Origin of the sequence: Micromonospora sp. NPDC049903, from assembly GCF_044460945.1 — a bacterium.
Lineage (GTDB): Bacteria > Actinomycetota > Actinomycetes > Mycobacteriales > Micromonosporaceae > Micromonospora.
In genome coordinates this window covers 1-46,382 of record NZ_JBITKL010000035.1, presented here as the reverse complement: position 1 = coordinate 46,382, position 46,382 = coordinate 1, and the positions used below count along the sequence as shown (strand labels likewise).

Annotated in this window: 26 protein-coding genes and 3 pseudogenes; 16 read left to right on the top strand and 13 right to left on the bottom strand. The window is 71.4% G+C overall.

What is annotated here, in order from left to right; translation table 11 throughout:
• The 5 genes and pseudogenes from ACIBO1_RS29865 to ACIBO1_RS29845 form a co-directional block, all read left to right on the top strand.
• A partial coding sequence (locus tag ACIBO1_RS29865; protein ID WP_396752294.1) for a type I polyketide synthase occupies positions 1-2,531 on the top strand: 2,531 nt, incomplete at its 5' end.
• 133 nt (positions 2,532-2,664) lie between these two features.
• Positions 2,665-7,974: pseudogene (locus ACIBO1_RS29860) on the top strand (type I polyketide synthase); the annotation flags it as partial.
• Complete coding sequence (locus tag ACIBO1_RS29855; RefSeq protein ID WP_396752291.1) at positions 7,971-11,111, top strand: type I polyketide synthase; 3,141 nt, start codon at positions 7,971-7,973, stop codon at positions 11,109-11,111. The pseudogene ACIBO1_RS29860 and the gene ACIBO1_RS29855, both read left to right, overlap by 4 nt.
• Positions 11,104-11,883 carry an arylamine N-acetyltransferase gene (locus tag ACIBO1_RS29850; protein WP_396752289.1) on the top strand — a complete coding sequence of 260 codons (780 nt, stop codon included), beginning with the start codon at positions 11,104-11,106 and terminating at the stop codon, positions 11,881-11,883. Before ACIBO1_RS29855 ends, ACIBO1_RS29850 begins: the two co-directional genes overlap by 8 nt.
• Positions 11,884-11,890: 7 nt before the next feature.
• Complete coding sequence (locus tag ACIBO1_RS29845) at positions 11,891-13,441, top strand: bifunctional 3-(3-hydroxy-phenyl)propionate/3-hydroxycinnamic acid hydroxylase (RefSeq protein WP_396752287.1); 1,551 nt, start codon at positions 11,891-11,893, stop codon at positions 13,439-13,441.
• A gap of 6 nt (positions 13,442-13,447) precedes the next feature.
• Here the strand turns inward: ACIBO1_RS29845 and ACIBO1_RS29840 are convergent, their stop codons facing one another.
• Complete coding sequence (locus ACIBO1_RS29840) at positions 13,448-14,341, bottom strand: shikimate dehydrogenase (protein WP_396752285.1); 894 nt, start codon at positions 14,339-14,341, stop codon at positions 13,448-13,450.
• Positions 14,342-14,411: 70 nt separating this feature from the next.
• On the opposite strand from ACIBO1_RS29840, the gene ACIBO1_RS29835 reads away from it, so the two are divergent.
• The 3 genes from ACIBO1_RS29835 to ACIBO1_RS29825 all read left to right on the top strand — a co-directional run bounded on the left by ACIBO1_RS29835 (position 14,412) and on the right by ACIBO1_RS29825 (position 20,873).
• A complete protein-coding gene (locus tag ACIBO1_RS29835; RefSeq protein ID WP_396752283.1) occupies positions 14,412-14,900 on the top strand; it encodes a MarR family winged helix-turn-helix transcriptional regulator in 489 nt (162 codons plus the stop codon).
• A gap of 204 nt (positions 14,901-15,104) precedes the next feature.
• A complete protein-coding gene (locus ACIBO1_RS29830; RefSeq protein WP_396752281.1) occupies positions 15,105-15,620 on the top strand; it encodes a hypothetical protein in 516 nt (171 codons plus the stop codon).
• A 36-nt stretch (positions 15,621-15,656) separates the two neighbouring features.
• Positions 15,657-20,873, top strand: coding sequence for a hypothetical protein (locus ACIBO1_RS29825; RefSeq protein ID WP_396752278.1), 5,217 nt, complete (start codon positions 15,657-15,659; stop codon positions 20,871-20,873).
• Between the two features lie 71 nt (positions 20,874-20,944).
• Here ACIBO1_RS29825 and ACIBO1_RS29820 read toward each other — a convergent pair whose 3' ends face one another.
• The 4 genes from ACIBO1_RS29820 to ACIBO1_RS29805 form a co-directional block, all read right to left on the bottom strand.
• Complete coding sequence (locus tag ACIBO1_RS29820) at positions 20,945-22,120, bottom strand: 3-deoxy-7-phosphoheptulonate synthase (RefSeq protein ID WP_396752276.1); 1,176 nt, start codon at positions 22,118-22,120, stop codon at positions 20,945-20,947.
• Positions 22,121-22,221: 101 nt separating this feature from the next.
• On the bottom strand, positions 22,222-24,996 hold the full coding sequence (locus ACIBO1_RS29815; protein WP_396752274.1) for an AAA family ATPase: 2,775 nt from the start codon (positions 24,994-24,996) through the stop codon (positions 22,222-22,224).
• 243 nt (positions 24,997-25,239) lie between these two features.
• Positions 25,240-25,683 carry a DUF6069 family protein gene (locus ACIBO1_RS29810; protein ID WP_396752271.1) on the bottom strand — a complete coding sequence of 148 codons (444 nt, stop codon included), beginning with the start codon at positions 25,681-25,683 and terminating at the stop codon, positions 25,240-25,242.
• A 46-nt stretch (positions 25,684-25,729) separates the two neighbouring features.
• Positions 25,730-26,659, bottom strand: a complete 930-nt coding sequence (locus ACIBO1_RS29805) for an ROK family protein (protein WP_396752269.1) — start codon at positions 26,657-26,659, stop codon at positions 25,730-25,732.
• A 227-nt stretch (positions 26,660-26,886) separates the two neighbouring features.
• Here ACIBO1_RS29805 and ACIBO1_RS29800 point away from each other — a divergent pair, with 227 nt between their 5' ends.
• Positions 26,887-28,056, top strand: a complete 1,170-nt coding sequence (locus tag ACIBO1_RS29800; RefSeq protein ID WP_396752267.1) for a macrolide family glycosyltransferase — start codon at positions 26,887-26,889, stop codon at positions 28,054-28,056.
• A gap of 21 nt (positions 28,057-28,077) precedes the next feature.
• Here ACIBO1_RS29800 and ACIBO1_RS29795 read toward each other — a convergent pair whose 3' ends face one another.
• The gene (locus tag ACIBO1_RS29795) at positions 28,078-31,143 is read right to left on the bottom strand and encodes a BTAD domain-containing putative transcriptional regulator (protein ID WP_396752264.1); all 3,066 of its coding nucleotides are present in this window, start codon (positions 31,141-31,143) and stop codon (positions 28,078-28,080) included.
• Between the two features lie 708 nt (positions 31,144-31,851).
• Between ACIBO1_RS29795 and ACIBO1_RS29790 the strand changes: the two genes are divergently transcribed.
• The 6 genes from ACIBO1_RS29790 to ACIBO1_RS29765 all read left to right on the top strand — a co-directional run bounded on the left by ACIBO1_RS29790 (position 31,852) and on the right by ACIBO1_RS29765 (position 37,603).
• Complete coding sequence (locus ACIBO1_RS29790) at positions 31,852-33,360, top strand: FAD-binding oxidoreductase (RefSeq protein WP_396752261.1); 1,509 nt, start codon at positions 31,852-31,854, stop codon at positions 33,358-33,360.
• A gap of 27 nt (positions 33,361-33,387) precedes the next feature.
• Positions 33,388-35,034, top strand: coding sequence for an MFS transporter (locus ACIBO1_RS29785; protein ID WP_396752259.1), 1,647 nt, complete (start codon positions 33,388-33,390; stop codon positions 35,032-35,034).
• Positions 35,024-36,034, top strand: coding sequence for an NAD-dependent epimerase/dehydratase family protein (locus tag ACIBO1_RS29780; protein WP_396752257.1), 1,011 nt, complete (start codon positions 35,024-35,026; stop codon positions 36,032-36,034). The genes ACIBO1_RS29785 and ACIBO1_RS29780 overlap by 11 nt, the downstream gene beginning before the upstream one ends.
• 40 nt (positions 36,035-36,074) lie before the next feature.
• Positions 36,075-36,632, top strand: a complete 558-nt coding sequence (locus ACIBO1_RS29775) for an NADPH-dependent FMN reductase (protein WP_396752255.1) — start codon at positions 36,075-36,077, stop codon at positions 36,630-36,632.
• 5 nt (positions 36,633-36,637) lie between these two features.
• Positions 36,638-37,243 (top strand): dTDP-4-dehydrorhamnose 3,5-epimerase family protein, encoded by a 606-nt coding sequence (locus tag ACIBO1_RS29770; protein ID WP_396752252.1) that lies wholly within the window; start codon positions 36,638-36,640, stop codon positions 37,241-37,243.
• A gap of 114 nt (positions 37,244-37,357) precedes the next feature.
• Positions 37,358-37,603, top strand: coding sequence for a DUF5988 family protein (locus ACIBO1_RS29765; RefSeq protein WP_396752250.1), 246 nt, complete (start codon positions 37,358-37,360; stop codon positions 37,601-37,603).
• A gap of 51 nt (positions 37,604-37,654) precedes the next feature.
• Here ACIBO1_RS29765 and rfbB read toward each other — a convergent pair whose 3' ends face one another.
• Together rfbB and rfbA are read right to left on the bottom strand one after the other, a co-directional pair.
• On the bottom strand, positions 37,655-38,638 hold the full coding sequence (gene rfbB, locus ACIBO1_RS29760; protein WP_396752248.1) for a dTDP-glucose 4,6-dehydratase: 984 nt from the start codon (positions 38,636-38,638) through the stop codon (positions 37,655-37,657).
• 1 nt (position 38,639) lies between these two features.
• The gene (rfbA, locus tag ACIBO1_RS29755) at positions 38,640-39,536 is read right to left on the bottom strand and encodes a glucose-1-phosphate thymidylyltransferase RfbA (RefSeq protein ID WP_396752245.1); all 897 of its coding nucleotides are present in this window, start codon (positions 39,534-39,536) and stop codon (positions 38,640-38,642) included.
• Between the two features lie 260 nt (positions 39,537-39,796).
• On the opposite strand from rfbA, the pseudogene ACIBO1_RS29750 reads away from it, so the two are divergent.
• Positions 39,797-39,946 (top strand): annotated as a pseudogene (locus ACIBO1_RS29750) (transposase); the annotation flags it as partial.
• 47 nt (positions 39,947-39,993) lie between these two features.
• Here the strand turns inward: ACIBO1_RS29750 and ACIBO1_RS29745 are convergent.
• From ACIBO1_RS29745 to ACIBO1_RS29725, 5 genes and pseudogenes are all read right to left on the bottom strand, one after another.
• Positions 39,994-40,683 (bottom strand): annotated as a pseudogene (locus ACIBO1_RS29745) (CoA transferase); the annotation flags it as partial.
• Positions 40,680-42,239 carry an AMP-binding protein gene (locus ACIBO1_RS29740; protein ID WP_396752242.1) on the bottom strand — a complete coding sequence of 520 codons (1,560 nt, stop codon included), beginning with the start codon at positions 42,237-42,239 and terminating at the stop codon, positions 40,680-40,682. The pseudogene ACIBO1_RS29745 and the gene ACIBO1_RS29740, both read right to left, overlap by 4 nt.
• 137 nt (positions 42,240-42,376) lie before the next feature.
• Positions 42,377-43,288 (bottom strand): sugar phosphate isomerase/epimerase family protein, encoded by a 912-nt coding sequence (locus ACIBO1_RS29735; protein ID WP_396752240.1) that lies wholly within the window; start codon positions 43,286-43,288, stop codon positions 42,377-42,379.
• Between the two features lie 148 nt (positions 43,289-43,436).
• Positions 43,437-44,633 (bottom strand): DUF2786 domain-containing protein, encoded by a 1,197-nt coding sequence (locus ACIBO1_RS29730; protein WP_396752237.1) that lies wholly within the window; start codon positions 44,631-44,633, stop codon positions 43,437-43,439.
• A 152-nt stretch (positions 44,634-44,785) separates the two neighbouring features.
• Positions 44,786-46,051, bottom strand: coding sequence for a ricin-type beta-trefoil lectin domain protein (locus ACIBO1_RS29725; protein ID WP_396752234.1), 1,266 nt, complete (start codon positions 46,049-46,051; stop codon positions 44,786-44,788).
• Positions 46,052-46,382 lie beyond the last annotated feature (331 nt).

Sequence of the window (46,382 nt, the reverse complement as noted above, 5' to 3'; positions counted from 1 at the left end):
CCGGCCGACTCTCCACCACCACCCACCCCTGGCTCACCGACCACCGCGTCAACGACACCACCCTCCTACCCGGCACCGCCCTCATCGACATGCTGCTGCACGCCGGCGCCGAGACGGGCTGCGACACCCTCGACGAACTGCTGACCGAGGCGCCGCTGCCGCTGCGCTCCGAGCGCGCGGTGGTGGTCCAGGTGAGCGTCGGCCCCGCCGACGCCGACGGCCGACGCACGGCCGTCCTGCACTCCCGTCCCGAGACGGGCGGTAGCTGGGTGCGGCACGTCAGCGGCATCCTCGCCCCCGGCTCGCCCGCTGTCCCGGCGACCCAGGACAGCTGGCCTCCGGCCGGGGCCCGACCGGTCGACGTGACCGGCTTCTACGACGAGCTGGCCGACCGTGGCTACGCCTACGGTCCCGCCTTCCAAGCGGTTCGCGCCGCCTGGATCCTCGACGGGGAGATCTTCGCCGAGGTGGCGCTGGCCGCGGAACAGCGCGACGAGGCACCGGGGTACGGGGTGCACCCGGCCCTGCTCGACGCCGCACTGCAAGTCACCAACCTCGGTGATCTGCCACAGCCTCGGCCGGGCGAGACCCTGCTGCCGTTCGCCTGGACCGGAGTGGCGTTGCACGCCACCGGCGCGACCACCGCCCGGGTCCGCGCCACCGCCTCACCCACCGGCGAGATCTCACTGCGGATGACCGACCCGGCCGGAGAGCCGGTGCTCTCGGTCGCCGGCATGACCCTGCGCGCGGCACCCGCCGTCGCGTTCGACACCGACCACGGCCTGCCCCCGGACGCGCTGTTCGGCCTCCACTGGGTGCCGGCCGCACCGACCGGCCCGGGCGTCCCGGCTGCGGTCGACGTCCTGGACCTGACCGGCGAGTCCCCGGACACCGACCCGGCCCTGCAGGCCCGGCGACTCACCGCCCGGTTCCTGCGCTGGCTCGCCGCCCGCGGCGAGGACGCGCCGGTCGGCGTCGTGCGCTGCCGGGACACGGACACCGATCCCGCCGCCGGTGCCCTCGCCGGGCTGGTCCGGTCGGCACAGACCGAGGACCCGGGTCGGCTGGTGCTGGTCGACGACGACGAGTCCTGGACCGGCGAGCACGCCGCCACCGTGATCACGCTCGGCGAACCGCAACTACGCCTGCGCGACGGCGAGTTCACGGTACCCCGGCTGGTCCGTGCCGAGACCAGCACCGATCCCGCCGCCGGACGCCCGCTCGATCCCGAGGGCACCGTCCTGGTGACCGGCGGCACCGGCACCCTCGGCGGCCTCCTGGCCCGGCATCTCGTCACGCGCCACGGCGTGCGGCGACTGATCCTCGCCGGACGCCGCGGCCCGGCGGCGCCCGGCGTGGCCGCGCTGACCGCGGAGCTGACCGCGCTCGGTGCCGAGGTCCGCGTCGTCGCGGCCGACGTCGCCGACCGGGCCCGGCTCGCCGCGCTGCTCGCCGAGGTACCGCCCGCGCATCCGTTGACCGCCGTGGTGCACGCCGCCGGCACGCTCGACGACGCGCTCGTCGCCAACCTCGACGAGGCCAGGCTGGACACGGTGCTGCGCCCCAAGGCCGACGCGGCCTGGCACCTGCACGAGCTGACCGCCGGACTCGACCTCGCCGCGTTCGTGCTCTTCTCCTCCGGGGCCGGGCTGTTGGGCGGGGCGGGCCAGGGCAACTACGCGGCCGCCAACGCGTTCCTCGACGCGCTCGCCACCCATCGGCGGGAGCGCGGCCTGCCGGCCCTCTCGCTCGCCTGGGGCCTCTGGGCGGACAGCAGCCAGCTGACCGGCCGGCTCGGCGAGAACGACCTGCGCCGTAGCCGGGAGAGCGGCACCCTACCGCTCACCGCCGCCGAGGCGCTGGCCATCTTCGACGCGGCGCTCGGCCGGTCCGAGCCGGTCCTGCTGGCCAGCCGTCTCGACACCGCCGTGCTGCGGCGACTGGCCGACACCGGCGACCTGCCCCCACTGCTGCGCGGACTGGTACGTCGGCCGGCCCGCGTCGTCGCGTCGTCGCCAGTGGACTCCGGCGGGCTCACCGACCGCCTGGCGGCGCTGGAGCCGCCCCGGCGGTACGAGGAGGTGCTCGACCTGGTCCGCCGTACGGCGGCCACGGTCCTCGGGCACACCACGGGCAGTGGCATCCCGGCCGAGCAGCCCTTCAAGGACGTGGGCTTCGACTCGCTCACCGCCGTGGAGCTGCGCAACCGGCTCGCCCTCGCCACCGGCGTCCGGCTACCCGCCACGTTCGTCTTCGACTACCCCAGTCCCGTCGCCGTGGCCCGGGACCTGCTCCAGCGGATGGGACTCGACCGCTCCGCCGCCGGGCTGGTCGAGGAACAGTTGGACCGGCTCGCAGCGCTGCTGGGCGGCACCGAACTGGACGAGACGGACCGCACCGCGATCGGTGCCCGCCTGCGCCAGCTCACCGCCGACTGGAACTCCGCGCCCGACGAGAGAGCCGTCGACCTCGCCGCCGCGAGCGACGAGGAGATCTTCGACCTGGTCGACAGCGAGCTGGGCGTGCGGTGACCCCATGCCCCGCCGGGACCCGACCCCGGTAACACCTGCACCGCGCACCGTACCCGCCCGACCGGCGGGCGCGGGGCAGCACCTCCCAGGAGGCGGGCCGGCCGGTCCGCACCGCCGACGGCAAGGAATCGCCATGTCAAACGACGCGAAGCTCCGCGACTACCTGAGACGCACCGTCGCCGACCTGCAACGGGCCAACCGCCGCCTGCGCGAGCTGGAGGACGACCGGCACGAGCCCATCGCCATCGTCGGGATGGCCTGCCGGCTACCCGGTGGGGTGGACTCCCCGGAGGACCTGTGGCGTCTGGTCTCCGGCGGTGTGGACGGCATCTCCGAGTTCCCGACCGACCGGGGCTGGGCCCCCGACCTGTACGACCCCGACCCCGACCGGCCCGGTCACTCGTACGCCAAGGAGGGCGGCTTCCTCGACGACCCCGCCGGATTCGACGCCGCCCTCTTCGGGATCTCACCCCGAGAGGCGCTCGCCATGGACCCCCAGCAGCGCCTGCTCCTGGAAACCTCGTGGGAGGTGTTCGAGCGCGCGGGGCTTGACCCGTCGTCACTCAACGGCCAGCCGGTGGGGGTCTTCACCGGGGTGATGTACCACGAGTACGGCGCCAACCTGGACCGGCTGCCACCGGGCGCGGAGGGGTACTTCGGCATCGGCAACTCCGGCAGCGTCGCGTCCGGGCGGGTGGCGTACACCTTCGGTCTCTCCGGTCCGGCGGTCACCATCGACACCGCTTGCTCCTCCTCGTTGGTCGCCATTCACCTGGCCGGTCAGGCGCTGCGCAGCGGCGAGTGCGGCTTGGCGCTCGCCGGCGGCGTCACCGTCATGTCCACTCCGCAGATGTACGTCGCGTTCTCCCGGCAACGTGGGCTCGCCCCGGACGGCCGGTGCCGCGCGTTCGGCAGCGGCGCCGCCGGCACCGGCCTCTCCGAAGGGGTGGGTCTGGTGCTGCTCGAACGGCTCTCCGACGCCCGTCGCAACGGTCACGAGGTGCTGGCCGTCATCCGTGGCTCCGCCGTCAACCAGGACGGCCGTTCCAACGGGCTCACCGCACCGAACGGCCGCGCCCAGCAGCGGGCCATCCGCGCCGCGCTCGCCAACGCGCGACTCACCGTGTCCGACGTGGACGTCGTGGAGGCACACGGCACCGGCACCCGGCTCGGGGACCCCATCGAGGCCCAGGCGTTGCTCGCCACGTACGGCCAGGGCCGCGCGGCGCACGATCCGGTCTGGCTCGGCTCGCTCAAGTCCAACATCGGACACGCGCAGGCCGCCGCCGGAGTGTCCGGCGTGATCAAGATGGTGCTGGCGCTGCGGCACGGAGTCGTACCACCCACCCTGCACGCCGCCGAGCCCACCGCCGAGGTCGACTGGGACGCCGGCGCCGTACGTCTGGTGTCCGAGGGGCGGGACTGGCCCTCGACCGGACGCCCCCGCCGGGCCGCGGTCTCCTCGTTCGGGGTCAGCGGCACCAACGCCCACCTGATCCTCGAACAGACCGAGGCGGAGGAGCCCGCACAGGTCCCGACCGGGCATGAGCCGCCGGGCACTCTGCCCTGGATCCTCTCGGGCCACACCGCAGCGGCGCTGCGCGCCCGCGCCGTGGACCTGACCGAGGCGCTCCGGGCCGACCCCGCCCTACGCCCCGTCGACGTGGCCTGGTCTTTGGCCACCACCCGACCGCTGCTGGAACACCGCGCCGTGGTGGTGGCGGACGACCGCCAGGCCGCCCTCGACGGACTGCGGGCGCTGGCCGAGGAGGCCGGACATCCTCCCCGCCCGATCGTCGGGGTGCCCGTCGCCGGCCAACTCGCGCTGCTCTTCACCGGTCAGGGCAGCCAGCGGCCCAGAATGGGCCGCGAGCTGCGTGACCGCTTCCCCGCCTTCGCCGAGGCGTTCGCCGCCGCCTGCGCCGAACTGGACCGGCACCTGCCGAAACCCGTCGCCGAAGTGATCGACGGGGCACCCGACCTGCTGAACCGCACCGAGTTCACCCAGCCGGCGATCTTCGCCGTCGAGGTGGCGCTGTTCCGGCTGGCCGAATCATGGGGGGTGCGTCCCGGCCTGCTCGTCGGGCACTCCATCGGCGAGATCGCGGCCGCGCACGCCGCCGACGTGCTCGACCTGGCGGACGCGGCCCGCCTGGTGGCCGCCCGGGGGCAGCTCATGCAACGGCTTCCCTCCGGCGGCGCGATGGTCGCCGTGCAGGCGACGGAGATGGAGGTGGCGGCGTACCTCGACGACAACGTCGGGCTGGCCGCCGTCAACGGTCCACGCTCGGTGGTGCTCTCCGGTGACGAGGCAAGGGTGCTGGCCACGGCTGCGGCGTTGGGCGAGCGCGGTCACCGGACGAAGCGGCTCGTCGTCTCGCACGCCTTCCACTCGCCGCTCATGGATCCGATGCTCGACGAGTTCCGCGCCGTCGCGCGGTCGGTGACGTACCGGCCGCCGACGGGCACCGTCGTCTCCACCGTCGACGGCAGGCCGGTCGGGGCCGAGCGCCTCTGCGACCCCGAGTACTGGGTGTCACACGTCCGGCAGCCGGTTCGGTTCCTGGACGCCGTCCGGGCCGCGTACGACCTCGGTGCCCGGACCTTCCTGGAGCCCGGACCCGGCGGCGTGCTCTGCGCCGCCGGCGCCGAGTGCGTACCGGACGACGCCGACGCGGCCTTCGTGTCGATGCTGAACGGTGACGAGGTCGCGAGCGCCCTGTCCGCCGCCGGAGCGCTGCTCGTCCGTGGCGTGCCCGTCGCCCGCGCGGCGTTGCTCGCGGACGCCGGTGGCCGGCACGTGCCCCTGCCCACCTATCCGTTCCAGCGGCGGTCCTACTGGCTGCGTGAGCGCGCGGCACCGACCGGCGGCGGCCTGCGTCCGGCCGGGCACCCGCTGCTCGACGCCGTCACCGAACTGCCGGCCGACGGTGGCCTGCTCGGCACCGCACGGATCTCGCTGCACACCCATCCGTGGCTCGCCGACCACGCGGTGGAGGGCGTGCCGTTACTGCCGGCGTCCGCGCTGGTCGAGATGGTCCTGCGGACCGCCCGGGAGGTCGACTGTGCACACCTCGACGAACTGCTCGTCGAGGCCCCGCTGGCGCTACCGCCGAACGGCGCGGTACGCGTACAGGTCACCGTGGGGGGCGCCGACGACAGCGGCCGACGCACGGTCGACGTCCACTCCGCACCGGCGGGCGACGAGGACGGCCTCGCCACGTGGACCCGGCACGCCACGGGACACGTCTCCCCGTACGCCCCCACCCTGCCCGACGCTGCGCAGGAGTGGCCGCCGCCCGGCGCGAACCCCGTGCCGCTGGACTCGTTCTATGCCGACGCTGCGGCGACCGGTCTCGGCTACGGGCCCGCGTTCCGCAACCTCCGCATGCTCTGGCGTCGGGGCGAGGAGTTGTTCGCCGAGGTTCGTCTGGACGGGGACCAGCAGGACGAGGCGTCCCGTTTCGGCCTGCATCCGGCCCTGCTCGACTCCGCCCTGCAACCGGTGCTCGCCGCCGAGCCGGCCGGTGACGTACCGGTCCGGCTCCCGTTCGCCTGGACCGGTGTCACGCTCGCGCCCACCGGGACGTCCGCGCTGCGGGTACGGCTCGTCCCGGCCGGGACCGGCGCCATCACCCTGGAACTGACCGGCGAACAGGGCACGCCGGTCGGTCACGTGGCGCGTCTGGTCTCCCGGCCGCTCGCCGAGACGAACGTCCAACTGCGCGCCGCGACCGTGGCACAGTGCCTGTTCCGGCCCGGCCTGGTCGCACTGACGCTCCCGCCGGACCTCACCGGCGACGGCGCGCGGATCGTCGACCTGACCGACGTCGGTGCGGACCCGGGTCCGGACGCGCTGCGAGGCGCCGTGACCGAACTGCTGCCCCGGCTGGCCACCGACGGGGACCGGCTCGTGGTCGCCGTCCGGGACACCGCCGACGACCCGGTCGCCGCCGGGCTCGCCGGTCTGGTGCGCTCGGCGCAGTTGGAGGCCCCGGGCCGGTTCGTCCTGCTGGACGTGGAGGACCCGACCCGGATCGGACCGCTGTCCGCCGCCGCGCTCACCACCGACGAGCCCGAGATAGTGGTGCGCGCAGGCGCCGCGTGGGTGCCGCGGCTGGAACGGACCGGTGCCGCCCCCGCCGCCCCCGCCCGAGGCTGGGACCCCGAGGGCACCGTGCTCGTCACCGGAGGCACCGGCGCACTCGGCGCGCTCTTCGCCCGGCACGCCGTCACCGGGTACGGTGCCCGCCGCCTGCTCCTGGTGAGCCGGCGTGGCCCGGCCGCCCCTGGTGCCGGGGCCCTCGCCGACGAGCTGACCGCGCTCGGCGCGGACGTCCGGATCGTCGCCTGCGACGTCACCGACCGTGACGCCCTGGCGGGGTTGCTCGCCGATGTGCCGCTCACCGCCGTGCTGCACACGGCCGGGGTGCTGGACGACGGCGTGATCTCCGCGTTGAGTGGCGCACGGTTCGACGCCGTCCTGCGGGCGAAGGCGGACGCCGCGTGGCACCTGCACGAGCTGACCCGCGACCGTGACCTGGCCGCCTTCGTGCTCTTCTCGTCCGTGGCCGGTCGGCTCGGCGGTGCTGGCCAGGCCAACTACGCCACGGCGAACGGATACCTGGACGGGCTGGCGGCACACCGGCGCGCATCCGGCCTGCCGGCGCTCTCCATCGCCTGGGGGTTGTGGGATCGCGACGGCGGAATGGCCGGCACCATCGCCGCCACCGGCCGCCGCCGGATCGGCGAGTCCGGGCTGCGACCGCTGTCGGCGGAGGCCGGGTTGGCCCTGTTCGACGCCGCTCTGGCCGGCGACGACCCGGTCGTGGTGGCGGCGCGGGTGGACCTGTCCGCCGGCAGCGCGGTGCCCCGACAGCTGCGCCACCTCGCCCGTGGCGCGGAACGTCCGGCCTCGGCGGGGGAACCTCTGCCCACCCGGCTACGTCGGATGTCCGCCGAGGAGAGAGACCGGGCTCTGTTGGACCTCGTGGTCGGCGGCGCGACCGGTGTCCTCGGTCACGGCGAGGCGGACCGTGTCGAGGCCGACCGTGCCTTCAGGGACCTCGGCTTCGACTCGCTCACCTCGATCGAGCTGCGGAACCACCTGTCGACGACGACCGGTGTGCCGCTGGCCGCCACGCTCGTCTTCGACCATCCCACGCCGCTGGCGGTGGCCCGACACCTCGCCGAGCTGCTGGCCCCCGACGACCCCGTGCGGCACGACCGTGACCCGGGCGGTGGCGAGGACGAGACGGAGATCCGGCGCCTGCTGGCGGAACTGCCCCTGGACCGTCTGCGCGCGCTGGGTGTGGTCGACGCGGTGCGGCGCGGTATCGCCCCCGTGCGGGACGACGCCGACGACCCGGTGGGCCAGATCGCACGAATGGGTGTCGACGAGCTTCTGGCCCGGGCGCTCGGCCCGACGACCGAGCCGGCATGACCGATCGGATCCGCATCGCAGCACCGGAGGGAGTGCAGGCAGTGAACGAGGAGAAGCTGGTCGAGGCGCTACGGGCCTCGCTGATCGAGAACGAGCGGTTGCGCAAGGAGAACCAGTGGCGGACCGCCCCGCCCGAGCCGATCGCGATCGTCGGCATCGGGTGCCGGTTTCCCGGCGGGGTGACGAGCCCCGACGAACTGTGGCAGCTGGTCACCGAGGGGCGTGACGCGATCGGGGAGTTCCCCGCCGGCCGGGGATGGGACCTGGAGGCCGTCTACCACCCGGAGCGTGACCGCCCCGGCCGTTCCTACGTGCGGCACGGCGGCTTCCTCTACGACGCCGACCAGTTCGACGCACCATTCTTCGGCATCTCCGCCCGGGAGGCGCTGGCGATGGACCCCCAGCAACGGCTGCTGCTGGAGACGGCCTGGGAGACGATCGAACGGGCCGGGATCGATCCGGCCAGCCTGCACGGCAGCGACACCGGACTCTTCGTCGGCGCCATGTACCACGACTACGCCGCACACGTCACCAGCGTCCCCGACGGGGTGGAGGCGTACCTCGGCGGAGGCAGCTCCGGCAGCATCCTCTCCGGCCGGGTCGCGTACACGATGGGCCTGCACGGCCCGGCCGTCACGCTCGACACCGCCTGCTCCTCCTCCCTGGTGGCGCTTCACCTCGCCGCCGCGGCGCTGCGGCGCGGGGAGTGCGAACTGGCGCTCGCCGGCGGGGTGACGGTCATGGCGCATCCCACCGCCTTCGTGGAGTTCTCCCGCCAGCGGGCACTCGCCGCCGACGGCCGGATCAAGGCGTACGCGGACGCGGCCGACGGCACCGCGTGGGCCGAGGGCGCCGGGCTGCTGCTGCTTGAGCGGCTGTCGGACGCCGAGCGGCACGGACATCCGGTGCTGGCCCTGATCCGTGGCAGCGCGATCAACCAGGACGGTGCCTCCAACGGCCTGACCGCCCCGAGCGGTCCCGCCCAGGAGCGGCTGATCCGTCGCGCCCTGGCCGACGCCGGTCTGCGCGCCTCCGATGTGGACCTCGTCGAGGGGCATGGCACCGGTACCGTCCTCGGCGATCCGATCGAGGCGCAGGCGGTGCTCGCCACGTACGGGCAGGGTCGGCCGGTGGACCGCCCGGTCTGGCTCGGCTCGATCAAGTCGAACATCGGGCACGCGCAGGCCGCCGCGGGGGTGGCCAGCGTGGTCAAGACCGTCCTCGCGCTCCGCCACGGTGTCCTGCCGCCGAGCCTGCACGTCGACGAGCCGTCGTCGAAGGTGGACTGGTCGGTCGGGGCGGTCCGGCTGGCGACCGAGCAGCGTCCGTGGCCCGAGGTGGGCCGCCCACGTCGGGCGGCGGTCTCGTCGTTCGGGGTGAGCGGCACCAACGGCCACGTGATCCTGGAGCAGTACGTGCCCACCACGACCGACGAGCTGCGGGAGGCGAGCGGTCCGGTGCTCGTGCCGCTGCCGTTGGCTGCCCGCGCCACGGAGGCGCTGCGCGGCCAGGCCGACCGGCTCCGGCGTCGCATCGAGGACGATCCCACGGTGCGCCTGGCCGACCTCGGCCTCTCCCTGGGCACCACCCGTACCGCGTTCCCGCACCGGACGGTCGTGGTCGCCACCGACCGGGCCGAGGCCCTGGGCGCCCTCGCCTCGCTGGCCGCCGGCGAGCCTGCTCCCCACGTCGTGAGCGGACGCGCCCTCCCGGGTCGTCTCGCGGTGATCTTCACCGGTCAGGGCAGCCAACGCCCCGGGATGGGCCGGCAGCTGTACCAGGCGTTCCCCGAATTCCGGCGGACCTTCGACGCCGTCTGCGCGGAACTGGACGCCGCCCTCGCCGGTCACGTGCCCCACCCGGTCGCCGAGGTCGTCTTCGCCGCCCCGGGCACGGACCTCGCCGCCCGGCTGGACGACACGGTCTACACCCAGACCGGTCTGTTCGCGCTGGAGGTGGCCCTGTTCCGGCTGCTGGAGTCCTGGGGCGTGCGCCCCGACGTGGTCGCTGGGCATTCGGTCGGCGAGGTGGTGGCGGCGCACGCCGCCGCCGTGCTCGGACTCCCGGACGCCGCCCGGCTGGTGGCCGCTCGTGCCCGACTCATGCAGGCGCTGCCCACCGACGGTGGCGCGATGATCGCCCTGCAGGCGTCGGAGCAGGAGGTGGCGCCGTTGCTCAGCGACCGCGTCGGTCTGGCCGGCGTGAACGGACCCACCGCGGTGGTGGTCTCCGGCGACGTGGACGCGGTCGAGGCGGTCGCCGCACGGTTCGCGGCGACGGGCCGCAAGACCAAACGGCTGGCGGTGTCGCACGCCGGTCATTCCCACCGGATGGAGCCGATGCTCGCCGAACTCGGGGCCGTCGCGGCCGGTCTGACGTACGCGGCACCGACTCTCCCGCTGGTGTCGACCCTGACCGGTCGGGAGGCAGGCGCAACCGAGCTGGCCGACGCGGCGCACTGGACCGGGAACGTCCGCCGCCCGGTCCGGTTCCTGGAGGCGGTCCGGGAGCTGCAGGCGCGTGGGGTCACCACCTTCCTTGAGGTGGGGCCCGGCGGTGTGCTCAGCGGCATGGGCCCGCACTGCCTGAGCGAGCCGACCGACGACGTCGAGTTCGTCCCGGCCATGCGGGAGGCCGACGAGCCTCGCGCCGCCGTCGCCGCGCTGGGGCACCTGCACGTCCGCGGGCACGCGGTGGACTGGCCGGCCTTCTTCGCCGGTCATCGGGCGCGTCGCGTCGAGCTGCCGACGTACGCGTTCGATCGCAAGAGGTTCTGGTTGCAGTCCGGCAGCGTCACGAGAGAGGTCACCCACGCCATGCCCACCGAAGAACCCGAGACGGCACCGCTCGCGCAGCTGGCCGGCCTGGACGAACCCGCACGCCGCAAGGTGCTGCTGGAACTGGTCCTCGCGGAGGCGACGATCGCCGCGGAGGAGGCCCTGCAGACCCCGCTCGATGCGGAGAGTCCCTTCTTCGAGGTCGGCTTCAATTCGCTGTCCGCCGTCGAGGTGCGCAACCGCCTAGTTCAGGCGACCGGCCTGTCCCTGACGCCGATGCTGCTGTTCGACTACCCGACCCCGGAGATGGTCGTGGACTACCTGGTCATCCTGATCGACGAGGAGCGCGCAGATGTTTGACGTGGACAAGTACCTGGCGGTGATCGGCCATACCGGTCCGGTCAACACCGACCTCGCCACCCTGCGGGCGGTGCAGAAACGACACCTGATGTCGATACCCTTCGACAACGCCGTCTACGGCGCGGTGGATCGCGGTATGGCCATCTGGGACGAGGTGGACATCGACGGCGACGCGATGTTCGACACCATCGTCACCGGCGGGCGCGGTGGCATCTGCTACGAGCTCAACGGCCTGTTCCGACTGCTGTTGCAGGGGCTCGGCTTCGACTACCGGATCTTTGCCGGCGCGATCCGACAGGTCAACGGCGCGTTCGGCCCCGACCTGGAGCACATCTTCGGCTGCGTGCTGCTCGACGGCGAGACCTGGCTGGTGGACGTGGGCATCGGCGCTCCCTGCTACTCGGAGCCGCTGCGGGTCTGCGACGAGGAGCAGGAGCAGTACGGCGTCCGCTACCGCATGACGGAGGAGGACGGCTACCGTGTCGTCTACCGCCGCCCCGCCAACGGTGACTGGCAGGTCCTCTACCGCTTCCGTCCCCAGTTCCGAGACATCGGCGAGTGGCACGACCCGGACCCCGCGCTGGTCGAGTTCCCGCCGGATCTGATCGCACCGGGCACGTTCATCCGCAGCCGGGGCACGGCCACCGGACAGCTCGTGTTGACCGGGCGTCGCTTCCTTCGCCTCGACAACGGCCACGAGGAAGTGCGTGTGCTGGTCAAGCAGCCGGACCTGGACGCGGCCGTGGACCTGATCCTGAACGGGCGGGGATGAGGACCCGATGACCACGGACGTGCTGATCGTCGGGTACGGCCCGGTCGGTCAGGTGCTGGCCCTGCTGCTCGCGCAGCGGGGTCACCGGGTCACCGTGCTGGAGAAGTGGCAGCGCCCGTTCCCGATGCCCCGGGCGGTCTCCTTCGACGGCGAGTCCGCACGGATCCTGGCCGCCGCCGGTGTCGGGCGCGAACTCGGCGACGCCGGCGAGCCGTCGCGGGACTACATCTGGCGCAACGCCCGAGGCGACGTCCTGTTGTCGGTCGACGTCGCCGAGCACGGCCAGTGCGGATGGCCGGACTCCACCTCGATGTACCAGCCGGGGCTGGAGGAGGCGCTCGCCCGACGGGGCGCCGACCACCCGTCGCTGACGGTGCTGCGTGGTCGGGAGGTGGTGGAGATCACCGAGGAGAGCGACGCCTGCGTGGTCACCGCCGCCGACCGGTCCGGCTCCCACACGATCCACCGGGCCCGGTGGCTGGTCGGCTGCGACGGCGCGAACAGCTTCGTCCGCTCCCAGATGGGCGTCGACGAGGTGGACCTCGGCTTCTCCAACGACTGGTTGACCTGCGACGTGACCCTCCGCGAGCCGCGCGTCTTCACCCCGAACAACCTGCAGATCTGTGATCCGGTGCGGCCCACCACGGCGGTCTCGGCCGGTCCCGGACATCGGCGCTGGGAGTTCATGCGCGTCCCGGGCGAGACCGTGGCGGAACTGGACAGCCGGGAGGCCGCCTGGCGGCTGCTGGCCCCGTTCGACATCCACCCGGGCAACGCGGTGCTGGCACGGCACGCCGTCTACACCTTCCAGGCCCGGTACGCCGAGCGTTGGCGGGCCGGCCGGATGCTGATCGCGGGCGACGCCGCCCACCGGATGCCGCCGTTCGCCGGTCAGGGCATGTGCTCCGGCTTCCGGGACGCGGCGAACCTGGCCTGGAAGCTGGACCTGGTGCTGTCCGGACACGCGGGGGACGCGTTGCTCGACACCTACGAGGTCGAGCGGCGCGCGCACGTCCAGCACGCGATCCTCATGTCGGTGAACCTCGGCCGCGTCATCTGCCAACCCGATCCGGCGGCTGCCGCCGACCGGGACGCGGCCATGCTGGCCAACCGGCGGCGGATGGCCGGCCGCCCCCAGGACCCCCCGATGTACCAGCCGCTCACCACCGGACTACGAGCCGACAGCCGAGCGGCGGGTTGGCTGGTTCCTCAGGGCAGGGTCACCGCCGGCGGGGTGACCGGGCTCTTCGACGACGTGGTCGGCCGAGGGCTGATCCTGCTGGTGACGCCGGAAGTGGCTGCGGGGCTCAGCGGAGAGACCGTGGCCTTCCTGCGGGCGCGGGACGGGCAGGTGGTCGTCCTGGGCGAGGGGAGTGGGCAGTGGGCCGACACGGAGGGGACCTACCGACGTCTGCTGGCCCGAGCCGGCTGCCGCGGCCTGCTGGTCCGTCCCGACCACTACGTCTACGGCGGTGGCCGTACCGCCGCGGAACTGGACGGCGTCGTGGCCGAACTGCGCCGGAGCCTCACGGCGCGGGTGTCGGGCGTCGCCCGGTAAACGCCGCTAACGAGGATCCGGGCGGTCCTCGGGTCGCCCCGTCGCCCGCCGCAGGTCCGCCAGCATCCGCACCGGGTCCGGCTCGACACCGGTGAAGAGGCGGAAACCCGCCGCCGCCTGGAACGCCAGCATGCCGACGCCGTTGAGGGTCCGGCAACCGGCCGCCCGGGCGGCGGCCAGCAGCGCCGTCTCCAGGGGCCGGTAGATGATGTCGGCCACCCACACTCCCGGCCGCAACTGTTCCGCGGGCAGCGGCATGCCCGGGGACTGTGCCATACCGACCGGAGTCGCGTTGACGATCCCGTCCACCTCCGACGCGGTCCGCTGGGTGGCGTCCACTGCAGTCGCCCGGCCGGGGCCGAACCGGTCGTTGAACGCCGTGGCCAGCTCGGCCGCTCGTTGCGGGATCGGGTCGGTGACATACAGTGACATGGTCCCCGTGTGGAGGAGGGCGTGGCCCACCGCCGCCCCGGCGCCGCCCGCCCCGAGCAGGAGCACCCGGTCCCGGCGGGCGTCCGGCAGCTCGTGGGCCAGACTCATCGCGAAGCCCCACCAGTCGGTGTTGTGCCCCATCGCGCCGGTACCGGTGAACGTCACGGTGTTGACCGCGCCGAGCGCGGCCGCCTCCGGGGAGAGTCGGTCCATCAGCGGAACGACCTGCTGCTTGCAGGGGTGGGTGACGTTGAGCCCGGTGAATCCCAGTGCCGGCGCCGACCGCACCAGCTCGGGCAGCGCGACCCCGGCGGCGACCGCTTCCCGCACGTCGACGGTGCGGTAGAACAGGCGGATACCGCGCCGGTCGGCCTCCGCCTCGTGCAGGGCCGGACTGAGCGAGCCGTGCACGTCGGTGCCGATCAACCCGATCAGGCAACGCGCGGGGCCTGGAGTGTCCGGGACCATGTGACGCCTCCGTAGGGACCTTCCGCATCGAAACCATCTGCTTCGGATGGGTCCTCGTTATGCTTGCAGGATGACCGCCACCGCGCCAGTGTCGTTGGACAACGACCTGATGTTTCTACTCTCCTGGGCGAGTCACGCGCTGGCCACGGAGCAGACCGCCGGACTGTCCGGTCTGGGGATCACCCCGCGCGCCTACTGCGTTCTGGTGAAAGCCATGGCGGCGGACACCACCCAGACCCAATTGGCCCAGCTCTGCGGGCTGGACAAGACCACCATGGTTGCCACCATGGACGAGCTGGAACGACTGCAGCTCGCGGAGCGCCGGCCATCGGCGACCGACCGCCGGGTACGGATCATCGCCGTCACGCCGAAGGGACGCCGGCTGGTGGCCAAAGCGGCGGACATCGTCTCTCAGATCCAGGACGACGTTCTCTCGGCCCTGCCCGTGGAGAACAGGCGGATCCTGATGGACAGCCTCGCGCAGCTCGTGGACGGCCGCCTGGCCAGCCTGGTCCCCTGCGAGCGGGCGCCGCGCCGCCGCGAGCGCCGACTGGCCTGAGCGCTGCTCCCGGCCCATGTCAGGGGCTTGATAGGGGTAGGCCGGCCCGCACCCTGACCGTAACGTCCCAGCCGTAGGCGACGGACGTGCGTGTCGTGGGGGATCGGTATGGGTTTGCTGACGCTCGACGCGACGGAACACTCCCCGGGGCCGACCACGGCGACCCGTCGGCGCCCACGCCGTCTCGTCCGTCTCGTTCTCGTGGTGGCCGCCACGTCCCTCGCCGCCGCCGGCCTGGTGCTCGCCGTGCGGGACGCCGTCACGCCGCCGTCCACCGCCACCGCCAGCCTCGCCGGCGTCACGCTCGCTCCCGGTGACGCCGGCTGGACCGCGATGGCGGCGCACCACATGGACGGCCAGGCCGGATACCAGATGCCGGCGCAGATGATGCCGGGCGCCCCGGAGGGCGGCGACATGCGGCTCGGCGTGCCGGTCACCCTGGTCAACTCGGGTCACACCGTCCGGGCGCTCGACCTGGTCGCCGAGGTGTCACTGGCCGGCGGCCGTATCGACGGCCGGGAACGGCCGCATTCGGACACCATCGGCCGGTTGGCCCGCCTGGCCCCGGGCACCGCCGTACACGGCGTGCTCTACTTCGACACCATCGTGCCCGGCCCGGACGACCCACCGCTGTACCTGACCTGGGAACGTGACGGCGGGGTACGGCGGCTGGAGCTCAGGATCTCCGGCGACGCCACCGGGCACCACGGCCACGGCTAGCTCTTCCCGCCCCGCCCGCACGACGAGGAGTCCTCGATGCGCGTATCGCGTCGGTCCACCCTGCCCGAGACCGGGACTGGAATCGCCCGTACCCGCCGTGCCGGCCCCGACGGCTACCGCAGCACACTGCTGCCGGCGTTGCTGCTGGCCGTCGGCGCTGCGTTCTGGCTGCACCGGGGCCTGTTCACCGATCCCCTTCCGGGGATGGTCGGACGTCTGCTGGTGGACGTGGCCGTCGCGCTGCCGCTGATGGCCATGGCGGTGGGTCTGGTCGATTCGCTGACCGTGCCGCGCGACCGTGTCCGCGGCGCCATCGGCGACCGGGCCGTCCGGTCCGCGGCACTCGCGGTCACCGCGGTCGTGTTCTACGTGCCGGCCGCAGCGGTACAGGCATTCCTCCGCACCGCCACCGAGACCAGCGCGACGCGCCCGCTGGCGGAGGCGCTCGCGACCGCCGTCCGGGCGGCTCCGGTGCTGCTGCTGGTCGCCACGATCTGCGTGCTGTTCGCCGAGTACGGCCTGCACCGCGTCCGGGATGACCTCGCACGTCCACCCGGCCCCGGTGACCGGCGCGTGCCGGGTCGGCTGGCCGCCACCGGGCTGCTGCTGTCGGCCATGCTCGTGGTGCCGACGGCCGGTGCGGAGCCGGTCTGGGCCGGCCCCACCGGCTGTGACAACGCCGCGCGCCGTACCTTCGACGTCTCGGCGATCAACCTGGACATCACGGTCAACCGGTTCGGCGACCACGACCCGTACGGCTTCATGTACGTACTCGCCGAGCGGGAGAACGACGTGCGCCGCCAGGAGGCCGCGCTGCTGGCCGCCTCGGCGATGGATCGGGACGACCCCGCCGCCGCGAAGGTCTCTGTCGGACTCGGCCAGGACCCGATCCAGCCGTTGGTGATTCGTGCCCGCCTGGGCGAGTGCGTGGTCATCAACCTCACCAACAAGCTCACCATGACACCGCGCGGTGGTCCGCTCGGCAACCCGGCGCTGCTACAGCCCGGCGGCGTGCCGTCGGTCTCCATCGACATGTCCGGGGTCGCGTACGACGCGGCCGGCGGCGACGGTGGGCAGGCGGTCGGCGCGAATCCCGTCGCGGTGATGGTCGCGCCCGGGCAGACCCGCCAGTACCGCTACTTCTTGGACCCGTCGATGGGGGAGGGCGCTAAGGTCTTCCAGAGCGGCGGTGAGTCGACCCAGTTGACCGCCCACGGGCTCTTCGGCGCGCTGGTCGCCGAACCCGCCGGAGCCCGGTGGTACGACCCGGTCACGGGTGTCGACCGTACCTCGGACACCGGCTGGAACAACTGGGAGGCGATGGTCAGACCCGGTGCCGGACCCGCATTCCGCGAGTTCACGCTGATGTACCACGAGATCGGCGACGTTAACTTCAACCTGCGGCGTCCACTGCGGGAGAACGACGAGGGCATCCCGATCGGTCAGGATCCGGGAGTACCCGTCGGCGACCAGGAGCAGTACGGGCGACCACTGCCGATGTTCGACGTCCGCCCGCCCACACCCCAGGTCCCGACCGAGGGCGGCGGAGGCACCAGCGCCTACCGACCGGCCAGCCGCGCGATCAACTACCGCAGCGAGTCGTTCCACCGTCGACTTCAGTTGGAGGCTCGACGCGGCAGCGCGGCGCAGCAGGCGAACAAGTCCCTGGCGTACAGCTCCTACACCTACGGTGACCCGGCCACCCCGATGCCCCGCTCCTACCTGGGCGAACCGACGAAGACCCGGGTCGTGCACGCCGGGTTCGAGCAGTTGCACGTCCACCACGTGCACGGCGGCGGAACGCGCTGGCTGGCCAACCCCGACGGCACCGACGCAGGAACCACGATCCGACTGGACTCACAGACGATCAGTCCACGGGAGAGCTTCGACCTGGTGCACGAGTGCGGCGCGGGCGGCTGCCAGCAGGCGGCGGGGGACTTCCTCTACCACTGTCACATCGGGCAGCACTACGTCGCCGGCATGTGGGGACTGTGGCGGGTCTTCGACACCGCACAATCCGACCTCGCCCCCTTGCCCGGGGCCGCGGCCCTGCCCGTCGGCGTGACCTCGGCGCAACTGATCGGCCACCGGGTGCAGGGCCGGGAGGTGGTCCCCCGCGCGCGCCTCAGAGACCCCTCCCGGCAGGTGGCGCTGGAGACCCTCGTCGAGGGGTACCTGCCGCCACCGGGCGCCCGGTGGGGCACCGAGACCGGCACCCCCGATCCGGACGACGCGACCGTATGGGACTGGGTGCGGTCGGGCCCGACGAACGCCCCGGTCTACCTCGGCGAGCCGGAGACGACCGAGACGTGGGCCAACTACCGCCCGAGTAACCCCGGCACGCGGCCCGAGATCCTGTTCAACCCGACGACCGGACGGCCGGCGTACCCGATGCTGCGCCCGCATCTGGGCATGCGTCCACCGTTCGCTCCGGGCGGCCACTCCGGCACGCCGGGTCTCGGGGACACCGCCGGGCGCGACAGCCCGAACGGCATCTGTCCGCAGCGGGCCCCGGTGCGACCGTTCGACATCACCGCGATATCGGTCGCGGTGCAGTCCACCGCGCGCGAACGAGACGATCACGGCCGGATCTTCGTGCTCAACGAGGACAAGGACGCGGTACGCGCCGGCACCAAACCCGTCGATCCCCTCGTGATCCGCTCGAACGTCGGCGACTGCGTGGCGCTGACCTTCGGCAGCGAGCTTGACCCGGCGGCACAGAGCAAGGTGAACATGCACACGCACCTGGTGCTCTTCGATCCGCTCGGGTCCGACGGTGTGGTGGCGGGTTTCGCGTACGAGCAGTCCGTCTTCGCGGCGGGCCGGGACGGCCGCCGACTCACCTCCGCGTCGGGCAGGCAGATCACCGTGGACACGGTCGGGAAGCTGCGTCCCGGTGTCGCGATCGGCATCGGTGTCGGCCGAAAGAACGTCGAGGTGCGGACGGTGACGGCCATCGAGGGTGACCGGCTCGTCCTGGACCGACCGCTGACGAAGAGCCACACGGCCGGCGAGCCGGTGACAGTGGAGTTCGTTCAGTACCGGTGGTATTCCGACATGGACACCGGCACCGTCTTCTGGCACGACCACGTGGATGCCATCCGGTCGTGGGCGCACGGGCTCTTCGCCGCCCACATCGTCGAGCCGCCCGGCTCCACCTACCATGATCCCCGCACCGGCAAGCAGGTCAAGAGCGGCACGATCGTCGACGTGGTGAACCGGTCGGGGTCGGTCGGGGTCGGCCAGGCCGGCGCGTTCCGCGAGTTCACGATCTTCTTGCACAACGGCAGGCGTGGACGCACCGAGCTGACCGCACCGCCCTCGGTCGACGGGCTGAATCCCTTCAACGCCGGGCAGGAGTGCGAGGAGGGGAGCATCAACCTGCGAGCCGCCCCGCTCGGCGAGCGAACACCGCCGGGAGCGACCCCGGCCGACCCCACCACCACCGACCAGCGACGCGAGTACAACGGGGCACGATGTCGCAACGCCTTCACCCGTACCCCGGCTCCGCCGGAACAAGCGGACGCGAACACCGTCCGCGCCACGGTGACCACGGTGGACCCGTACGTCTTCTCCTCCGTCAAGTACGGCGATCCGGACACTCCGTTGCTCCGGGCCTACCTGGGCGACCCGGTGGTGATCCGCACCGTCGGGGTCAACGACCGGGCGGAGTCGCTGCGGGTACAGGGCCATCGGTTCCGCAAGGAGCGTTTCGACCGTGCCGGGCAACTCGTCGACACGGCCACCACCGGCATCTCCGAGCGGTTCGACTTCGTGATGGACGGCGGTGCCGGCGGTCCGGCGCGCAGTCCGGGTGACTACCTGTACTACAGCACCCGAACGTTCGCGCTCGACAGCGGCGCGTGGGGGCTGTTCCGGGTACACGACCGGCGCCAGGCCGACCTTCGGCCGTTGCCCGGACACCGACCACCGGCACCGGGGGCGGGCTTCCCGCGACAGCGACCCGCGACCGGAGACACCCAGGCGGCACCCGGTCCGGATCCGGCGTCGGCCAGACGGGCCGACGGCACACCGGACCCCACGGTGGTCACCGCGACGTCGCCGACCTGCCCCGGCCCGGCCCGCCAGCTCCGGTACGACGTCTCCGTCATCAACCAGGAGCTACCCACCGCCCCGAACGCGGATCCGCACGGTGTGATCTATGTCCTCACCGCAGACGTCGCCGCCGTCAGAGCCGGACACAAATCGGTCGAACCGCTGGTGCTGCGGGCGAACGCAGGGGACTGTGTGGTGCTGACGTTGCGCAACCAGACCACTCCCGGTTCCCGCTACGGCGGCCACCGGGCCGGACTGGACCTGGCCAAGCTGCTGCGCAACCAGCAACTGGCCGCAGGGGCCGCGATCGGCCTGAACCCGGATCCGACCGTGGCGCCCGGGCAGACGGCGACGTACACCTTCCACGCCGACCGGGAACTGGGCGCCTCGTTGTTCCAGAACCTGGCGTCGGTGGCGTCGCTACGGCACGGCGGGTACGGCATGCTGATCGTGGAGCCGGCCGGTTCCACCTGGTCGGACAGTACGACCGGGAAACCGCTCGGACCGGACGCCACCAGCACCGGGGCGGTCATCCGGCCCCCCGGCGCACCGGCGTTCCGCGAGTTCGCGCTGCTCATGCAGACCACCGACCAGCACTTCGCGCGCGGTGTCCTGCCCTACGGCGAGTTCGTCGCCGGCAGCGGCGTGAACAGCCCGACGGCGGCCAACCGGCAGATCCCCCCGGTGCCCGGCGCGCCACCCGGCACCGAGGGCAACGCGGGATCGGCCGACAAGGCCTACAGCCACGTCAACTACCGCAGCGAACCGTTGACCGAGCGGCTGGGACTGACGGCTCATCCCGACGACTACACACGGGCGTCGGTGACCGGCTCCTTCGGTACGGCGTTCAGCTCGGCGGACCACGGTGAGCCCCGCACGCCGGTCCTGCGTGCGATCACCGGCGACCCGGTGGTTCTGCGCGTCGGCGTGGGCGCCTCCGACCAACTCCACCCGTTCACGGTCAGCGGGCACGCGTTCCGGCCGGAGCCACGCATCCACGGCTCGCCGCAGGTCTCGACCCGCACCCTCGGCGCGGGCGAGACGGTGGACGCCAGGCTGGGTGGGGCCGGGGGAGGAGCCGGCAACAGCGGCGACTACCTGTACGCCGATGCCCGGGCGCCGTTCGCCGCGGCCGGTATGTGGGGCATCCTGCGGGTGCTCCCATCCGGCAGGCCCGGCGGCGCCGCTCCCCTCTAGGGCCCGTTCCACCGGGCCCAGGCCCAAGTAAGGAAGGCCCCCGGCAGTGCGCCGGGGGCCTTCCTTAACGGTCAGTCGCCCAGCAGACCGGCGACGACGGTGGCGAGTTCGATCGACTGGGCGCCGTTCAGACGCGAGTCGCAGGGAGTCTCGTAACGACCGGCCAGCTCCGCCTCGGTCAGCTGGCCGGGCCCGCCGAGGCACTCCGTCACGTCTTCCCCGGTCAGCTCCACGTGCACGCCGCCCGGCCAGGTGCCGGCCTGCCGGTGCACCTCGAAGAACCCGGTCAACTCGTCGACGACCCGGTCGAAGCGACGGGTCTTGTAGCCAGCCGCCGACTCCTCGGTGTTGCCGTGCATCGGGTCGCACTGCCAGATCACCTCGTGGCCGGACCCTGCCACGGCGGCGACCAGCGGCGGAAGGGCGTCCCGAACACGCCCGGCACCCATCCGGGCGATCAGGGTCAGTCGGCCCGGGTGGCGGTGCGGATCGAGGCGGCGTACGTACTCCAGGACCTGGTCCGGTGTGGTAGACGGGCCGATCTTCACACCTACCGGATTCGCTATCAGCTCGGCGAGGGCCACGTGGGCGCCGTCCGGTTGTCGGGTCCGCTCGCCGACCCAGAGCTGATGCCCGGAGCTGGCGTAGAGCCGTGGTCCGCCCGATGTCTCCACCACCCGCAACGCCGAGCGTTCGTAGTCCAGCAGCAACGCCTCGTGGCTGGCGAAGATCTCCCGACCGGCAGGTTCCCCCGTCAGCGCGCGGACCAACTCGATGGTGGCCCGTGACCGGTCGTGGGCGTGCAGCATCCGCGTCGGGTCGGGTCGGCGGGCGGCGGGTGTGGGACGCGCCGAATGCACGATGTCGCCGCGGTACACCGGCAGCCCGAGCGCGTCGACCTGGGCCGAGCGCGGCTTGGCGTACTGGCCGGCGAACCGGCCCACGACCACGACCGGCGGTCCGGTGGCGGCGATGACATCCGCCATCTGCGACAGGATCCGTACGGTGGCCCGCACGTGCGCCGAGTCGTCGCTGAAGGACTCCGCGCAGTCGCCGCCCTGTAGCAGGAACGCCTCACCGCGAGCCACGGCGCGAAGCAGCTCACCCAACCGGTCGGTCTCCTCCGGTGTGGTGACGGCGGGCGCCCCGGCCAGAGTGTCGACCACCTCACGGGCCGCCGCGAGGTCAGGCCAGGCCGGTTGCTGCGCGGCGGAGCGGGCGAACACCCGGTCGACGACTTCCTGCAAGCCAGGAGGCAGGGCGGCAGGTGCCGCATGTCGCGTCGGCGCGTTGGTCGCTGATGTCACGGCGAAATCTCCCTTCGACGCTGCTTGTCCGTCCCGACGGTTCAGGAGCTGAGCCGTCGACGCCGCGTCGAGGCCGTCTCGACCGACAGGTTGGCCGGCAGCTCCTTGCGTTGGCGTACGCCGAGCTTCCGGTAGACGCGGGTGAGGTGCTGCTCCACGGTGCTCGCGGTGATGAACAGCTTCATGGCGATCTCGCGGTTGGTGTAACCCATCACGGCGAGCGAGGCGACGCGGCGCTCGGAGTCGGTCAGCGCTTCCACGCTGTCGGAACTGGACGAGACACCGTCCAGCACGCCCAGGTCGCCGTCGATGGCGAGCAACTCGTTGCAGATCGGCGTGGCGCCGCACATCTTCGCGACGTGCCAGGCGCGGCGGAAGACGGTACGCGCCCGGCGCCGGTTGTTGGTGGTGTGCAGGGTACGGCTCAACGTCGCCAGCACCCGGGCCATCTCGTACCGGTCGCCGCAGGCCTCGAACAGCTCCATCGCCTCGGTGAGGATCGCGGGGCGCCGTGCGAGCGGGCTGATCAGCGCGAGCAACCGCAGCGCCGTGCCGCGGACCCGGGGATTCGACGCCTCGGGACGGGCCAGCTGGTCGTAGATGAGCCGTCCGGCCTGGTCGTGGTTGCCGAGCCGTAGCCACGCCTCGGCTGCGCTGGTCCGCCAGAGCACCGGCGCGGCGAGCGCGAGGTCCCACGTCTGGATCAGCTCGCCACAGGCCAGAAAGTCGGACAGCGCCGCGTGCGGGTGGTTGGTGGCCAGGTAGTAGTCGCCCCGGGCGTGCAGGTAGTCCAGGCCGTACGTGGTCTCGAAGAGCGTCTCCGGGACCAGGAGCGCGAGATACCGGGAGGCCTCGTCGAACCGTCCCATTCGCGTCGCCGCACGCGTCGCCAACGCCACCGGCAGGCTAGCCGCCACACCCCAGGCCCTCGGTGAGAGGACCGTCATCGCCTCCTCCGCCAGCTCGCGCGCAGCCGGCATGTCGCCCTGACGAAACGCGAGGCCGGCGGCGGCGACGGCGAAGATGGCCCGCCAGGTCGGCGCGGTCGACTCGTCGCAGTCCCCGCGCAGGCGGGTGCACCAGTCGCCCGCCACGTCCCACTGGTCGACCGAGACGAGGGTCCGGAGCGCCATCAGCGCCGCCTCCTCGGTCCAGGCGGTGCCGCGCCGCAGGCGCAGGTCCCGCAGGACCGTCTGGGCGTGGTCGGCCGCCTTGCCGAACTGCCCGCGGCCGAGGAGCTCGGACATGGTGGCGGCGGCACGCAACCAGGGGTCGGTCCGCGTGGTCACCGGGACCGGCCGCCGTGCGTTCAGCGAGGCGGCCGGAGCGCTCCGTCGGGCGAGGGGTGGGTGCAGGTGCGCGAGCCACAGCTCGGTGTCGGCGAGCTCAGCGGCGGCCTCCGGCGCCGTCCCGGCGTTGGTCTCGCGCAACCCCTCCAGCACCGGCACCGCCTCGGCCGTGCGGCCGTGCCAGAGTAGCTGTCGGACGGTCGCGGTCCGGTCCTGCCGGCTCAGCCGGGCCGCGTTCGCCGGGGCGGCCAACGTGGCGAGGTGCCGAGTGACCGCCAGCGGGTTGAGCGGCCACTGCGCCTGAGTCAGCCGGGCCAGGATGGTGAGGCGCTCGCCGGGCTCATGGGACTCCCGGTGCGCGAGTTCCAGGCACCGGGTGGCCGTGTGGGGGTCGTCACCGACAAGCGCGTGTTCGGCCGCCGCGAGCAGCACGGAGATCGACCAAGGTTCCTCGACCCGGTCGGCGTCGACGAGGAGGCGGGCCACCACGGGCACCGCGTGACCGAGATCGTGCAACTGTCGGGCGGCGCGCAGGTGCAACGAGGTGTGCTCGTCGGCGCTGAGGTCGTCCAGAACCGCGGTCCGCCCGGCCGGATGTCGGAAACCGTTGTCCACGAGGAACCGTGCGGTGACCATGGTGTGCAGCGCATGTCCGACCGCGTCGAAGTCCAACCCGGTCAACTGGCTCAGGCCGGACGGCTCGGCGTCGTCACCGAGGACGGCCAGGCCCCGGGCCACCTGTAGCACTTCCGGATCGCTGCGGTGCAGACAGACCAGCAACGTCCTGCCGTAGCCCTGGACGCGTACGTCGCCGCCGCAGCGGTGGTCCTCGACGAGCGCCTCCAGCAGGGCCGGGTTCCCGCCACTGAACGTCGTGAATCCGGTCGCGAGCCGACGAGCGGCAGGTTCGCCGAGATTCCGTCGGATCAGCTCGGCGACCCCGCCAGGGGAGAGCGGGCCCACACCGGTGGCGTGTACGTTGGGCTGCCGTCGCAGCGTCGAGCGGAGTGACCACCGGTCGGGGCGCTGGTCGAGGTCGTCGGTGACGACCACCAGCACCGGTGCGGTGTGCACCCGCCTTGCCAGGTGCACGACGAACTGCATCGAGGCATCGTCGGTGTGCTGCAGGTCGTCCACGGTGACGACGAGTGGACGCTGTCCGGCCAGGTCCAGCAGGGCCACGCAGAGCCGGTGGTACAGCCGCAGGGTCTCCGCCTCGTCCGGCGCGGTCTGGTCCGCGGCGCACGCGGCGGGACAGAGCCGGGCCACCACCTCGGCCGGCAGGGGGGAACCACGGAGCAACTGTCCCAGCACGCCGAAGGGCAGCGACTCCTCGGCGGCTGAGCCGACCGCGCTCAACACGAGGGCGCCTGCTGCCGCCGCCCGATCTACGCAATGTTGCAGTAGTGCGGTTTTTCCTGTTCCGACCGGACCGTGTAGAAGAATGAGCCGACCTGCCCCGGAAACAAACTCTGAGACATGTTTGTCGAGCTGTGTGAAATGCCCGTCTCTTTCGACCAGCTGCATCGTTCCCCCGAGATCGATCAGTTGTGGCGTCAGCCATCGAGGCGCATCGTGTGCCGGTCGAGCCTATCCAGCGATCGTCGAGAGACGGAAAATTGTTGTCCACCATCGAGCAACAGGACACCCATCGCTCGATGTTGCTAATGTTTCCGCCCGGTGACGAACTGTTCGGGCGGGTGGGTCTGCGGACACCGGGTGTGCACGCGCGCTGTCGACGGCGGTGAGCCGGTGTCCGCGACCGTGACGTCAGGGACGGCGCAACCGGCTGAGCAGGTACAGCAGTACTGCGGCCGGCGGAAGGTGCAGCGGCAGGAGCGCCAGGGCCGCGGCGTTGCTGAGCCCGGGGTAGTGCGGCGAGGACTCCATGCCGAGCAGCAGCAGCGGCGGCACCATGCTGATCACCAGCACCACACCGACGACGATCGCGAAGGTGCGCAAGGGACGCCGGGCACGCCGGCTGATCAGCTGATAGAGGGCGGTGCCGAGCAGGGTCGCCACCACGGTGTTGAGCACCACCGCCACCGGCTGGAGTTGGCTGAACTCGTCACTGATGTCGAGCGCGGCGCGCAGGACGAGCGCCAGCACCACGTTGATGACCGTCGAGACGAGGGCGGCGAGCAGGCCGGCCAGCCAGATCTGCTTTCCCGAGGTGCGCTGCTCAACGGTGGTGCCGGGGTGCGTGGTCGCCATGTCTACTCTCCATTGGTCCGTGCGGGATTGATCGGTACAGAACAGTCTAGGACGGATCGACTGGCGGGAGCAATTCGCCCCGCGCGCGGGCGAGCAGCAACGCCCCGTGTAACGAGGAGAGCCCGCCCAGCGTGGCGGCTGCTACTGGGGGCGTGCGGTGACCAGGCCGGGCCAGCGCGGCTGTCGCCGCCGCGACCTGGTCGACATAGCCCGGTGTGCCCGCCGCGAATCCACCCCCGATGATCAGCACGGACGGCCGTACCAGCTCCGAGAGGCTGACCGCTGCGGCGGCCAGGGCGCGCGCCGACGCCCGGACGGCACCCGTCGCCCACTCCGCTCCGGCGGCGACGGCGTCCCGCAGCTCGGCGAAGCCGACCGGCGATCCCCGCAGCTCGGCGGCGCGGCGCAGCGTGGCCGGACCGGAGGCCAACGCCTGCACACAGCCCCGGCGACCGCAGTCGCAGCGGGTCCCGTCGAGGTCGACCACGATGTGCCCGACCTCGCAGGACCCCCGTGGCCCCGGTACCGGCTGCCCGGCCAGGACCACCCCGCCGCCGATGCCGGTGCCGACGCCCAGGTAGACCGCGTGAGAGACGCCGGCTGCGTCCGCTTCCGCGATTGCCGCGAGGTCGCCGTCGTCGGCCCAGGCCCGCTGCGCCTGCGGAAACAGGTCGGCGAGTGTCGCGTCCAGATCGAGTCCGGTCCACCCCGGACGCCCCGGCCAGGCCGTCACCCGGCCGGCGTGCGTGGTGGCGGGCATCGCCACGCCGACGCTTCTGATCACCGGACCCCACGCCTCGGTCAATTCCCTGACCTGTGCGGCGAGTGCCGCCAGGTCGCGTCCGCGGTCGTCGCCGGGAGGCCAGGTGACGGTGGCCAGATACGGCTTCCGGCCGTCGGCCTCCGCCCGCAACGCCACCTTGGTGCCGCCGATGTCTATGCCGAGAAATGCTGTCGAGGAGGCCGCCGTCGTCATGGCTAACGAGTATTCCGGCGATGGGCATTCGCGCGGGAAGCCCCCGGTAATTTTCCGGCCATCGCCCTTCCTCGGTGAGATGTTGGGGGTGGACGATCAATCCATGCCATCGGTACGGTCGTTGCAACGAACCGGGTTGGGTCGATGCCCGGGTTTCCGAGTCATTTGCGTGGGGCCGACTCCGGCATTGGTGATCTGGATGGAGACCAATGGGTAACGTGATTCTGATGGTGAACATGCCTGCGCGCGGGCACGTCTTCCCGACCCTGGCCTTGGTCGCCGGGCTCGTCGAGCGTGGCCACCGGGTCGTCTACACCGCCGTCGGCGAGTACGCCGACCTGGTGCGCTCTGCCGGTGCCGAGGTGTTGTCCTACGACTCGGTGGACCCGATGTCGGTCATCGGCGGCGCCGACTCCGGCCGGGTCCCGTTGCTGCTGCTCGACGAGTGTGAGGCCATCATCCGGGCGGCCCGGGAGCACTTCGCCGACGCCCCGCCGGATCTGGTGGCCTACGACGGCGCGTTGCTGCAGGCCGGTCGGATCCTCGCCCGGGTCTGGGGACGCCCCGCCACGCAGCTCAGCCCGGTCTTCGCCTCGAACGAGCACTACTCGTTCCCGGAGCAGATGATGAAGGCTGCCGGCCCCGCCAGCATGGACAACGGCGTGATGGCCGAGTTCTTCCCCCGGATGGCCGGCATGCTGGCCGCACACGGCGTCGAACTGGACCCGATGGAGCTGGTCACCGCCGTCGAAGGGCAGAACCTTGTGTTCCTGGCCCGAGAGTTCCAGCCGGCCGGTGCCACCTTCGACGATCGCTTCGCCTTCGTCGGGCCGTGCCTGGGCGAGCGTGGATTCCTCGGCGACTGGCGGCCACCGTCGGACGGTCGGCCGGTCGTCCTGGTCACCCTCGGCACCGTGCACAACGGTGACACCGAATTCTTCCGCTCCTGCCTGGCCGCCTTCGCGGACGGTCCGTGGCACGTGGTGATCTCGGTCGGCGAGGGCGTGGACCCGGCCGACCTGGGCGCGCCGCCCAAGAATGTCGAGATCCACCGGTGGGTGCCGCACCTGAAGGTGTTGGAGCACGCCGACGCATTCGTCACCCACGGCGGTATGGGCAGCGTGAACGAGGCGCTCTACTGGGGATGTCCGATGGTGGTCGTGCCGCCGTGGCCGGACGTGGTGCCGAACGCCTGGCGCCTTGTCGAGCTGGGCATCGCCCGTCAACTCGACCCCACCGAGATCAGTGCCGACCTGCTCCGCGAGTCGGTCGCGGCGGTGACCGACGACCCGGAGATGCGGGAGCGGGCCCGGCAGATGCGTACCCACACCCGGGAGGCCGGCGGCGCACCGCGCGCCGTGGAGGAGTTGGAGGCCTACCTTCAACGGGCGGCCTGACCCGGCACCCGCCCGCCGGGCTCAGCTGACGTGCACCACGTCCCGGTACCGTCGAAGCAACTGCGCCCGGCCCGGGTCGTTGGGCGGGCACAGTTCCAATGCCGCCTGGTAGTACCGGGACGCGGCGTGCTGGTGCCCCTTCATCGAGGTGCGCTCCGCCGCGATGACGAACGCCGTGCGGGCGTGCCGGGTGAGCGCTTCGATGGGCCGCCCGGCGTCCCTGCTGAGTGAGATCGTCTGCCAGTAGTGGTGGATGAGCAGATGCGGGTGCTCTGGCAGCCGATGCTCGACCCACCGGGCGGCCTGGTGGTGCTTGTCGAGCCGGACTGAGCGGGGCAACTGGGAATAGGCCACGTCACGGATGAGGATGCTGCGGAAGGCGTACTCGTTCTGGCCGAGCACCGACGCGCTGTGCACCCGGTCGACCAGGTCGCGGCGCTCCAACTGCTCCAGGCGCCGGGCCACCTCCTGGGCGTCCCGGTTGCCGAGCGCAGCGACCGGACGAGGCCACACCACGTCACCGAACACGGCGGCGTCCTGGAGTACCGCCTTCTCCACGGCGGGCAGCGTGTCGAGCTGGGCGGCGATCGTGTTGTAGACCGACTGTGGCAGTTCCAACAGCTTGTTGGCGGAGTACTCCTGCGACACGGGTGGGGCCGAACCCGCCGACGCCGCCGGGATCTCACCACGATGCATCCGGAAGTACTCGGTCGCGAAGAGTGGATTGCCGCCGATCCGGCGCAGCAGCGCCCGACATTGCGCGCTGACCGCCGCCTCCCGGCCACGGTCCGGTCCGGGAACCGGACCGGGACCGGGCTGCTGCGCTCCCGCGCAGATGCCGTGGTGCAACGCCAGCGACTCCAGCACATGCCAGGTGCCGGTGGCGGACAACGGTGTCAGCGTGATGACCGTGGCGTTGCGCATGCCACCGCCCCAGAACGGCCTGCGCTGCAACAGCTCCGGCCGTGCGGTGGCGAGTATGGACAGAGGTACGCCCGTCGTCTGGTTTGCCAGCTCCTCCACGAAGTCCAGGAGCAGGTCGTCGGCTCGGTGCAGGTCCTCCAGCACCACGACGGTGAGCTGTTCCACCGCGACCGCCTCCAGGAAGAGCCGCCATGCGGGAAAGGAGTGGCGGATCGCGGTCGGCATCGGTGGCTCGGACCAGCCGAGCAGCGTACGCAGATGGGAGAGCAGCCACGCGGTGGAGCCCGAGGTCTGCGGCAGGCCGTGGACGGCGACCTGTAGCTTCCGTTCCGCGACGGTGCGGGAGTCGGTCTCCGTGATCCCGGCGAAGGAACGCGCTATGGCCCGCAGCGGCGCCATCGGCTCCGTGCCCGGACCGGGTGAGGTGCCGGTCAGCAACCGCGCCGGGGGCACGCCCTGTCGCAGGGTCGCGAGCCACTCGGCGACCAGTCGGGTCTTGCCGATTCCGGCCTCGCCGAGCAGGGTCATGAGGTTCGGTTGGCGCCGACGATGGGTGTCCGCCAGGAGATTGCCGAGGATGTCCATCTCGCGGTCCCGTTCGACCAGCGGCGCGAGCCCGGACAGATGGGCGGGCGGAGCCGGGTCACGTGGAGTCGGTTCGCCCTGCGGCGAGTAGTGGAAGACGTCCGCGGTGGCCTGCCGGGTCACGTCGCAGACCCGTATCGCACCGGGCGGAACCTCGTCGATGACCCGCAGGTTGGTGTTGAGCATGCTGCCCTGTACGTCTGGCGACCCGTCGCCCACGCCGCCGGTGGGTCGGTATGTCACCAGCGCGTCTCCGGTGGCGATGGCGATCTGGGCGGCGATCTGTGGCGGACCGCAGCGGGTCGGTGACGGGCCGGTGGCGATCCGGTCACGGATGGCCAACGCCGCCCGCACCGCCAGTTCGGGGTCGTCCTCACCGGTGGACGGGACACCGAAGAGGGCGAGCCAGGCCGAGCCGACGGCCCAGAAGTTCTGCACCAGTCCGCCGAGCAGCTCCACCTCGGATCTGATCAGCCCGTCGAGGTTGCTCAGCACCTCCGCCATGTCCTCCGGATCGTCGGTGCCGAGCGGCAATTCGATCCGGGTGCGGATGTGCAGGACACTCACCCGTTTGCGTTCGGTCCGCACCGACACTGTGGGTGCCTGCTCCTTCCGGCCTGCCGGCGGGCCGACAGTCGGTTCGGTGCCAGGCTGGTCGGCTTCGGGGCTGACGACCGGAACCGGCGGTGGCTGGTGGACCGGGTGGGCCGGCGGTTCGCCACGGTCCTGCCGCGCCGGAACCGCCGTGCCGGCGGCCGGGACGGCCGCGACCCGCGCAGGATGCGCAGCCCCGACGCCCTCGGTGGCAGCCGGCAGCATCAGCGACGGGTCGTGGTCGAGGATCTGCCGCTCCAACTGTTGCAGTGCCCGGCCGGGATCCAGGCCGAGCTGGTCGGCGAGGGTTTCGCGCAGCCGGCGGTAGACGGTGAGGGCGTCGGCCTGCCGGCCGCTGCGGTAGAGAGCGAGCATCAGCTGGCCGCACAGCCGTTCGCGGGGCGGGAGAGCGTCGGCGACGGCCCGTTCCAACTCGTCGAGGACCGCCTGGTGCCGGCCGAGAGAGAGCTCGGCATCCACGTACGCCTCGATCGCGGCGAACCGGAGGTTCTGCACCGCGGACAGCTCTGGCCACTCGATACCGAACTCGACGAGATCCGCCAGCGCGTGGCCCCGCCACAGGGCCAACGCCTCCCGAAGAGTACGGGCGGCCGCTTCGGTGCCGCCCGAGTGCGCCTCGGCGTTGCCGCGTTCGACGAGCCGCTCGAAGCGGATCAGGTCGACGCTTTCAGCCGGCACTCGCAGCAGGTATCCGGGAGGTGAGGTGAGCAGGACCGGCGCGCGCTCGCCGTGTGCCGAGGCGGCCAGCAGCGACCGCAACCGAGACACGTAGTTCTGCAGCATCTTGCGAGCCGTCGCTGGTGGCGTGTCGCCCCAGAGGCCCTTGATCAGGCGGCTGGCTGCCACCGTGTTGTTGGCGTGCAACAGGAGCAGACCCAGAACTGCCCGCTGATTGAACCCGCCGAGCGGGAGAGGTGAACCAACGGCTTCCACTTCGAGTGCACCCAGGACCTTGAAGTGCACGTATCACTCCTCCCGAAAAGCGCGGACGTGGCAGTGGAGGTTGATTCCCAGTTCACGGTCCCAACCGGCGGATAGGCTGGTTTGCGGGCCGAGTGTCATGATGTTCCCCCGTCGACATAACTGATCCCCGGCCCAGAATATCGGCCGGGGACGCGATAAGAAGCGCGTTCTATTATCGGCACGTCGGCGACATAAATCGAGACTCATCCATCTTGGCATCCGCCCTCGTTCGGCGCAACCCTCAAGGTCGCCAGGGCGTCGGCCCTCCGGTGCCGCGTCACCTGTGCGGGCACAGAAGCGTCGCCCGCGGCCGAGTCGTGGCAGCTCACCGTCCAGCTGATCGTGCCGCACCAGCCGTCTTGCCCCGGATCCCGTCCGGTGTCCCCGCGTCAGCGGCTCGATCCGCACGAGTGAATCACGCTCGGATCGGCCTGCTGGGCGGCGTGGTGCAGGGCCGGCGGCAACGCCGGTCGGCGGTCGGCCGGTCGGGCAGGTGTTCGACCTGCCGGACGACTGAGTGCCGAACTGTCGATAAACGCTTCTCGCCCTGGTGTGACCAGAGCGCTAGGGGGCGTTGTGGGGTATCCGTCCGCCCTTTACGTCCCTATGCTCGGGTCAATGAGCGCCGGAATCAGGCGACGCGACCGATCAGGTCCGTGATTCGGCATAACCATTCTTCTGGGACGTTATCTCATTCAGGGGGCCACGATGATCAGTAGACGTACGATGCTGCGCGTCGGCGGGAGCCTCGCCCTCGCCACCGCAGCGGTCGGGGCCGGCGGGTCGGCAGTCGCCGGCGGCCTGCCCTGGTGGCGTCTGCGGCATCTGCTCCAGGGCGACCTGGTGCTTCCCGCGGACGCCGGTTACGACTACGCCCGACAGTTGCAGATCGCCCAGTACGACGCGATTCGACCGGCTGCTGTCGCCTACTGCGAGACTCCGGCGGACGTGCGAGCCTGCCTCCGTTTCACCCAGGACCACGGCGTCTCCCTGCGTGTCCGCAGCGGCGGACACAACCTCGCCGGCTGGTCGACCGGCCCCGGCCTGGTCGTGGACCTGTCCCGGATCAACCACGTCGGCGTCGGGGCGTCGACCGTACGGCTCGGGTCGGGCGTGCAGTCGATCGACGCGCTCACCGCGCTCGCCGCTCGAGGTCGACAGATCGTGACCGGAACCTGTCCCACGGTCTGCGCGGGAGGATTCATCACCGGCGGCGGCGTGGGCTGGCAGACCCGGAAGTTCGGCCTCGGCAGCGACCGGATGGTCTCCGCCGGCGTGGTGCTCGCCGACGGGCGGTACGTGCGTGCCTCCTCCCGAGAGGAACCCGACCTGTTCTGGGCGCTGCGCGGCGGTGGCGGTGGCAACTTCGGCGTGGTCGTCGACTACGAGGTCCAACCGATCGCTGCGCCCACCCTCGTGCGGTACACGGCGGTGTGGCCGGGGGAGCGGGCCGAGACACTGCTGGCGGAGTGGACCGCGTGGTGCGCCGCCGCGCCGCATGAACTGGGGTCCTCACTGCTCCTGGTGCCGCCGGTCGACGGCGGGGGCGCGGAGATGGTGCTGATCACCGGTGTTCATCTGGGTGCCCGCGCCGGGCTGGACAGGGCGTTCGCCGAACTGACCGAGCGCGCCGGGGAGCCGCCGTTGAGCCTCGTCGTCAACGAGTCGGCCTACGCCGAGGCGATGAAACAGTCGTACGGCTGCGAGTCGTTGACGGTGGACCAGTGTCATCGGGTCGGGTACAACCCGAGCGCGGTGCTGCCCCGTACCGGTTTCCAGCGCCAGGCGTACCGCCTGGCAGCGGCTCCGTTGACCGCTCGCGCCGCCGCACGCGTGGTCGCGGCCTGGCGGCGTGGGCTGGACGCGGGCATGCATCAGTGGCTGCAGTGCATGGCGCTGGGAGGCGCCGCCGCCGAGCGCTCCCCGCACGGCACCGCGTGGGCGCACCGGGACGCCGCCTTCCTGATCGGGGCCCAGGTGGGTGTGGACGACCCGACCCCGCCGGCCGATCGGGTGGCTGCGGCCGAGGCGTGGACCCAGGGCGTCGCGGCGGCGCTGGCCGGGGTGAGCAGCGGTGCCTACATCAACTTCCCCAGCTCCGTGATGCCGGCCGACTGGGCGCGGCTGCACTACGGACGTAACTACGAACGGCTGCGTCGGGTGAAGCGCCAGTACGACCCGCACGGCGTCTTCACGCACCCGTACAGCATCCGTTGACACCGCGTCGAACGGGCGTTTCTGCAGTTGAAAGCCGAACGGGAAGGCTTTTCTTCAACGGAACCTTCTCGAACGGACCTTTCTGGTATCGTCCGTTCGACCGGTGCCGCCACGCGCGCACGACAGGAAGGAACCACAATGGTCGACGCCGCTCCGCAGCCCGCCAGGTCTCGCTGGCTCGCCTTCGGGGTCCTCTGCTCGGTGCAGCTGATGGTCATCATCGACACGAGCATCGTCAACGTGGCGCTCAAGTCCATCCAGGAGGACCTCGGCTTCAGCCAGGCCGACCTGGCCTGGGTGGTGAACGCCTACACGATCTCCTTCGGTGGCCTGCTGCTGCTCTCCGGGCGGCTCGGCGACGTGTTCGGTCGCAAACGGGTCTTCATGACCGGCTTGATCGTCTTCACCGTCGCCTCGATGCTCTGCGGCGTCGCCAACAGCCAGGAGATGCTGATCGCCGCCCGGTTCCTGCAGGGTGGCGGGGCAGCCATGGCCGCCGCGGTGGTCATGGGCATCGTCATCACCATCTTCCGAGAAGACCGGGAGCGGGGCCAGGCGATCGCGGCATTCAGCTTCGTCGCCGCTGCAGGCGGGTCCATCGGCGTGCTGGCCGGCGGCATCCTCACCGAGGGGATCAGCTGGCACTGGGTCTTCTTCATCAATGCGCCGATCGGCGTGCTCGCCGTCGCGCTCGCCGTCCCTCTGATCATCAGCGACCGGGGGCTCGGTGTGAAGGCCGGAGCCGACCTGCTCGGTGCGTTTCTGGTGACCGCCGGGCTGATGCTCGGCGTCTACACGATCGTCAAGGTCGGAGAGTACGGCTGGGGCTCCAGCCACACCCTCGGCCTCGGTGCCCTCTCGGTGGCGCTGCTCGCCGGTTTCGTGATCCGCCAGACGCGGGCCGCCAATCCGCTCGTGCCGCTCTCGCTCTTCCGCAGCCGCATCGTCTCCGGTGCCAACCTCGTGCAGGTCACGATGACGATCGGTCTGTTCGGCTTCAACTTCCTCGGCGCGCTGTATCTCCAGCGTGTGCTGGGTTACACCCCTGTCGGCGCCAGTTTCGCCTTCCTGCCGATCGCGGTGGTGCTGGCGGTCGTCTCGCTCGGCCTGTCCGCCCGGCTCAACGTGCGATTCGGCCCGCGCAACGTCCTGCTGGCCGGCTTGACGCTGATCGCCGCCGCCCTGTTGCTGGCCGCCCGTGCTCCGGCGAACGCGGAGTACCTGGTGGACGTGCTGCCGATGGCGGTGTTCCTGGGAGCCGGTGCCGGTCTCGCGATGCCCGCCGTGATGACGCTCGCCATGTCGACCGCCACGCCGCAGACCGCAGGCGTCGCATCCGGGCTGGCCAGCACCTCTGGCATGGCGGGCGGCACCATCGGGCTCGCGGTGCTGGCCACCGTGGCCGACGTGCGGGCCCGCAACCTGGTCGGCGAGGGCGCGGACCCGATCGGCGCGCTCAACGACGGCTTCCACCTCGCCTTCGCGACCTCGGCGGTGGTGTTGGTGATCGGCATCGTGCTCGCACTGGTGATGCTGCGCTCCGCGCCCGCCCCGCAGGGTCCGCCCGGGCCCCCGCCCGGCGAAACGGCCGATGCCCACGGCGTCGACGAGACGCCGTCGCAGACCGCCGAGGCCACCAGCGGTGGACGCCGGGAGGTCTCCCATGGAGACTGACCGGTGGGCCGGCAAGACGGTGCTCGTCACCGGCGGGATGGGCTTCATCGGGTCGCACTTCGTGGAGGAACTGCTGGCCCGCGAGGCCCGCGTGATCAGCGTGCACCGCCGTGAGGTGCCCAGCGGCCTGGACCCCCGCCCCAGGCTCCGGACGCTCCGTCTGGACCTGCTCGACTACGCCGAACTGCGCGCCGCCTGTCGGTACGTGGCCCCGAGGCTGGATGCGATCGTCCACTGCGCCGCGCTCGACGGCAACACCGAGTTCAAGCTCCGGCACTCCGCCCAGATCCTCGACGCGAATCTGCGCATCGGTTCCAACGTGCTCAACTGCGCCCGCGAGTACGACGTGCCGGACGTGGTGCTGATGGGCTCGGCGGAGGTCTACGCGGGCACGTCCGAGACCCCCCGCCGCGAGGACGACGACTACCGCCGGGACATGCGATACACGGCCAACGGGTACCTGTTGTCCAAGACGTTCCTAGAGATCCTGGCGGAGCTGCACCGGGAGCAGTTCGGCATGCGTATCTTCGTGCCACGCCCCACCAACGTCTACGGCCCGCGTGACTGGCCGGTGCCCGGCTCCGGGCGAGTGATTCCGACGATGCTGCGGCGGATCCGCTCCGGTGGGCCGGTGGAGATCTGGGGCGACGGTTCCCAGAGTCGTACCTTCGTCCACGTCCACGACCTGGTCCGAGCCACCCTGCGGATGGTGGAGAGCCGGCGCCACTCGACCATGAACATCGGCACCGATGAGCCCGTCTCGGTCCTCGCCCTGGCACAACTGCTGTTCCGCCTCACCGGCCGGCCGGAGCTGATCCAACGAAATCCCGACAAGCCGACGGGCGCGCCCAACCGCGTGCTGGACCTGAGCCGGATGAAGGAGACCATCGGCTTCTCGCCGCGGCCCCTCCTGCTGGGCCTTCGGGAGACGGTCGCCTGGTTGGACGACCACGAGCGGGCCATGTCCGGCGACACCGCTGCGCGTACCGCCGCGGCCTAGATGTAGGCCCGCGAGTCAATCCCGAGAGAGGACCGACGAAGTGATCAAGGTGGGCATCATCATCGGCAGCACGCGGCCACGCCGCAACGGCGAGGCCGTGGCGCGCTGGGTGCACGATGTGGCGGCCAAGCGGAGCGATGCCGAGTTCCAGCTCATCGACCTACTGGACTACAAGCTTCCGCACCTGGACGAGGTCATGCCGGCCTCTCTGGGCCAGTACAGCCAGGAGCACACCAGGGCGTGGGCCAACGCGGTCGCCGGGTTCGACGCGTTCGTCTTCGTGACGCCCGAGTACAACCACTCGACCTCCGGGGCTCTGAAGAACGCGATCGACTTCCTGTACGCCGAGTGGAACAACAAGGCAGCGGGCTTCGTCAGCTACGGCAGCGCCGGAGGCACCCGGGCGGTGGAGCACCTGCGGTTGGTGGTCGCCGAACTGCAGATGGCCGACGTGCAGGCGCAGGTAGGTCTCTCGCTGTTCACGGACTTCGAGCACTTCAGCGTCTTCAAGCCCGGCCCTCACCAGGAGGAGGCGCTCCACACGATGCTCAACCAGTTGGTCGCCTGGGGTTCCGCGCTGGCATCCCTGCGCGAGTAGCCGCCGTGGAGATCGAACCCCTGGCCGTAGAGGGTGCCTGGCTCATCAGGCCGACGCAGTGGCCGGACGACCGCGGCGCACTACTTGAATGGTACCGCCCGGATCTGCTGGCCCGCCGGATCGGACATGAACCGGTGATCGCCCAGGCCAACCTGGTCGTCTCCCGCGCCGGGGTGATCCGCGGCATCCACTTCGCCGACGTCCCACCCGGCCAGGCCAAGTACGTCACCTGCGTGTCCGGATCCGTGCTGGACGTGGTGGTGGACGTACGCGTCGGCTCGCCCACCTTCGGGCAGCACGTGGCGGTGCCGCTCGACGATGTCGGGCGGCACGCCGTCTACCTGGCCGAAGGGCTCGGACACGCGGTCTGCGCACTCTCCCCGGACGCCACCGTCACCTATCTCTGCTCCACCGGGTACCGGCCGGGCGCCGACCACACCGTCCACCCGCTCGATCCCGACATCGGTGTGCGGTGGCCGGCCGGGGAGCTTGTGCTCTCCGATCGCGACGCGGCCGCGCCGTCACTCGCCGAGGCCGCCGAAAAGGGCCTGCTGCCGAGCTGGGAAGCATGCCGGGAATGGTCTCGCTCAATGGCCTCAACCTCCTCCTGAAAGCGTAAGAACGGGGTCGTATAGGGGAACGACTAGGGTCCCGGCGGCGCTTCCTCTCGCTAGCATTATCACGGGTGCCGATCGGTGCCTTGACTGTGGCGAGAGGTGCTGGCAATGGACCATTCCTCTGCGGCTTACGGCAACGACGTCGTAACAGATCCGGAGAATGAGATCGAGGTCGTGCTGGAGGGCGGCCCGACGAATTTTCCGCTCCAGCTTCGCAGGCGCAGGATTCTCCCTGGCCTCGACAAGATCAAGATTCATTACAATGGAGGCTACGAACACTTCGAGCGGACGGATCCGGGTACGGAGAAGACGATCGTCTACCGATGGGTGACCCGGACCCGCATCGCCGAGTGACAACCGTACGAACGACAGGGCCGGGTCGAGTCGACCCGGCCCTGCGCCGGTTCAGGCTTGCGCGGCTGTCCGCTTCAGCGGTGCCCACCAGTCCCGTGACTGCTCGTACCAGCGGATGGTCGCGGCCAGCCCCTCCGCGAAGGGGACTCTCGGGCGGTAGCCGAGCTCCGTCGCCGCCTTGCCGCAGTCGACCGAGTAGCGCAGGTCGTGCCCCTGGCGGTCCTGGACGTGCCGGATCATCGAGCAGTCCCGACCGAGCGCGTCGAGCAACGTGCGGGCCAGGGTCAGATTGTCCAACTCCGTGCCGCCGCCGATGTTGTAGATCTCGCCCGCACGGCCGCGTTCGGCGACCAGCGCCACCCCTCGGCAGTGGTCGTCGACGTGCAGCCAGTCCCGTATGTTGCGTCCGTCGCCGTAGAGCGGCACGGGGAGACCGTCCAGGAGGTTCGTCACGAACAGCGGGATGACCTTCTCCGGAAACTGATACGGCCCGTAGTTGTTCGACGCCCGTGTCACGCACGTGTCCAGTCCGTACGTCCGGTGGTAGGCGTGCACCAGCAGGTCCGACGAGGCCTTCGAAGCCGAGTACGGTGAGTTGGGCGACAGCGGCTCCGCCTCGTCCCAGGAGCCCTGCGCGATCGATCCGTACACCTCGTCGGTGGAGACGTGGACGAAGCGGCGGACACCCTCCCGCACCGCCGCCTCCAGCAACACCTGGGTGCCGAGCACGTTGGTCCGTACGAACACGCCGGCTCCCGCGACGGAACGGTCCACGTGCGACTCGGCCGCGAAGTGGACGACCACGTCCGTCCCGGTCATCGCAGCGCGGACCGTCTCGGGGTCGGCGATGTCACCCTGCACGAAGGTGAGGTCCGGGTGGTCGATCACCGGGGCCAGGTTGGCCATGTTCCCGGCGTAGGTGACCGCATCCAGCACCCGGACCGGGCCGGCGAGCGCCGGGTACTCGCCGGTGAGCAGGCGACGGACGAAGTTGCTGCCGATGAAGCCGGCACCGCCGGTGACGAGAGTACGCACGTCAACGCACCTCCGCGTGCGGGCCACCGCCGTGTTCGGCGGCCACGCCCATCACGTACCTGCCATAGGGCGCGTTGGACAGCGCCAGGCCCATCCGGTAGCAGGACTCGGCGTCGATGAAGCCCATCCGCAGGGCGATCTCTTCGAGGCAGGCGATCCTGACTCCCTGGCGCTGCTGAAGGGTCTGTAGGTACTGCGAGGCCTGCATCAGCGCGTCCGGGGTCCCGGTGTCCAGCCAGGCGAAGCCCCGCCCCAGGTCGACCAGCTCGGCGGTGCCGCGCGCGATGTAGGCGCGGTTGACGTCCGTGATCTCGGTCTCGCCGCGTGCCGAGGGGCGCAGGCTCCGGGCGATCTCCACCACGTCCGAGTCATAGAAGTACAGGCCGGTGACGGCGCGGTTGCTCGGCGGCGCCACCGGCTTCTCCTCGATCGAGACCAGACGGCCGGCATCGTCGGTCAGGCCCACGCCGTATCGTCCCGGATCGTCCACCGGGTAGCCGAACAGCACGCATCCGCGGAGCGCCTCGATGCTGCGGCGCAGCAGCTCCGAGAAGCCGTGTCCGTGGAAGATGTTGTCACCGAGGACCAACGCGGTGGTGTCGCCGGCGATGTGATCGGCCCCGATGAGGAAGGCCTCCGGTATGCCCTTGGGCTCCGACTGCGTCGCGTATTTCAGGTTGAGTCCCAGCTGCGAACCGTCACTCAACAGCCGCTGAAAGAGGGGCAGGTCCGCCGGGGTGGTGATGAGGAGTATGTCTCGCACGTCGGCGAGCATGAGAACCGAGAGCGGATAATAGATCATCGGCTTGTCGTAGACCGGCAGCAATTGTTTCGAGACGCTCGTCGTCGCTGGTCTCAGGCGAGAACCCGTCCCGCCCGCGAGAATGATTCCCTTCACGGCTGGACCGTATCCGACGGCAGGTTTTCGTAACCAGTCCACGGATCAGGGTTAGGGGGTCGGGGCGGAGGTTGAGTGTCAGATAAGGGGTTGCCGGAACGTCCGCCCGCGGTCCGGGCGTGCGGACGCCCACAGCACTGCACGTGCTCGCCGAGAATGGGTCACGAGCCTGACCGGATCGCTCAGAGCGTGTTTGAGAAGGTCTGTTGGGGACGGCGTGGTGGTGTGACTTCTGCTGGTGGGGCGGGCAGAGTGGCGCGGTGTCTGCTCGCCGTGGCTACCCTTCCGACCTGACTGATGCTCAGTGGTCGTTGGTCGAGCCGTTGTTGCCGGAGCCGAACACGGACGGCCGCAGGGAGAAGCACCCGCGACGGGAGATCGTGAACGCGATCTTGTACGTCGTGCGGTCCATCCACGTCAACAGGTCGTTCCACATCCGGTCCGGACCCGAGTAGCCGCCGGCGACGAAGCCGTCCGCGGTGGGGAAGACCCGATGTGCCACATGGCCGTAGACGCCACCGGTGCGGCCCGGAACGGTGCCGGCGTGGATCCAGGCGATGGCCCCGGTCTCCAGTGTGGCGGCGACGGCCTCCTGCACCGACACCTCGGCCAGCTGACCGCGCCCCGTCCGGCGGCGGGTGATGACGGCGAGAAGTGCCGCGACGGCGGCGTGGGTGCCGGCGAGTTGGGTGGCCTGACCCCGTGGCGGCGGCGTGGGCGGCTCCCCCGGGCGGCCGCCCAGCCAGGTCATGCCGCCTGAGGCGGCGGCGACGCTCTCGTCGGTGAGCCAGCCGCAGCGCGGCCCGGTGAGTCCGAAGGGCGTCACCACGACGTGGACGACCCGGCCCCACCCCTCCGGATCACGCCGGCGCAGATCGAGGGTGCGCAGCTCACCGACGGGGCCCGACTCGAGCACCACGTCGACCTCGACCAGCAGGCTGCCCACCACCCGGTCGAACTCGACCTCGGGCACGGTGAGGAGCCGGGTGCCGGCGTACCAGTGCAGCGCCTCCTGCGGGCTGGCGGGCGCGGCGGTGTCCGTGCGGACCCGGATGACGTCGGCGCCCAGCCCGACCAGCAGCCGGACCGCGTTCGCGGCGAGACCGTCGGTGAGGTCGAGGACGCGGAGCAGCGGTGCAGGGGTCATGACATCTCCGTGGTCTCAGGAGCAGCCGAATCGGCGTCCCACACGCCGTGGGGAACACCGCGTCGGCGCAGTGCGGCACGGTCGAGCTTGTGGGTGCCGGTGTACGGCAGGGCGGCCTCGAACGTGAGGTAGCGGGGACGCAGCGCGCGGGGCAACGACGCCCGACAGTGCGACCACAGCTCCTCGGCGGTGACCCGGCTGCCGTCGCGGGGTACCACCACCGCGAGCACCTCGTCCTCGGTGAGTTCGGACGGCACGGCGACGGCTGCGGCGCCGGCGACGGCCGGATGGGCGAGCAGCACGTCCTCGACGTGCTGCGGGTCGATGTTGACGCCCCGACGCCGGATCACGTCCCCGAGTCGCCCCTCGACCCGCAACCAGCCGTCTACCAACCGACCACGGTCGCGGGTACGGAACCACGGACCGGCCCACGCCCTCCGCGTCGCCTCGGCGTCACCGACGTACCGGAGGAACCCGTGCTCCGGTCGGCGGGGCCGGACCAGGATCTCGCCCGCCGTGCCGTCGGCGACCTCACGACCGGACTCGTCGACGATCCGGACCTGATGGTCGGGAAGGATCCGCCCGGCTGCCCCCGGCCGGAGGTCGTCGACCGGGGTGGCGGCCACGTCACCGAGTTCCGTGCAGGCGTAGGCCTGCCGTAGGACGACACCGAAGCGCTGCCGGAACTCGCGCACGAGCCGGGCCGGTGCCGGTCCGCCGTACGCCTTCGTGAGCAGGTGGTCCCGATCCCTGCTGGTCGGCGGCTGCGCGAGGAGCATCATGCACACCGCGCCCATGAAGTTGAAGGCGGTCACCTGTTCGCGTCGGACCAGGTCGAGGAAACCGGAGGCGGAGAAACGCGGCGCCATCACCACCCGGGCGCCACTGATGATCGCGGGCAGCAGACTGGCGTGCCGGGCGTTGACGTGCTGCCACGGGAAGAAGCTCAGCAGCACGTCGTCAGGCCCGTACTTCATCGCCCGGGCCACCCGGCGCGCCTGCCCGGCCGGGGCGCCGACCGGAAGCAGGGCGGCCTTCGCCCGGCCGGTGGTGCCCGAGGTGGCCATGATCAGCGCCGGCGCCGTGGGTGACAACTCGGCGGGACTCAGGGAGTGCGCCTCCGGATCATCCGCCGGCAGGGTTCGGTGCTCTCCGTCGAGCAGGTGCAGTGGACGTCCGACGCGCCGGGCCAGCTGTGCCGGGAGAGGGCCCTGCGCCCGGTGGGCCGACGCGACCACCACGCGGGCGGCGGTGGTGGCCACCAGATGGTGCGCCCAGTCCTCGGGCAGGTCGTGACCGAGCGGCAGCTCGACGGCGCCGAGGGCGGACACCGCTGCGGTCAGCGCCACCGCGTCCGGGCCGGCGTCGACGCAGGTGACGACGACATCACCTCGGCCGACGGTGTCGGACAGAGCGACGGCCCACACCGCAGCCCGGTACCTCAGCTGCCCAGCGGTCCAGACCTCGTGTCCCGGCACCCGCAGGACCTCGTCCTCGGGCAGACGACGGGCCCGGTCCCACACGGCTTGGGCGAAGGTGGTCGGCTCACCCCTCATGTCGGGCCCCGACGATGCCCCGACAGCCTCGCCTTGCTGGTGCGTTGCCGTTCATGGCACCACCATCGCCGTCCCGACTGCGGTTTCACGAGCGCGCCGTTCTGTTCACCGGAACCGCGAGGCGAGAACCGCAGTGGTCAATCGATCGTGCCGCCGAAGACTCCGCGCGCCCAGGTCGCCGAGGCGACGGCACTCTGGTACGGATCAGGGAGGTCGGGTGAATCGACCTCGACCATCAACCACCCGTCGAATTCCGAGCCGAGACAGTCGAGAAACTCGGTCAACGGCAGCTCACCACGCCCGGGCTCGACCCAGAGGCCGGCCCGTACCGTCGCCCGGTAGTCCCGGTCGGCAGCACGGCTCTCCGCCGCGACACCGAGCCGGCAGTCCTTCAGGTGCACGAGCGGGATCCGACCGGCGTAATCCCTGATCATGCTCGCGACGTCGGCGCCGGCCCAGGCGAGGTGACCGGTGTCGGGCAGGAAGCCCAACCGACCGGAGGCGACGGCGTCGAGGACCGCCCGCGCTTCGCTCTCGGTCTCGATCCAGGTGCCGACATGCGGGTGCAGCGCGGGTCGCACACCCTCCGCGATCATCACGTCGGCGATCCGATCGACGAGGTCGGTGAGCGCGGCGAGCCGCTGCGGCGACCCATCCTGTCCCTGCGCGGGACGCCTGAGCCGGGACGGACTCACACCCATGCTCAGACCCAGACCGATGTCGGTGAGCCCCAGCCCGGCGTGTACCCGGGCAGTCTGCGCCGCCAGGTCCAGCACCGCCTGCTCGTGGCCGTCCCCGCCGTCCGAGCGACAGACGAGGTAGCCGGGCGCGGGGACAAGCCCAAGATCGTCCAACAGCTCGCGATACTGTGGCACGGTCCACCCCGCCGGCACGTCCGTCATGACGCTGTCGAAACCCGCCCCTTTCACCAACGACAACAGCTCCGGCTTCTCCGGAGCCCTGGCCGGATCGAGCCAACCGTCGTCGGTGGCCATCCACTGGATCGGGTTCAGCGAGATGCGGGCCCTGGGGAGTTGGCGATCAGGCATGAGGTCCCTCCGGTCGAAGGACCGCATCGTAGGTAGCCGCGAGACCCCTCACCCAGCCATGTGGTCCAGTAGGCGAACCGGCGTCGGGTGCGTCGTGGTGACCGGCCGGGCGTGACGTGCGAGGACTGCGGCCGGCGATACCGCCGTGTCACAGCCGGGCACGGTCAGCGGCCTGGCGGCCGGACTCCCAGCCGTCGCGGCTGTCCACCCGGATGGCCCGGGACCGGACCGTGTCCGGGAAGACCCGCCGCATGGTCTCGCGGATCTGCTCGTCCCGCGCGGCGAGCACCGGCAGCAGGTCGGCCGCGTCGCTCGCACCGTTCCCGTCCCGCCGATCGGTGGCCTGCGCCAACGCGACCTGCGCCGCGGCGGTCAGCCGTTCGTCGATCCGGTCGGCGAAGGCCACCAGGAAGGACTGACGGTACGCCTTCAGCCGGCTCCGACCGGCCTTACCGCCCGGCGGTTCGGTCCGGGCCATCGCCTGGTGCGCCTGCACCAGCAGCGAGGTGTAGAGCAGGTCCACCGCGTCGATGTCGGTGTCGAACCCGAAGACGGTGCTGAACGCCAGCTCCGGTGACCAGACCGTGTGGCAGCGGTTCGCCTTGGCGACGGCGGCGAGCAGGGACGCCTTCTCCCCGTCGTGTGGGTGGTCCACACCGATCCGGCGCGCGTACGGCACCACCCGAGCCGTCTCACCGCTACGCGCTGCCAGCAGCGCCTCGTCCAGACTGTGCCGGGTGACCAGTTCCTGCGCCTTGGCGGTGTACGTCTGCGCCTCGGCCGGGAACGTCGTCGACTCCGCCTTGGCGAGCAGGGCGCGTACCCGGTCCAGCAGCCGGGCGTCGGTCCGTGACGACCCCGACCGGCCGACCGGCGCGGCGGCGGACCCGGGCGGTGGGAGGAGCACCTCGATCGGCGGGAGCGCGGCCAGGATGGCGAGCAGGCCCAACACCAGGTCGAGTACGGCCACCCGGTCGATCCGCCAGCGGGCCACGAGCGCGTCGACGTACGCGGCGTCGTCCGCCCACCAGACCTGCGCCCCGAGCGTGTCCGCCTGCGCCAGCCACCGCCCGTCGACCGTGGCGCGGGAAAACTGTCGCAGGTACGCGGCGACCGCGTCGGTCACCAGTTCGGCCTGGCGCGGCAGGCCCCGTCGCGCGACCACCCGGTGCAGCTCGGTCGGCTGCCACCCGCCCCGCCACAGCCGCGCGAACGCCTCGTCCCGCGCCGCCACCAGCGCCGGGTCGACGTCGACCGACGGTGTGACGGTCAGCGCGTCCAGTCCCGCCTCGTAGTCGACCGACCCGGCGAGAACCGCCCTGATCCGTTCCCGCACCGATGTCACCAGCCCAAGCCTACGGAGCCCGGGTCGTTGATGTGCAGCGGTGGGCGGGCCCGACATGACGTCGAGCCCGCCCGGTTCATCAGGCACACCTCGCAGGTGTCAGACCTGGCTGCGCAGCTGGGAGACCTGCGTACCGGCCAGGTCGGTCACGATCATCTGGCTGCGAGACGGAATTGCTGGTTGGTTTGTCCGTGGCAGTCGTAGAGCTGGATCTGTGCGCCGTTGGTGGTGTTCCAGGCGTCGAGGCAGCGGCCGGATTGGACGCCGCTGATGGTGCCGTTGGTGTTGATGTTCCATTGTTGGTTGGTCTGGGTGTGGCAGGCGTAGATCTGGACGGCGGCGCTGTTGCCGGTGCCAGCGGCGTCGAGGCACATGTCGCCGTAGACGCGGAGTTGTTTGGTGGAGCTGTTGTAGGTCCAGGTCTGGTTCGTCTGCCGGTTGCAGTCGTAGAGCTGGACGCGGGTGCCGTTGGTGCGTGACGAGTTGGGGACGTCGACACACCGGCCGGACTGCGTACCGATGATCTCGCTGGCGGAGCCGGGCGGCGGCGTGGTCGGCGGCGGCGTGGTCGGCCCGGGCGTGGTGGGGGTCGGCGTCGGCGTACCGGTCGGCGGCGGCAGCAACGGGCACGTGCTGCGGTAGGTGACGACGCCGCTGTTGTCCACCAGCGGGCAGAGGAACTGGGTGTACCGGGCGTCGTTGTCGACGAACGTCTTCAGGAACGGCAGCATGGTCCGGATCAGCACCGGGTTCGACCGGCCGACCATGAAGCCGTGGTCACCACCGGCGACCTCCAGGTAGACGCTCTCCGTCGTGGTCGGGATGCTGTTGTACAGGCCGAGGGCGTAGGACGGGGTCACCACCGTGTCCGCCTGCCCAGAGATGATCATCGTGGGCACCCGGTCGTTGGCCAGGTTCGACGACGGCGAGTACGGCGTGATGCCGGCCACCGCCTTCAACGACGGGCGTCGCATGGCGGCGCTCAGCGCCCCGCCGCCGCCCATCGAGTGGCCCGCGACGGCCAACCGGTTCGGGTCGACCCGGGTGCGCACCGTGCTCTGCTGCGTCAGGTAGTCCAACGCGGCGAGCAACTGGGTGCCCCGAGCCGTGTCGAAGTCGTTGCGGCTGTTGGTCTCGATGCCGATCACCACGAAACCGTGCGAGGCCAGCCACGGTCCCATCCACGCCAGTTCGGCGGAGAACAGAGCGGTGTATCCCGGCGAGATCGCGATGGCCCCGAAGGTGCCCTGACTGGTGTCGGTCGGGTAGTAGATCCGACCGCCGTTGAAGCCGTTCCCGCTGGGGACGCTGACCGACGTGTTGGCGAAGGGGCCGTTCTCGGCCGCGACGCTGTTCCGGGTGGGGTCCGGGCCCCGCTGGTACGGGTTGTCGGCGGCCGACGCCGACCCGGTCGCCATCGTGATGGTGAGCAAGCCGACGGCGGCGGCGAGTCCGGCGGTGGCGAGAGTGAACAGTCGTCCTCGAACGCGGGGGGACGCTCGGTGAGCGTCAGTGATCCCCGAGGGCAGGGGAGGGGGCGCATGTCCTCGCACTGTCGATACCTCCTGGTGGTGGGGGTTGGTGTGGGATGGGCGGGTCCGGTATGCACCGGACCCGCCCGCGCCGGCTGTGCCCTAGCCGGACCTGCACGCGGTCAGCGTTGCAGGGTGAGCAGTCCGGGGCGGTAGGGCAGGAGGCCGTAGTCGCCGCCGGAGTTGGGTGAACGGCCCTGGTACAGGAACTGGAGGT

Bases quoted from the DNA above. Each gene is read 5' to 3' on its own strand.
- ACIBO1_RS29805 (WP_396752269.1), bottom strand. From the start codon at position 26,659: ATGACGACGGCGGCCTCCTCGACAGCATTTCTCGGCATAGACATCGGC.
- ACIBO1_RS29835 (WP_396752283.1), top strand. From the start codon at position 14,412: ATGACCGCCACCGCGCCAGTGTCGTTGGACAACGACCTGATGTTTCTA.
- ACIBO1_RS29765 (WP_396752250.1), top strand. From the start codon at position 37,358: ATGGACCATTCCTCTGCGGCTTACGGCAACGACGTCGTAACAGATCCG.
- ACIBO1_RS29825 (WP_396752278.1), top strand. From the start codon at position 15,657: ATGCGCGTATCGCGTCGGTCCACCCTGCCCGAGACCGGGACTGGAATC.
- ACIBO1_RS29850 (WP_396752289.1), top strand. From the start codon at position 11,104: ATGTTTGACGTGGACAAGTACCTGGCGGTGATCGGCCATACCGGTCCG.
- ACIBO1_RS29800 (WP_396752267.1), top strand. From the start codon at position 26,887: ATGGTGAACATGCCTGCGCGCGGGCACGTCTTCCCGACCCTGGCCTTG.
- ACIBO1_RS29790 (WP_396752261.1), top strand. From the start codon at position 31,852: ATGATCAGTAGACGTACGATGCTGCGCGTCGGCGGGAGCCTCGCCCTC.
- ACIBO1_RS29725 (WP_396752234.1), bottom strand. From the start codon at position 46,051: ATGGCGACCGGGTCGGCGTCGGCCGCCGACAACCCGTACCAGCGGGGC.
- ACIBO1_RS29810 (WP_396752271.1), bottom strand. From the start codon at position 25,683: ATGGCGACCACGCACCCCGGCACCACCGTTGAGCAGCGCACCTCGGGA.
- ACIBO1_RS29840 (WP_396752285.1), bottom strand. From the start codon at position 14,341: ATGGTCCCGGACACTCCAGGCCCCGCGCGTTGCCTGATCGGGTTGATC.
- ACIBO1_RS29845 (WP_396752287.1), top strand. From the start codon at position 11,891: ATGACCACGGACGTGCTGATCGTCGGGTACGGCCCGGTCGGTCAGGTG.
- ACIBO1_RS29735 (WP_396752240.1), bottom strand. From the start codon at position 43,288: ATGCCTGATCGCCAACTCCCCAGGGCCCGCATCTCGCTGAACCCGATC.
- ACIBO1_RS29780 (WP_396752257.1), top strand. From the start codon at position 35,024: ATGGAGACTGACCGGTGGGCCGGCAAGACGGTGCTCGTCACCGGCGGG.
- ACIBO1_RS29855 (WP_396752291.1), top strand. From the start codon at position 7,971: ATGACCGATCGGATCCGCATCGCAGCACCGGAGGGAGTGCAGGCAGTG.
- ACIBO1_RS29815 (WP_396752274.1), bottom strand. From the start codon at position 24,996: ATGCAGCTGGTCGAAAGAGACGGGCATTTCACACAGCTCGACAAACAT.
- ACIBO1_RS29740 (WP_396752242.1), bottom strand. From the start codon at position 42,239: ATGAGGGGTGAGCCGACCACCTTCGCCCAAGCCGTGTGGGACCGGGCC.